54 protein-coding genes and 4 pseudogenes (1 of these 58 running past the window's edge) are annotated in these 56,162 nt (G+C 74.1%); 25 read left to right on the top strand and 33 right to left on the bottom strand.

Features of this window, described 5'->3' with window-relative positions:
• The 5 genes and pseudogenes from ACRYM6_RS15130 to ACRYM6_RS15110 all read right to left on the bottom strand — a co-directional run.
• Window positions 1–929, bottom strand: partial view of a glycosyl hydrolase family 95 catalytic domain-containing protein gene (locus tag ACRYM6_RS15130; RefSeq protein WP_432543704.1) — the 5' portion only. The gene continues 1,468 nt to the left of window position 1, outside the view; the window shows 929 of its 2,397 coding nt (coding positions 1–929); its start codon is at window positions 927–929; the stop codon falls past the left edge of the window.
• A gap of 37 nt (window positions 930–966) precedes the next feature.
• The gene (locus tag ACRYM6_RS15125; protein ID WP_432543703.1) at window positions 967–2,625 is read right to left on the bottom strand and encodes a type 2 periplasmic-binding domain-containing protein; all 1,659 of its coding nucleotides are present in this window, start codon (window positions 2,623–2,625) and stop codon (window positions 967–969) included.
• 81 nt (window positions 2,626–2,706) lie between these two features.
• Window positions 2,707–3,552, bottom strand: a complete 846-nt coding sequence (locus tag ACRYM6_RS15120) for a carbohydrate ABC transporter permease (protein ID WP_432543728.1) — start codon at window positions 3,550–3,552, stop codon at window positions 2,707–2,709.
• Window positions 3,553–3,671: 119 nt separating this feature from the next.
• The gene (locus tag ACRYM6_RS15115; RefSeq protein ID WP_432543727.1) at window positions 3,672–4,634 is read right to left on the bottom strand and encodes an ABC transporter permease; all 963 of its coding nucleotides are present in this window, start codon (window positions 4,632–4,634) and stop codon (window positions 3,672–3,674) included.
• Between the two features lie 308 nt (window positions 4,635–4,942).
• Window positions 4,943–5,056: pseudogene (locus tag ACRYM6_RS15110) on the bottom strand (ATP-binding protein); the annotation flags it as partial.
• 128 nt (window positions 5,057–5,184) lie between these two features.
• Here ACRYM6_RS15110 and ACRYM6_RS15105 point away from each other — a divergent pair.
• The 5 genes from ACRYM6_RS15105 (at window position 5,185) to ACRYM6_RS15085 (ending at window position 10,621) form a co-directional block, all read left to right on the top strand.
• Window positions 5,185–6,195 (top strand): SIS domain-containing protein, encoded by a 1,011-nt coding sequence (locus tag ACRYM6_RS15105; RefSeq protein WP_432543702.1) that lies wholly within the window; start codon window positions 5,185–5,187, stop codon window positions 6,193–6,195.
• Entirely contained in the window at window positions 6,195–7,097 is a 903-nt protein-coding gene (locus ACRYM6_RS15100) for a PfkB family carbohydrate kinase (RefSeq protein ID WP_432543701.1), read from the top strand. Before ACRYM6_RS15105 ends, ACRYM6_RS15100 begins: the two co-directional genes overlap by 1 nt.
• Window positions 7,064–8,578: a Na+/H+ antiporter NhaC family protein gene (locus ACRYM6_RS15095; RefSeq protein ID WP_432543700.1), complete on the top strand. Its 1,515-nt coding sequence runs from the start codon at window positions 7,064–7,066 to the stop codon at window positions 8,576–8,578. Before ACRYM6_RS15100 ends, ACRYM6_RS15095 begins: the two co-directional genes overlap by 34 nt.
• Before the next feature lie 71 nt (window positions 8,579–8,649).
• Window positions 8,650–9,495, top strand: coding sequence for a sugar phosphate isomerase/epimerase family protein (locus ACRYM6_RS15090; protein WP_432543699.1), 846 nt, complete (start codon window positions 8,650–8,652; stop codon window positions 9,493–9,495).
• 25 nt (window positions 9,496–9,520) lie between these two features.
• Entirely contained in the window at window positions 9,521–10,621 is a 1,101-nt protein-coding gene (locus tag ACRYM6_RS15085; RefSeq protein WP_432543698.1) for a LacI family DNA-binding transcriptional regulator, read from the top strand.
• A gap of 66 nt (window positions 10,622–10,687) precedes the next feature.
• On the opposite strand, the gene ACRYM6_RS15080 is transcribed toward ACRYM6_RS15085, so the two are convergent.
• Window positions 10,688–10,942 (bottom strand): hypothetical protein, encoded by a 255-nt coding sequence (locus ACRYM6_RS15080; protein WP_432543697.1) that lies wholly within the window; start codon window positions 10,940–10,942, stop codon window positions 10,688–10,690.
• A gap of 164 nt (window positions 10,943–11,106) precedes the next feature.
• A complete protein-coding gene (locus tag ACRYM6_RS15075) occupies window positions 11,107–11,727 on the bottom strand; it encodes a TetR/AcrR family transcriptional regulator (RefSeq protein ID WP_432543696.1) in 621 nt (206 codons plus the stop codon).
• 200 nt (window positions 11,728–11,927) lie between these two features.
• On the opposite strand from ACRYM6_RS15075, the gene ACRYM6_RS15070 reads away from it, so the two are divergent.
• Window positions 11,928–12,827 carry an alpha/beta hydrolase family protein gene (locus ACRYM6_RS15070; protein ID WP_432543695.1) on the top strand — a complete coding sequence of 300 codons (900 nt, stop codon included), beginning with the start codon at window positions 11,928–11,930 and terminating at the stop codon, window positions 12,825–12,827.
• Window positions 12,828–12,899: 72 nt separating this feature from the next.
• On the opposite strand, the gene ACRYM6_RS15065 is transcribed toward ACRYM6_RS15070, so the two are convergent.
• Genes ACRYM6_RS15065 through ACRYM6_RS15050 form a run of 4 tightly spaced genes read right to left on the bottom strand, consistent with a single transcriptional unit; the run spans window position 12,900 to window position 16,225 of the window.
• Window positions 12,900–13,691, bottom strand: a complete 792-nt coding sequence (locus ACRYM6_RS15065; RefSeq protein ID WP_432543694.1) for an SDR family NAD(P)-dependent oxidoreductase — start codon at window positions 13,689–13,691, stop codon at window positions 12,900–12,902.
• A gap of 43 nt (window positions 13,692–13,734) precedes the next feature.
• Window positions 13,735–14,472: an SDR family NAD(P)-dependent oxidoreductase gene (locus tag ACRYM6_RS15060; RefSeq protein ID WP_432543726.1), complete on the bottom strand. Its 738-nt coding sequence runs from the start codon at window positions 14,470–14,472 to the stop codon at window positions 13,735–13,737.
• Window positions 14,469–15,095 (bottom strand): response regulator transcription factor, encoded by a 627-nt coding sequence (locus ACRYM6_RS15055; protein WP_432543693.1) that lies wholly within the window; start codon window positions 15,093–15,095, stop codon window positions 14,469–14,471. The genes ACRYM6_RS15060 and ACRYM6_RS15055 overlap by 4 nt, the downstream gene beginning before the upstream one ends.
• Window positions 15,092–16,225, bottom strand: coding sequence for a sensor histidine kinase (locus ACRYM6_RS15050; RefSeq protein ID WP_432543692.1), 1,134 nt, complete (start codon window positions 16,223–16,225; stop codon window positions 15,092–15,094). Before ACRYM6_RS15050 ends, ACRYM6_RS15055 begins: the two co-directional genes overlap by 4 nt.
• An 88-nt stretch (window positions 16,226–16,313) precedes the next feature.
• Between ACRYM6_RS15050 and bla the strand changes: the two genes are divergently transcribed.
• Entirely contained in the window at window positions 16,314–17,246 is a 933-nt protein-coding gene (gene bla / locus ACRYM6_RS15045; RefSeq protein ID WP_432543725.1) for a class A beta-lactamase, read from the top strand.
• A 28-nt stretch (window positions 17,247–17,274) separates the two neighbouring features.
• Here bla and ACRYM6_RS15040 read toward each other — a convergent pair whose 3' ends face one another.
• Together ACRYM6_RS15040 and ACRYM6_RS15035 are read right to left on the bottom strand one after the other, a co-directional pair.
• The gene (locus tag ACRYM6_RS15040) at window positions 17,275–17,745 is read right to left on the bottom strand and encodes a nuclear transport factor 2 family protein (protein ID WP_432543691.1); all 471 of its coding nucleotides are present in this window, start codon (window positions 17,743–17,745) and stop codon (window positions 17,275–17,277) included.
• A gap of 83 nt (window positions 17,746–17,828) precedes the next feature.
• Entirely contained in the window at window positions 17,829–18,659 is an 831-nt protein-coding gene (locus ACRYM6_RS15035) for an NAD(P)H-binding protein (protein ID WP_432543690.1), read from the bottom strand.
• Window positions 18,660–18,788: 129 nt separating this feature from the next.
• Here ACRYM6_RS15035 and ACRYM6_RS15030 point away from each other — a divergent pair, with 129 nt between their 5' ends.
• From ACRYM6_RS15030 to ACRYM6_RS15005, 6 genes are all read left to right on the top strand, one after another.
• On the top strand, window positions 18,789–19,421 hold the full coding sequence (locus ACRYM6_RS15030) for a TetR/AcrR family transcriptional regulator (RefSeq protein WP_432543689.1): 633 nt from the start codon (window positions 18,789–18,791) through the stop codon (window positions 19,419–19,421).
• 179 nt (window positions 19,422–19,600) lie between these two features.
• Entirely contained in the window at window positions 19,601–20,602 is a 1,002-nt protein-coding gene (locus tag ACRYM6_RS15025) for a LacI family DNA-binding transcriptional regulator (RefSeq protein ID WP_432543688.1), read from the top strand.
• 126 nt (window positions 20,603–20,728) lie between these two features.
• On the top strand, window positions 20,729–22,015 hold the full coding sequence (locus ACRYM6_RS15020) for an ABC transporter substrate-binding protein (protein ID WP_432543687.1): 1,287 nt from the start codon (window positions 20,729–20,731) through the stop codon (window positions 22,013–22,015).
• Window positions 22,012–22,959, top strand: a complete 948-nt coding sequence (locus tag ACRYM6_RS15015; RefSeq protein ID WP_432543686.1) for a carbohydrate ABC transporter permease — start codon at window positions 22,012–22,014, stop codon at window positions 22,957–22,959. Before ACRYM6_RS15020 ends, ACRYM6_RS15015 begins: the two co-directional genes overlap by 4 nt.
• Window positions 22,956–23,792 carry a carbohydrate ABC transporter permease gene (locus ACRYM6_RS15010; protein WP_432543685.1) on the top strand — a complete coding sequence of 279 codons (837 nt, stop codon included), beginning with the start codon at window positions 22,956–22,958 and terminating at the stop codon, window positions 23,790–23,792. Before ACRYM6_RS15015 ends, ACRYM6_RS15010 begins: the two co-directional genes overlap by 4 nt.
• 21 nt (window positions 23,793–23,813) lie before the next feature.
• Complete coding sequence (locus ACRYM6_RS15005) at window positions 23,814–25,637, top strand: glycoside hydrolase family 2 protein (RefSeq protein ID WP_432543684.1); 1,824 nt, start codon at window positions 23,814–23,816, stop codon at window positions 25,635–25,637.
• Window positions 25,638–25,653: 16 nt separating this feature from the next.
• Here ACRYM6_RS15005 and ACRYM6_RS15000 read toward each other — a convergent pair whose 3' ends face one another.
• Together ACRYM6_RS15000 and ACRYM6_RS14995 are read right to left on the bottom strand one after the other, a co-directional pair.
• Window positions 25,654–26,463, bottom strand: coding sequence for an ABC transporter permease (locus ACRYM6_RS15000; protein WP_432543683.1), 810 nt, complete (start codon window positions 26,461–26,463; stop codon window positions 25,654–25,656).
• Window positions 26,460–27,380 (bottom strand): ABC transporter ATP-binding protein, encoded by a 921-nt coding sequence (locus ACRYM6_RS14995; RefSeq protein WP_432543682.1) that lies wholly within the window; start codon window positions 27,378–27,380, stop codon window positions 26,460–26,462. Before ACRYM6_RS14995 ends, ACRYM6_RS15000 begins: the two co-directional genes overlap by 4 nt.
• Before the next feature lie 262 nt (window positions 27,381–27,642).
• On the opposite strand from ACRYM6_RS14995, the gene ACRYM6_RS14990 reads away from it, so the two are divergent.
• Window positions 27,643–29,235, top strand: coding sequence for a methyl-accepting chemotaxis protein (locus tag ACRYM6_RS14990; RefSeq protein WP_432543681.1), 1,593 nt, complete (start codon window positions 27,643–27,645; stop codon window positions 29,233–29,235).
• 60 nt (window positions 29,236–29,295) lie between these two features.
• Here ACRYM6_RS14990 and ACRYM6_RS14985 read toward each other — a convergent pair whose 3' ends face one another.
• The 3 genes from ACRYM6_RS14985 to ACRYM6_RS14975 are packed head-to-tail and all read right to left on the bottom strand — an operon-like array spanning window position 29,296 to window position 32,689.
• Window positions 29,296–30,144, bottom strand: a complete 849-nt coding sequence (locus tag ACRYM6_RS14985) for a MaoC family dehydratase (protein ID WP_432543680.1) — start codon at window positions 30,142–30,144, stop codon at window positions 29,296–29,298.
• Entirely contained in the window at window positions 30,144–31,448 is a 1,305-nt protein-coding gene (locus ACRYM6_RS14980) for a 3-oxoacyl-ACP reductase (protein ID WP_432543679.1), read from the bottom strand. The genes ACRYM6_RS14985 and ACRYM6_RS14980 overlap by 1 nt, the downstream gene beginning before the upstream one ends.
• Window positions 31,448–32,689 (bottom strand): acetyl-CoA C-acetyltransferase, encoded by a 1,242-nt coding sequence (locus tag ACRYM6_RS14975; RefSeq protein WP_432543678.1) that lies wholly within the window; start codon window positions 32,687–32,689, stop codon window positions 31,448–31,450. The genes ACRYM6_RS14980 and ACRYM6_RS14975 overlap by 1 nt, the downstream gene beginning before the upstream one ends.
• Window positions 32,690–32,774: 85 nt before the next feature.
• Between ACRYM6_RS14975 and ACRYM6_RS14970 the strand changes: the two genes are divergently transcribed.
• From ACRYM6_RS14970 to ACRYM6_RS14960, 3 genes are read left to right on the top strand one after another with little or no spacing between them, the layout of a single operon-like run.
• Window positions 32,775–33,410, top strand: coding sequence for a TetR/AcrR family transcriptional regulator (locus tag ACRYM6_RS14970; protein WP_432543677.1), 636 nt, complete (start codon window positions 32,775–32,777; stop codon window positions 33,408–33,410).
• Complete coding sequence (locus ACRYM6_RS14965) at window positions 33,407–35,404, top strand: acyl-CoA dehydrogenase family protein (RefSeq protein ID WP_432543676.1); 1,998 nt, start codon at window positions 33,407–33,409, stop codon at window positions 35,402–35,404. Before ACRYM6_RS14970 ends, ACRYM6_RS14965 begins: the two co-directional genes overlap by 4 nt.
• 15 nt (window positions 35,405–35,419) lie before the next feature.
• Window positions 35,420–36,469: a lipoate--protein ligase family protein gene (locus ACRYM6_RS14960; RefSeq protein WP_432543675.1), complete on the top strand. Its 1,050-nt coding sequence runs from the start codon at window positions 35,420–35,422 to the stop codon at window positions 36,467–36,469.
• Window positions 36,470–36,549: 80 nt separating this feature from the next.
• Here the strand turns inward: ACRYM6_RS14960 and ACRYM6_RS14955 are convergent, their stop codons facing one another.
• Genes ACRYM6_RS14955 through ACRYM6_RS14945 form a run of 3 tightly spaced genes read right to left on the bottom strand, consistent with a single transcriptional unit; the run spans window position 36,550 to window position 38,898 of the window.
• Window positions 36,550–37,662: an alcohol dehydrogenase catalytic domain-containing protein gene (locus tag ACRYM6_RS14955; RefSeq protein ID WP_432543674.1), complete on the bottom strand. Its 1,113-nt coding sequence runs from the start codon at window positions 37,660–37,662 to the stop codon at window positions 36,550–36,552.
• Window positions 37,659–38,084, bottom strand: a complete 426-nt coding sequence (locus tag ACRYM6_RS14950) for an FmdB family zinc ribbon protein (protein WP_432543673.1) — start codon at window positions 38,082–38,084, stop codon at window positions 37,659–37,661. The genes ACRYM6_RS14955 and ACRYM6_RS14950 overlap by 4 nt, the downstream gene beginning before the upstream one ends.
• Window positions 38,085–38,094: 10 nt before the next feature.
• Window positions 38,095–38,898, bottom strand: a complete 804-nt coding sequence (locus ACRYM6_RS14945; RefSeq protein ID WP_432543724.1) for an N-acyl homoserine lactonase family protein — start codon at window positions 38,896–38,898, stop codon at window positions 38,095–38,097.
• A 135-nt stretch (window positions 38,899–39,033) separates the two neighbouring features.
• Here ACRYM6_RS14945 and ACRYM6_RS14940 point away from each other — a divergent pair, with 135 nt between their 5' ends.
• The gene (locus ACRYM6_RS14940; RefSeq protein ID WP_432543672.1) at window positions 39,034–40,794 is read left to right on the top strand and encodes a helix-turn-helix domain-containing protein; all 1,761 of its coding nucleotides are present in this window, start codon (window positions 39,034–39,036) and stop codon (window positions 40,792–40,794) included.
• 50 nt (window positions 40,795–40,844) lie between these two features.
• Window positions 40,845–41,063: a hypothetical protein gene (locus tag ACRYM6_RS14935; RefSeq protein WP_432512229.1), complete on the top strand. Its 219-nt coding sequence runs from the start codon at window positions 40,845–40,847 to the stop codon at window positions 41,061–41,063.
• Here the strand turns inward: ACRYM6_RS14935 and ACRYM6_RS14930 are convergent.
• Together ACRYM6_RS14930 and ACRYM6_RS14925 are read right to left on the bottom strand one after the other, a co-directional pair.
• The gene (locus ACRYM6_RS14930) at window positions 41,023–41,967 is read right to left on the bottom strand and encodes a hypothetical protein (RefSeq protein WP_432543671.1); all 945 of its coding nucleotides are present in this window, start codon (window positions 41,965–41,967) and stop codon (window positions 41,023–41,025) included. The two genes, ACRYM6_RS14935 and ACRYM6_RS14930, sit on opposite strands and share 41 nt — an antisense overlap.
• Window positions 41,964–42,620, bottom strand: a complete 657-nt coding sequence (locus ACRYM6_RS14925) for a MerR family transcriptional regulator (RefSeq protein ID WP_432543670.1) — start codon at window positions 42,618–42,620, stop codon at window positions 41,964–41,966. Before ACRYM6_RS14925 ends, ACRYM6_RS14930 begins: the two co-directional genes overlap by 4 nt.
• A 38-nt stretch (window positions 42,621–42,658) precedes the next feature.
• Here ACRYM6_RS14925 and ACRYM6_RS14920 point away from each other — a divergent pair, with 38 nt between their 5' ends.
• Window positions 42,659–43,039: a DUF2834 domain-containing protein gene (locus ACRYM6_RS14920; protein ID WP_432543669.1), complete on the top strand. Its 381-nt coding sequence runs from the start codon at window positions 42,659–42,661 to the stop codon at window positions 43,037–43,039.
• 279 nt (window positions 43,040–43,318) lie between these two features.
• Here the strand turns inward: ACRYM6_RS14920 and ACRYM6_RS14915 are convergent, their stop codons facing one another.
• The 7 genes from ACRYM6_RS14915 to ACRYM6_RS14885 all read right to left on the bottom strand — a co-directional run bounded on the left by ACRYM6_RS14915 (window position 43,319) and on the right by ACRYM6_RS14885 (window position 48,393).
• Window positions 43,319–44,131, bottom strand: a complete 813-nt coding sequence (locus ACRYM6_RS14915) for an ABC transporter permease (RefSeq protein WP_432543668.1) — start codon at window positions 44,129–44,131, stop codon at window positions 43,319–43,321.
• Window positions 44,132–44,193: 62 nt separating this feature from the next.
• Window positions 44,194–45,033: an ABC transporter ATP-binding protein gene (locus ACRYM6_RS14910; protein WP_432543723.1), complete on the bottom strand. Its 840-nt coding sequence runs from the start codon at window positions 45,031–45,033 to the stop codon at window positions 44,194–44,196.
• Window positions 45,034–45,345: 312 nt separating this feature from the next.
• Window positions 45,346–45,471 carry a keywimysin-related RiPP gene (locus tag ACRYM6_RS14905; protein ID WP_432543667.1) on the bottom strand — a complete coding sequence of 42 codons (126 nt, stop codon included), beginning with the start codon at window positions 45,469–45,471 and terminating at the stop codon, window positions 45,346–45,348.
• Window positions 45,472–45,580: 109 nt separating this feature from the next.
• A complete protein-coding gene (locus tag ACRYM6_RS14900) occupies window positions 45,581–45,700 on the bottom strand; it encodes a keywimysin-related RiPP (RefSeq protein ID WP_432512826.1) in 120 nt (39 codons plus the stop codon).
• A gap of 5 nt (window positions 45,701–45,705) precedes the next feature.
• Window positions 45,706–46,185, bottom strand: a complete 480-nt coding sequence (locus tag ACRYM6_RS14895) for a lasso peptide biosynthesis B2 protein (RefSeq protein ID WP_432543666.1) — start codon at window positions 46,183–46,185, stop codon at window positions 45,706–45,708.
• Window positions 46,182–46,436, bottom strand: a complete 255-nt coding sequence (locus ACRYM6_RS14890) for a lasso peptide biosynthesis PqqD family chaperone (RefSeq protein WP_432543665.1) — start codon at window positions 46,434–46,436, stop codon at window positions 46,182–46,184. The genes ACRYM6_RS14895 and ACRYM6_RS14890 overlap by 4 nt, the downstream gene beginning before the upstream one ends.
• Before the next feature lie 49 nt (window positions 46,437–46,485).
• The gene (locus tag ACRYM6_RS14885; protein WP_432543664.1) at window positions 46,486–48,393 is read right to left on the bottom strand and encodes an asparagine synthase-related protein; all 1,908 of its coding nucleotides are present in this window, start codon (window positions 48,391–48,393) and stop codon (window positions 46,486–46,488) included.
• Window positions 48,394–48,923: 530 nt separating this feature from the next.
• Here ACRYM6_RS14885 and ACRYM6_RS14880 point away from each other — a divergent pair.
• The 3 genes from ACRYM6_RS14880 to ACRYM6_RS14870 all read left to right on the top strand — a co-directional run bounded on the left by ACRYM6_RS14880 (window position 48,924) and on the right by ACRYM6_RS14870 (window position 51,425).
• Window positions 48,924–49,838: an ABC transporter ATP-binding protein gene (locus ACRYM6_RS14880; protein WP_432543663.1), complete on the top strand. Its 915-nt coding sequence runs from the start codon at window positions 48,924–48,926 to the stop codon at window positions 49,836–49,838.
• A 77-nt stretch (window positions 49,839–49,915) separates the two neighbouring features.
• Window positions 49,916–50,674, top strand: coding sequence for an ABC transporter permease (locus tag ACRYM6_RS14875; RefSeq protein WP_432543662.1), 759 nt, complete (start codon window positions 49,916–49,918; stop codon window positions 50,672–50,674).
• Between the two features lies 1 nt (window position 50,675).
• A complete protein-coding gene (locus tag ACRYM6_RS14870) occupies window positions 50,676–51,425 on the top strand; it encodes an ABC transporter permease (RefSeq protein ID WP_432543661.1) in 750 nt (249 codons plus the stop codon).
• Window positions 51,426–51,512: 87 nt separating this feature from the next.
• Here ACRYM6_RS14870 and ACRYM6_RS14865 read toward each other — a convergent pair whose 3' ends face one another.
• Entirely contained in the window at window positions 51,513–52,172 is a 660-nt protein-coding gene (locus tag ACRYM6_RS14865) for a response regulator (RefSeq protein WP_432543722.1), read from the bottom strand.
• Window positions 52,173–52,282: 110 nt separating this feature from the next.
• A complete protein-coding gene (locus tag ACRYM6_RS14860) occupies window positions 52,283–53,497 on the bottom strand; it encodes a sensor histidine kinase (protein WP_432543660.1) in 1,215 nt (404 codons plus the stop codon).
• Between the two features lie 896 nt (window positions 53,498–54,393).
• Between ACRYM6_RS14860 and ACRYM6_RS14855 the strand changes: the two are divergent.
• Window positions 54,394–55,563, top strand: a pseudogene (locus tag ACRYM6_RS14855) (phytanoyl-CoA dioxygenase family protein).
• Window positions 55,564–55,611: 48 nt separating this feature from the next.
• Here ACRYM6_RS14855 and ACRYM6_RS14850 read toward each other — a convergent pair.
• Window positions 55,612–55,950, bottom strand: a pseudogene (locus ACRYM6_RS14850) (Lrp/AsnC family transcriptional regulator); the annotation flags it as partial.
• Window positions 55,951–56,022: 72 nt separating this feature from the next.
• Here ACRYM6_RS14850 and ACRYM6_RS14845 point away from each other — a divergent pair.
• Window positions 56,023–56,162: pseudogene (locus tag ACRYM6_RS14845) on the top strand (rhodanese-like domain-containing protein); the annotation flags it as partial.

Here is a 56,162-nt window from a genome sequence, read left to right as displayed (position 1 = left end):
CGGTCGAAGAACCTCCGGTGCTCGGTCTCGGTGCGCCCGCGCAGCTCGGCGGTCGGCGCCCCGGCGGTGGCCAGGACCTGCTCGCGGGCCCGGCGGACCAGCGTCTCGACGTCGGCCGAGGGACGTTCGCGCCACCCGCGGAAACCCGTCACCACGGTGCTGGTCAGCCGGGCCGCTCCTGCGGAGAGGTGGACGAGGGCCGCCACGGCGAACCCGCCGCCGCGCGGCACGGTCCCGTCGGGCGCGGGCTCGTCCCGGGCGTACCGCACGGGGTCGTCGTCGGGGACGTAGTTGGGGACCACCAGCGCCGGGACCCGGCCCGCCGCCAGCAGCAGGGTCCCGCCGGCGACCTGCTCGACCCGCTGCACCAACAGCGGGTGCGGGCTGGTGAAGGCGACCGGGGGGAGGTCCGCGCCGGTCCACGGCCGCGGCGACCCGGCCACCAGGACGCTGTCGCCCGGCACGACGAACGCCTCGAGCTCGTGGTCGGCGTCGCCGCGCCGGTAGCGGGTGCGGGCCGTGGCGCGGGCCAGGTCCAGTTCGCGGACGTAGCCCTGCACGTCCGCGTCCGGGTCCGCCCCGGGTTCGTGCTGCCAGGTGAGCCGCCCGACGGGCTGGTAGGACTCGGTGTACCCGGGGGCGTGCAGCTGCAGGGCCAGCTCGTCGGCCCGGTGGTGGTCGCCGGCGGCCACGGCGTCCCGCAGCGCCGGCAGGACGTGCGCGGCCCCGCCGTCGGTGCGCGGTCCGACCGGTCCCCCCGACCACAGGGTGTCGGCGTTGAGGTCGAACGTCTCCGACCCGGCGCCCCCCGCGACGGTCACCCCCAGCCGGCCGTCGCCGAGCAGGAACGAGTCGGCGAACCGGGTGGCGGGCCGGTCGCAGGTGATGACGTGCCGGGACTCGTGCCGGGACTCGTGCTGGGGGGTCATGTCGCTCCGGGGTCGGTGGGGCTCGTGCAGGAGGGGGTCACTTGCTCGCGTCGTAGGCCTTCTGCTGGATCTCCAGGTACCGGGGCAGGCCCGTGCCCTCCAGCTCCTCGACGTAGGACGCCCACGCGCCGTCGTCGCCCACGTCGCGCGTGCCGGTGACGAACTCGGCGCTGGCCTGGCTGACGAGGTTCTCGATGTTGGTGGTCAGGTCGGCCACCTCGGCCGCCTCCTCCTCGGGCACCCAGACCGACCAGTAGGGGAAGACCTGGTCCTGCGGGACGAACGGCTCGTACAGCGCGCTGGCGTCGAAGAGCTTGCGCTCGTACCCGTCGGCGGGCTGCACCTGGCCGTTGCGGAAGTCGGCGTCGGAGTTGTACTGCGCCAGCGGTCCCCACCCGTTGTTGGCCGGCTTGACGTTGGGGTCGGCCTCGGGGACGCGGGCGAACGGCGTGAGCTCCTCGTCCAGGGCGGTCTCCCCCGCCACGGGCTGGAACCAGTCCTTCCCCTCGATGCCGAACTCGGCCCGGGCGTGCTGGTCCCGGGGGAACATGTAGTCGATCACCTTGATCGCGGCCACCTGCTCCTCCTCGCTGGCCTTGTTCGTCACGGCGAACGTGGCGCCGGGCATGCTGGGCAGGTTGTAGGAGGCGAACTGCACGCCCTGCGGGCCCTTCAGCGGCGGCAGGGCCTGGTAGGCCTCGTCGCGCTGGTCGTCCTGGCCGGTGGTCACGAAGAGGTTCGGGTGCAGGACGGTCGCCGCGCCCACCAGGGGCGCCTCCGCGTTGTCCCCCTTCGCGATCATCGCGTCGCGGTTCTGGGTGAAGGCGGCGGGGTCGATGAGCCCGGCCTCGTACAGCTTCGCCATGTAGGCCAGCGCGTCGCGGTAGGCGTCCTGGGCGGCCTGCAACGTCACCTCCCCGTCCTGCAGGGCGAGGGTCGAGGGGTAGGTCGCGCTGCCCTGCGGGTCGTAGAGGAACGCGTTGACGAAGTAGGGCAGCAGCAGGTCGTCGACGCTGGAGGTCAGCGGGATCTCGTCGGCCTGGCCGTTGCCGTTGGGGTCCCGGGTCTTGAACGCGGTCATGACGTCGAAGAACTCGTCGGTCGTGGTGGGCATCTGCAGCCCCAGCTTCTCCAGCCAGTCGGTGTTGATCCAGAGCTTGGCCTGGTAGGAGCAGTGGAAGCAGTCGTTCCACTGCGGCAGCCCCCAGATCTTGCCGTCGGGGGCCGTCGCCAGGGCCTTGAACTCGGGGTTCTCCTCGAACGCCTCCTGGATGTTCGGCGCGTGCTGCTCGATGAGGTCGTTCAGCGGCTGCAGGACGCCCTGCTGGCCGTAGCGCTGCAGGTCCTGCTGGGAGAACTGGTCCACCCAGGGCACCATGAGGAAGACCTCGGGGTAGTCCCCGCCGGCCAGCTGGATGCGGCGGGCCTCGGCGGCCGTCGTGCCGTCGTAGGTCGTGGTCTGCCACTCGAAGGAGGTGCCGGTGAGCTCCTCCATCTCCTTGGTGAACGCGTTCGTGGCCAGGTCCGTGTCGGGGCCCTGCGCGGCGAAGATCGTCAGCTTCTCCGCGTCGTTCCCCGAGTCCTCCCCCGCGGAGCAGGAGGTGGCCACGAGGGTGAGGGCGGCCAGCCCGAGGGCCAGAGGGCGGGCGGGGCGACGGGTGCGGGACCGGGCTCGGGATCGACGGCGTGCGGACACGGGGAGTCCTCTCGGTGGGTGGCGGCGACGACCGTGTCGCCGGGTGGTGGTGTGGAGCGCAGTGCTGGGGGCGGCGCGGGCTCAGCCCTTGACGGCGCCGACGAGGATGCCCTTGGTGAAGTACCGGGCGACGAACGGGTAGACCAGGAGCAGCGGGACGGTGGCGATGACGATGAGGGAGTACTTCAGCAGGTTCGCCAGCTGCTGACGTTCCATCATGGCGGCGGCGTCGGTGCTCCCGCCGGAGGTGTTGAGGATGAGGATGTTGCGCAGCACGATCTGCAACGGAGCCAGGTCCGCGTCGCGGAGGTAGAGCAGCGCGTCGAAGTAGGAGTTCCACTGCGCGATGCCGTACATCAGCGCGATGACGGCGATGAGGGGTTTGGCCAGCGGCAGGACGACGGTGAGCAGGATGCGCAGGTCGCTGGCCCCGTCGAGCTGGGCCGCCTCGATCAGCTCGTCGGGGATCGAGGCGCGCAGGAACGCGACGGCGATGATGACCTGCCAGACGCCGATGGCCTGCGGCAGCAGCAGCGCCCCGCGGGTGTCGAGCAACCCGAGGGCCTGCACGACGAGGTACGTCGGGATGATCCCGCCGGCGAACAGCATGGTGAACACGACGAACTTGGTGATGACCGTCCGCCCCCACAGGTCCGGGGTGGACAGGGGGTAGGCGATCATGATGGTGAGGGTGACGCTGATCGCGGCACCGGCGACCGTGTAGAACACGGAGTTGCCGAACCCGACGAGGATGGCCGAGTTGCTGAGGGCCACCTCGTAGCCGCGCAGGGTGAAGTCGACCGGCCACAGGAACACCCGTCCCGCCGAGACCGCCGCCGGCGAGCTGAACGAGCTCGCCAGGATGTACAGCAGGGGCGTGAGCACGAGGACCAGCGCGGTGGTGAGCAGGACGTAGACCGCGACCATGAACACCCGGTCGACCGCGGGGTCCTTCACCTGCTTGGCCCGGCCCACCTGCCCCCGGGTCCGGCCGGCCCGCCGGGCGCGCTTCCCGCTCCGCTCCTGGTCCTGCGTCGTCGTGCCGCTCACCACAGACCACTCCCGGTGACTCGTTTGGCGATCCGGTTGACGCTGACCAGCAGCACCAGGTTGATGACGGAGTTGAACAACCCGATGGCGCTGGCGAGGCTGAAGTCGGCGTTGATGAGGCCGACCTTGTACGTGTAGGTCGCGATGATCTCGGACTGCGAGAGGTTCAGCGGGTTCTGCAGCAGGAACGCCTTCTCGAAACCCAGCGACATGACGTTGCCGACCCCGAGGATGAGGATGATGACCGCGGTCGGTGCGATGCCCGGCAGGTCCACCGCGATGATCTTCTGCAGCCGGTTCGCGCCGTCGACCCGGGCCGCCTCGTAGAGCGTGGGGTCGATGCCGGCCAGCGCGGCCAGGTAGATGACCGCCGAGTAGCCGGCCGTCTGCCAGACGTCGGTCCACACGTAGATGTGCCGGAAGGCGTTCGGATCACCCAGGACGTTGGGCTGGCTCGCCCCGAAGAACCCGAAGACGTCCGAGAGCAGCCCGATGCGCGGGGAGAGGATGAGGATGGTCATCGAGACGATGATCACCGTGGAGATGAAGAACGGGGCGTAGGTGACCAGCTGGACGGTGCGGGCGAAGAACTTGAGCCGCACCTCGTTGATGGCCAGCGCCAGGAGGATCGGGATGGGGAAGCCCGCCAGCACGGCGTAGACGGACAGGATGAACGTGTTGGACACGATGCGCCCGAAGACCGGGTTGTCGAAGAAGCGCTGGAAGTTGGCCAGCCCCACCCAGTCGCTGCCCCAGATGCCGTCCACGACGTTGTACTGCTTGAACGCGATGACGGCGTTGACCATGGGGATGTACTTGAAGACGACGAACCACGCCAGGGGCACCGCCAGCATGACGTACAGCTGCCAGTGCCGGCGCAGGCTGCGACCGGCCGCGGAGCGACCGCGGGTGCTCGTCGCGGCGGCCTCGGCCACGGCGGACGCCCGCAGAGGGGTCATCGCCACTGTCGGCACCCCTCCCGCGACGGGGTGCCGCGTCCCGACGACGACATCGTGGACCACGCAATCATCGGATGCTTACCGCCCTGGGGTCATGGCCAGCACCGCGTGAGCGATCATCTGCTCCGCGCGTGTCACTGGTACGCACTGTGCCTCCTCATCGAGTGCAGCGTGGTGGGTACGCTCGCGCCAGTCAATCGTCGGATGTTTAGCCATGTCAAGGCTCCGCCCCGACGAGAGGGCCGCCGCACGTGCCCGTCCGGCGGTGACGGCTGACGGACCGTCCCCCAGCCGGTCCCGCGCGGTCCCCCCGCGACGGCGTCCGCGACCCGCCGGGCCACCTGGGCCGGGGTGAGGCGCGCAGTGTCGACGACCTCGGCCTCGGCGTGCAGCAGGTGCTCGAACCGGAACGTCGAGGGTCCGGGACCGCGTCGTCCCGGGTGCTCGACTTCCCCCACCCTCGCCGCTACATTGACACCGGTCCCAATTGGGACCGGTACCAAAGCGATGCGGCTGGGTCCCCCGGCCGACGGACGGGAGGAACCCCGACATGCTCGGATTCGACGAGGACCGCTACCGGCGCGTCGTCGGCGGCGCCGGTGCGCTGCGTCCGCAGATCGACGCGATCGCGGACGCGGTGACCGAGGCCGGTTACGACTCGCTGTTCCTCATCGGCTCCGGCGGCTCGTACGCCGCCATGTGGCCCTACGAGCACCTCGTCACCCGCACCTCGACGCTGCCCGTGCGCTCGGTCATCGCCGCGGAACTGCTCGTCGCGGACGACCCCCGCCTCACCGGACGTTCCGTCGCGGTGTTCTCGTCCCTGTCCGGGACGACGCGGGAGACCGTCGCCGCGCTGGAGCACTGCCGCGCGAAGGGCGTCACGACCATCGCCCTCACCGGCGACGCCGAAAGCCCGATCGCCGCCGCCGACCACGTGCTCGTCAACTGGGCCGACGACGAGACCGCCGGCGAGTCGATCGACATCCAGCTGCTGCTGCTGACCACCGCCCTGCTGAACCGCCGCGGGGAGTTCCCCGAGCACGAGCGCCTGGCCGCGGAGCTGTCGGACCTGACGCCGCTGCTGACGCGGGTGCAGCAGCAGGCCGACCCCGTCGCGGCGGACTTCGCCGCCCGGCACGCGCAGACCGACTACCACTTCCTCGTCGGCGCCGGGAACCTGTGGGGCTTCACCTACAACTACTCGATGTGCATCCTCGAGGAGATGCAGTGGCTGCGCACCACCCGGGTGCACGGCGCCGAGTTCTTCCACGGTTCCCTGGAGCTCATCGAGGAGGACACCAGCGTCCTGCTGTTCATCGGTGAAGACGAGAGCCGGCCGCTGATGGAACGCGTGCGCAAGTTCACCGACAACTACAACAGGGCGACCACCGTCCTCGACACGGCCGACTACGCCCTGGAGGGGATCTCACCGGAGTTCCGCGGCCTGGTCGGCCCCATCGTCGTCGACGCCATCACGATCCGCTTCAGCAAGCACCTCGAAGCCGTGCGCGAGCACCCGCTGACCCTGCGCCGGTACTACCGCACGGTGGAGTACTGATGCCCGACCCGCGGCGCCCGCGGGTCGTGGGGTTCGGCGACAACGTCGTCGACCGCTTCACCGAGCGGGGGTTCTTCTACCCCGGCGGGAACTGCGTGAACTTCGCGGTGTTCGCCCGGCGCCTGGGAGCCGAGTCGGCCTACCTGGGGGTGCTGGGCACCGACGACGCCGCCGCGCACCTGCGCACCTGCCTGACCGAGCTCGGCGTCTCCACCCGGCGGTGCCGGGTGCACGACGGCGTCACCGGGTGGTGCGACGTCGTCGTGCGCGACGGCGACCGGGTCTTCGGCGACTGGGACGGCGGGGTGCTGCTCGAGCAGCCCTTCCGCCCCGACGCGGCCGACCTGGAGTACCTGGCGGGTTTCGACCTCGTGCACGTGAGCACCTACGCCGGCCTGGAACCGGTGCTGGCCGACGTCGGCCGCGCCGCCGGGCTGGTGAGCTTCGACTTCTCCGACGAGGCCGAGCAGCGCCGCGAGGAGCACCTCGACCTGGTGGCCCCCCACGTGGACCTGGCGGTGTTCTCCGTCGCCGACCTCGACTGGGGGGCCGCGCACGCGTTCGCCGAGCGCGTGCACGACCGCGGCCCCGGCCTGGTCCTGCTCACCCGGGGCCTGGAGGGCTCGGCCGTCCACGACGGCAGGACCTTCCACACCGCACCGGCGGTACCGGTCTCGGCGCACGACACGATGGGCGCCGGCGACGCGTTCATCACGGCCTTCACGCTCCACCTCCTGGAGAACGGGTGGCGCCGCGGCGCCACCCCCTCCGGCGACGTCCTCGCCGCGGCGCTGGGCCGCGGCGCCCGCTTCGCCGCCGACCAGTGCCAGGTCGACGGCGCGTTCGGTCACGCGAAGGAGATCCTGCAATGGCGCACGACGACCGCACCACCACCGCGGTGAGCGAGCCCGCCACCCCCGGCCCGACCGTGGCGACGCACGCCACCGCCGACGCCGCGGCACCGGCGGGCCGGCGCCGGCCCACCCGGCGCACCGCGTCCGCCTACGCGGGGCTGGTGGTCGTCCTCGCGGTCTCGCTCCTGGCTCCCTCGGGCACCGACGCCTCCTACGGGTGGTGGAGCCTGCTGCCGGCGGTGACGCTCTTCGCCTTCGTGCTCACCACCCACCGCGTCATCGAGGGTTTCCTGTGGAGCGGTCTCCTCGCGACCGTGATCATCTACCGCGGGTCGGTCGCCACGGCCTGGTTCGACGCGCTCTTCGGCCAGATCACCGACGCCGACAACGCCGGTCTCCTCGTGCGGCTGGCCGCGATCGGCGGCCTCATCGGGGTCTTCGAGCGCACCGGGCTGGCCACCTCCTTCGCCCGGGCCGCCGGCCGGCTCGCGCGCGGACCGCGCACGGCCGGGATCGTCACCGTCGTCCTGACCCTGCTGCTGAGCAACGACAGCTACGTGTCCGCCTCGGGCGTCACGGTGAGCCTGGCCCCGGTCAACCGCCGCTTCGGCCTGCCCCGCACCTTCACCGCCTCCCTGGTGCGCACCGCGGGCGAGACGGCCAACACGCTCAACCCGATCGGCACGACGCCGGTGCTCGTCGCGGGCCTGCTCGTGGCGGCGGGGTACGGGACGGACCAGCTGAGCACCTACCTGGGGGTCCTGCCGTACCTGTTCCACTCGATGGCCGCCGTGGTGATCGCGCTGCTGCTGGCCGCCCGCGTCCTGCCCGTCGTCGGCCCCCTGCGCGCGGACTTCCGCGCCGCCGCGGCCGACCCCGCGCAGGCCGCCGCCGGCACCGGCCGCCTCCCGCACGCCCTGAACTTCCTGGCCCCGGTCGTCGTCGTCATCGCCACGTCCCTGACGACCGGGAACATCGAACTCGGTTTCCTCCTCGGCATCCTGCTCACCGGTGCGCTGCTCGTCGTCCAGGGCTGGACGACGATCGCCGGCTACGTGGACACGGTGATCGAGGGGATGAAGGACATCTTCCCGCTCATCCTGCTCATGGCGCTGGCCTTCGTGCTGGTGCACGGGATCTCCACGCTGAACTTCACCGAGTTCGTGGTGCAGCACGTCGACGGCGCGATCGCCCCGCAGTGGCTGCCGCTGATCATCTTCGCGATCTTCGCGGTCACCGAGATGCTCGTGACGCTGAACTGGTCGCTCTACATCCTCATGGTCCCCGTGCTGGTGCAGCTGTGCGCGCAGACCGGGGCCAGCGTGCCGGCCACCGTCGCCGCGGTGCTCTCCGCGGGGACGCTCGGCATCTCCGCCGCGATCTCCTCCGACGTCGGGCTGCTCACCGCCAGCTCGGCCCGCATCCCGCTGTACCGGCACTGGATCACCAACCTGCCGTACCAGGTGGCCGCGGCCGCCGTGGCCGCCGCCGGGTTCGTCGTGGTCGGCCTGCTCGGGGTGACGGGGTGAACCCGGGCCGGGGCGGCGACCTCGTCGTCCCGGGCCGCGTCGTCTCCACCAACCGATCCAGGAGGACACCGGTGACCACTTCCCTCGACCGCGTCGCGGGGTCGAACTTCGCCTACCAGCACCGGCCGCTGCCGGAGTGCCTGGACGACCTGGCGGCCCTGGGCCGCGACCGGGTCGAGCTGTGGGGCACCGCCCCGCAGCTGCACGTCCCCTGGGTCACCGACCGGGACGCGGCCGCGCTGCGCCGCGAGGTCACCGCCCGCGGGATGCGCGTCGTGTGCTTCACCCCCGAGCAGGTGTCCTACCCGGTGAACATCGCCTCACCGGACGCGAGGTTGCGTTCGGCCAGCGTCGAGTTCTTCCTGCGGGCGGCCGAGATCGCGGCCGAACTCGGTTCCGGTCTGCTGCTCCTCACCTCCGGCCGCGGGTTCGAGTCCGAACCGCGCGAGCACGCCTGGGTCCGGTCCGTCGACGCGATCGGCCGGATCGCGACCCGGGCCGCGGAACTGGGGGTCACCTGCGTCCTCGAACCCCTGCAACGGGTGGAGTCGAACCTGGTCACGACCGCGGCCGACACGGCCCGGGTGCTCGCCGAGGTCGGGGACCGGCGGCTGGGCGCGGTGCTGGACACGGTCGCGATGGCGGTCGCCGGCGAAACCGTCGACGACTACGCGGACCTGCTGGGCGACCGGTTGCTGCACGCGCACCTCATCGACGGCGCACCGGACGGGCACCTCGCCTGGGGCGAGGGCGAACTGCCCCTCGCGGACCTGCTGGCGGACTTCGACCGGCGCGGGTACGCGGGCGACTTCACCGTCGAACTCTTCGGGGACGGCTCCTACGCGCAGGACCCGCGACCGGTCCTGGCCCGCTCGCTCGAACTCATCGCGGCGGCCCTGCCGGCCACCGGGCGGTGAACCGGGTGTCACTAGGATGACGGCCGTGAACCAGGGCGGGGACCGCAGACCGACGATCTCGGAGGTCGCGCAGCACGCGGGCGTCGGCCGTTCCTCCGCGGCCCGGGTCCTCGGCGGCTACGGCTCGGTCAGCGAGCGGACGCGCAAGCAGGTGCTGAACTCCGCGGCCGCGCTCGGGTACGAGACGAACGAACTGGCCCGGAGCATGAGCACCGGGGTCACCCGGACGATCGGGGTGGTGCTCGCCGACATCACGAACCCGTTCTTCGCCGCCGTGCTGCGGGGCATCTCGGACGCCACCCGCGCCGCCGGGTACGGCACCCTCGTCGTCAACTCCGACGAGGACCCGGCGTTGGAGGACGAGGCGGTGCGCCTGCTCGTCGGGAAACGCGTCGACGGGATCGTCATCGCCCCCGCCGGCGGCCGCCGGGCCGCGGCGGAGGCCCTGCGCTGGGCGGCCTCCCGGGGGGTCCGGGTCGTGCAGGTCGACCGCACCCTGGACGACCTCGCCGTCGACGCGGTGGTCATGGACAACCGCGACGCGGCGCGCGAGGCCACGCGGCGGCTGCTCGACGCCGGGCACTCGAGGATCGCGCTGGCCTGGGGCCCGGCGGTCCCGCCCGGCACCGGCGCCCGGGTCAGCGCGCGGCGGCTCACCGAGCTCGCCGCCCGGGTGGAGATCTCGAGCGTCGGCGAGCGGTACCTCGGGTACGCCGAGGCGCTGCGGGCCGCCGGGGTCGAGGTCGATCCCCACCTGGTGATGACGGGTCGGCAGACCGCCGACGGGGCCCGCGCGTTCACGGCCGGGGTCCTCGACGGCCACGCGCCGACGGCGGTGGTCTGCACGGAGGTCGAGGCGACGATCGGGGTGCTCGCCGAGGTGCGGGCGCGGGGGTTGTCCGTCCCGGACGACCTCTCGCTGGTCAGCTTCGACGACTCGCCGTGGGCTGGCGTCCTGCGGCCGACGCTCACGACCGTGCGCCAGCCCGTGCAGCTGCTGGGCGAGCAGGCCGCCGCCCGCCTGACGGCCCGCCTGCGCGGCGAGGACGGTCCCCCGGCCGTCGTGCACCTCGCCTCGATCCTCGTCGACCGGGAGTCCGTGGCAGCACCGCCGGCCGCGTCCTGACCCGCTGCCGCCCACCGGCCGGGCGGTCGCGCCGGGGCGCACCCGGTGCCGTCCGCGCGGGGGGGGTCAGAGCACCTCGTGCGCCCAGGCGGTGGCCCACTCGTCGACCGCGCCGCTGTCCAGGGCGTCGCGCAGGTCGAGCAGGGCGGTGAGCCGGTCGGTGCCGAGCCCGGCGAGGGCGACGACCGTCGCGGCGCGGAACGCGTCGTCGTCGAGGTCCCGGCGGGTGAGCCGGTGCAGGTCCGGCAGCCGGTCGGTGGTCAGCGGGTGGCTGCGGGAGCGTTCGACGCGGTGCCACAGCTGGTGGACGGGAGGGGTCATGCGCGTGCCTCACTGGTCGTGCTCGTCGGGATCGCGAGGTCGCTCGTCCCCGGGGCCGGCCGCACGGCCGCCACCCGGGTCGCCCCGCGTCCTGTGCAACACCGCGCGGGCCGCTCCCGTGACCCGGCGGGGCTGTCGCGTGCGTCACGTCCCGGCGGGCCGGCTCACCACTCGCTGCGCTGCCGGTCCAGGCCGAGGGCGAACACCTCGAACGCGGCGTCCACCCGCGCGGTGTCGCCGGTGACGAGCCGGTCCACCACCAGGCCGCGCAGGGTGCCCAGCACCAGCGTCGCGAGCGCCCCGGCCCGCTCGGGTGGGCAGCCGGCCCGCAGCAGGCCCGCTTCCAGCACCTCGGTGCGCCGGCGCAGCGAGCGGCGCACCGGGTCGGCGAGGGTCTCGTCGTGCAGGGTGCCGCCGGTGACGGCGAGGAACAACCGCACGTACGCCTCCCCCTCACCGGTGGTGGCCCGCCGCCACAGGGCGCGCAGCGGGCCGCCCTCCTCGTCGGTGGTGTGCTCACCGGCGAGCACCCGCGGCCCGGTGAAGGCGCGGTCCAGGACCCGTTCCACGATCTCGGCGACGAGGTTCTCGCGGGTGCCGAAGTGGTGCAGCAGCGCGGCGTGGCTGACGCCGGCGCTGTCGGCGATCCGCCGCAGCGACAGCTGGGCGGGGCCGTGGGCGAGGGCGTGCTCGGTGGCCGCCCGCAGCAGTTCCTCGCGGCGGTGCCGGTAGCGCAGCCGCCGGCCGTCCACCCGCCCGGTGTCCCCGTCCTCCGTGTCCGCCACGGCCGCGAGGGTAACCGGTGGCGGGCGCGGTGCGGCCGCCCCGGAGGCGCCCGACCAGTTGCTTGACCAGTCGGTCAGGCCATGGCTACTTTGTGGCGGACCGGGGACGGGAAATCCCGGGCGGGACCGGCGCAGTCGCGGCTCCGCACGCCCCCGCCCCGGCACTCCCCCACCGCAGCACGCCCCCGGAGAGCCGCTCCATGTCGAACACCTCCACGCGCCCGTCCCGCCGCCGCACCGTCCGGGGGTTCCGCGCCTCCCTGGCCGCCACCGCCGTCACCCTCCCCCTCGTCGTCGGCGCCGCCCCGGCCCAGGCCGCCGACAACCCCTACGAGCGCGGCCCCGCGCCCACCACCAGTTCGATCGAGGCGACGCGCGGTTCCTTCGCGGTCTCCACCACGACCGTGTCGAGCTTCGCCGCGACCGGTTTCGGCGGCGGGACGATCTACTACCCGACCACCACCAGCGCGGGCACCTTCGGCGCCGTGGTGATCGCCCCCGGCTACACGGCCAGCCAGTCGAGCATGTCCTGGTACGGGCCCCGCCTGGCCTCGCAGGGTTTCGTGGTGTTCACCATCGACACCCGGAGCCGCTACGACCAGCCCTCCTCCCGCGGGGACCAGATCCAGGCCGCGCTGACCTACCTCACCGACCGCAGCAGCGTCCGCGCCCGCGTCGACGCGAGCCGCCTGGCGGTCATGGGCCACTCCATGGGCGGGGGCGGGACCCTGGAGGCGGTCAAGGACGACCCGGCCCTCAAGGCCGCCATCCCGCTGACGCCGTGGAACCTGGACAAGACCTGGCCCGAGGTCAGCACCCCCACGCTGATCATCGGCGCGGAGGACGACTCCACGGCTCCGGTGGCGTCGCACTCCGAACCGTTCTACGCGTCCATCCCCACGGCCACCGACAAGGCCTACCTGGAACTGCGGGGGGCCAGCCACTTCGCCCCGAACAGCTCGAACACCACGATCGCGAAGTACAGCATCAGCTGGCTGAAGCGCTACGTCGACGACGACACCCGCTACACGCAGTTCCTCTGCCCCGCACCGGGCACCAGCCTGGCGATCAGCGAGTACCGCAGCACCAACTGCTCCTGACCGACGGGCCCGCGCCGGTCACCGCCCCCGCTCGGGACGGTGACCGGCGCCTGCACGTCTCCGGGGCCGGGCCTAGATCGTCGCGACGGACCCCGAGTCCACCCGGTAGTTGCTGCCGGTGACGAAGCTCGCGCGCTCGGAGACGAGGAAGGCGATGACCGCGGCGACCTCCTCGGGTTCCCCGCGCCGCTTCAGCTCCATGAACGGCCGTTCCTCGTCGAGGAAGCTCTCGATGGCCTCCTGGACCCCGCCGCCGCGTTCCTGCGCGCGCTCGGCCATCATCGCGTCCGTCATGGGGGTGGCGATGAAGGCGGGCGAGACGGCGTTCACGAGGATCCCCTCGCGGCCGTACGTCTTCGACAGGCCCTTGACGAGGCTCAGGACGGCGGCCTTCGCCGCGCAGTAGGGCAGTTCGTCGGGGTAGGGCTGCACGGCGTCCTCGGAGGCGAGCAGCACCACGCGCCCCCGGCCCGCGCTGCGCATGCCGGGCAGGAAAGCGCGGACGACGCGGACCGCGGCGAGGAAGTCGGTGTCCAGCGTGGAACGCCAGCCCTCGTCGTCGATCTCGTGGAACAACCCCTGGGCCCCGGTGACGCCCGCGGCGTGCACGAGGATCCCGGGCTCACCGACGGCGGCGACGACCTCCCGGTGCAGGCGGTCGACGGCGGCGGGGTCGGTGAGGTCGGCGGCCACGGCCGTCACCGGCCCGGGCAGGTCGGCCGCCGCGGCGTCCAGGGCGTCCTGGTCGAGGTCGGTCACGGCGACCCGGGCACCCTCCTCCAGGAGCAGACGGGCTGTGTGCCAGCCGATCCCGGAGTCGGCGCCGGTGATCAGCGCGGTCCGTCCCCGCAGTCCCAGGTCCATGGCGGCCACGGTAGGCACACCGTCGCGGGCCCGCGCGCCGGACTCAGCGCGGCGCGCGCCGCCACACCGGGCGCGGGGTGACCGCCATCGCCGCCGCGAGCGCCCGCAGCGTCCCGGGCACCCAGACGGTCCCGCGACCGGCGGCGAGGGCGGCCGCGACGGCGTCGGCGACCTGGGCGGGGGTGGAGGCCAGCGGCGCCGGCGACATCCCTGTCGTCATGCGCCCGACGACGAAACCGGGCCGGACCAGGAGCAGGTGCACGCCGCTGCCGTGCAGCGCGTCGGCGAGGCCGGAGGCGAAACCGTCGAGGCCGGCCTTCGCGGACCCGTACACGTAGTTCGCGCGGCGCACCCGCGCCCCGGCGATGGAGGAGAACACGACGAGGCGCCCGGACCGCAGCGGGCGCAGCAGGTTCGCGAGGTGCGACAGGACGCTGACCTGGGCGACGTAGTCGGTGTGGACGACGGCGAGGGCGTGCGCGACGTCCCGCTCGGCGCGGGCCTGGTCGCCGAGGACCCCGAACGCGACGACGGCGTCGAGCGCCCCGTGGCGGGCCACGACGGAGGACAGCACCCCCTCGTGGGAGGCGAGGTCGTCGGCGTCGAACTCGACGGTCTCCACGGCGGCGCCCAGCGCGCTCAGCCGCGCGGTCTGCGCGGCCAGGTCCGCGGACCGGCGGGCGGCGAGCACGACGGTGCGGGCCCCGGCCCGGACGAGCCGTTCGGCGACCTCCAGGCCGATCTCGCTGCGTCCCCCCAGGACCAGGACGGTGTTCATCAGATCCAGCCCGCTCTCCGCGCCACGGCGACGGCCTCGTGCCGGTTCGCCGCGCCCAGCTTGCCCGACGCCGACGACAGGTGGTTGCGCACCGTCCCCGGCGACAGCGACACCTTCAGCGCGATCTCCTCCACGCCCGCCCCGTCGGCGGCCAGTTCCAGGACGTCGGCCTCCCGCGCGGTCAGCGGGCTGGCGCCGGCGGCGATGGCGTCGGCGGCCAGCGTCGGGTCGACGTAGCGGCCCCCGGCGGACACGGTGCGGATCGCCTCGGCCAGCACCTGCCCGGACGACGTCTTGGGCAGGAAACCCCGCACGCCCGCCTCCAGGGCCCGTTTGAGGTGGCCGGGTCGGCCGTGGCTGGTGAGCAGCAGCGTGGTGGTTCCGGGCAGCTCGGCGTGCAGGGCCGCGGCGAGCGCGATGCCGTCGGCGGGGGCGCCCGGGGCGCCGGGGGGCATCTGCAGGTCGAGGACCGCGACGGCGGGTGCCGTCTTGCGCGCCACCGCGAGCGCCTCGGCGCAGCTGGCGGCCTGCCCGACGACGGTGAGGTCGTCCTGCAGGTCCAGCAGCCCGGCGACGGCGCTGCGGACGAGGTTCTCGTCGTCGGCGAGCAGGACGGTGGTGGTCACGCGATCTCCAGTCGGGCTTCGAGGGTGAACGTGCCGGGTCCGCGTTCGGTGCGCAGGCGCCCGCCGAGGGGGTGCAGGCGTTCGGCGAGCCCGCCCAGGCCCGATCCCGCGGTGTCGGCGGGGCCGGGAGCCGGGACGCCGTCGTTCTCCAGCCGGACGACGAGTTCGCGGTCGCGGCGCTGCACCCGCAGGCGGCACCACGTCGCGCTGCTGTGGCGGACGACGTTGGTGACGCCCTCGCGGATGACCCAGGCCGCGGCGGACCGGACCTGCTCGGGCAGGTCCGGCGCGTCGTGCTCGACGACGGAGGTGACCCCGGCGGACTCCAGGAGGGCCACCGACCCCTGGAGCTCGACGGCGAGGTCCACGGCGCGGTACCCGCGGACGACGGCGCGGATCTCCTCCAGGGAGTGCTGGGCGATGCGCCGCACCTCCTCGGCGCGGTCGGCGGCCTCGGGGCGGCCGCGGCGGGCGAGTTCGGCGACGAGGTCGCTGGTGACGGCGATGGCGGACAGGTCGCGGCCCACGACGTCGTGCAGGTCGCGGGCGAACCGCAGCCGTTCCTCGGCGACGGCCAGCCGCGTCCGGTCGCGTTCGGCGTCGGCGAGCCGGCGCACGACGTCGAGCAGCCACAGCGACAGCTGCAGGACGGCGGTGAGGAACAGGCCGTAGAACACGTGGAGGGCGACGGTGAGGACGTCGCCGGCCAGCGGGGCGCTCGCGGCACCGACGACGAGCACCACGACGGGGGCGTAGCGGCGGAACCGGTACCGCCCGAGCGGGGCGACGGCCACGACGGCGGCGGCCGCGGCGACGGCGTCCACCGCCGGCGTGGCCCGCAGCACGAGGACGCCGACGACGTACGCGAGCACCGAGCCGGCGACCCACAGCGCGAGCACCGGCCGGCTCCAGGGCCGGCGCAGCACGACCCGGCTGATGGCGGGGGCCACGGCGAGGGCCTGCGCGCAGGAGGCGGCGGCCGCGACCCAGGCGGCGGCCCCGCCGGAGCCGACGGCGACCCCGAGGACGACCAGCGGGGCCAGGAACGTCATGGGCACCAGCGACCAGTGGGTGTACAGCTCGACGCGCCGGGGGTCGTCCGCGGTGCGCCAGCGGCCCAGCAGGTTCACGGGGCGACTCTGCCAGACGCCGGCGCGCCGGGGGCCGGTCGTCGACGGCGCGGGGGCGGGGCGGGAGGCTGGGCCCGTGAGACGTCGCCTGCCGTTCGCCGCCCTGGTCCTCGTCCTCGCGGGGTGCGGTTCGGCCCCCGCCGCCGACGGCACCGCCGACGCCGCCGACGACGCCGCCGCCGCTCCGCCCGCCCCGGCGGTCACCTCCTCCGCCCCCGCGGCCACCGCCCCCGACCGCGCCGGGGAGCGGTTCGCGCAGCTGGAGCGGGAGTTCGGCGCCCGCCTGGGGGTGTTCGCCGTGGACACGGGGTCGGGGCGGACCGTCGCCCACCGCGCCGGGGAGCGCTTCGGGTTCGCCTCCACGTACAAGGCGCTGGCCGCCGGGGAGCTGCTGGCCGCGACCACCGACGCCGAGCTGGACGCGGTGGTGACGTGGACGGCCGACGAGCTGGTCGCCCACTCCCCCGTCACCGGCCGGCACGTGGGGTCGGGGTTGCCGTTGCGGGAGGTCGCCGGGGCGTCGGTCACCGTCAGCGACAACACCGCCGCCAACGTGGTGCTGGAGCGGCTGGGTGGTCCCGCCGGGCTGGAGGCGCGGCTGCGGGCGCTGGGTGACGCGACCACCGAGGTCGAGCACGGCGAACCGGAGGTCAACGACGTCGCCCCCGGGGACGTGGAGGACACCAGCACCCCGCAGGCCCTGGCCACCGCCCTGCGCGCCCACGCCGTGGACGGCGCCCTGGAACCCGCTGACCGCGCGCAGCTCGTGGAGTGGTTGCGGGGCAGCACCACCGGGGGCGGGCTGATCCGGGCCGGGGTCCCGGCGGGCTGGGTGGTCGGGGACAAGACCGGTCGCACCGGGACCCGCGGCAGCCTGAACGACATCGGGGTCGTCTGGCCGGGCGGGGACCGCGCGCCCTGGGTGCTGGCGGTCCTGAGCGACCGCGCGGACGTGGACGCGGAACCGGACGAGGCGCTGCTGGCGGCGGCGACCGGGGTGGTCGTGGCCGAGCTGGGCTGAGGGCCCTGCCCGTCAGGGCGCCTGCCCGTCAGGGCGCCTGCAGCACCGCGCTGTTCCCCTCGGCCCAGCTGACCTCGGCTCGCAGGGCGTGGATGCGCCAGCCGTCGGCGGCGCGCCGCAGCCGCACGTCGTAGTGGCCGCCGTTGTGCCACACCGGGGAACCGAGCGTCCCCTCCCGCCGCAGGTGGGCCAGGACGTTCGCGGTCACCCGCGCCCGGTCGCCGTCGAGGTCGACGAGGATCCCGGTGGTGACGTGCTGGGTGCTGTCGAGGTGGCCGACCTGGGTGCGCCAGCGCTGCACGAGCTCGGCGCCGGTGAGGGTCTCGGGTTCCCCGCCGAAGGGCTGGGTGTAGTCGAGCAGCACCTCCTCGGCGAACAGACCGGTCAGCGCGGTCCAGTCGCGCCGGTCCAGCAGCCAGCTCATGCGGGTCACGGTGTCCTGCACGGCGAGGCGGTCGGTGAGCAGCTGGAGCGGGTTCGGCGCGGTCGTGGTGGTCACGGGTCCTCCTGGTTCTTCGGCGGTCCCGGGGCGGGTGTTCCCGGGCGGGGTGTCGCGGCGGTCCCGGCGGGACCGGCGGGGGGTCAGGCGGCGTGCGCGCCGAAGTGCTCGGCGAGGAGGTCGGCCAGGGCCCGCGGGTCCCGTCCGGTCACGCGCCGCACGGTGTCGGTGGTGACGTCGTGGCGACCGAGGCTGATGTCCTCGTCGAGGGCGGCCAGGGCCCGGGCGAACGGTTCCGGCAGGCCGGCCGCCACCCAGCGCCGGGCGAGCTCGTCGACGCCGACCGGTTCGTGGCGGGCGGCGCGGCCGCGGGCGGCGGAGACGAGGTCGGCCACGTCGGACCAGCTCAGCGCCTGCGGTCCGGTGAGGACGTGCTCGGTGTCGTGCGACGGCTCGTCGAGCAGGGCGCGCACGGCGACGGCGGCGATGTCGCGGGCGTCGACGAGCGCGACCCGCCCGGTCCCGGTGGCGGTGACGACGCGGTCCTCCTCGCGCAGGGACCGGGCGACGGGGTGGTCACCGGTGACGTTCTGCTGGAACCACGACGGGCGCAGCACCGCCCACTGGGGGGCGCGCTCGCGGACCAGGGAGTCGACCTGCCCGAGGCCGGGGTCGCCGGGTTCGACCGCGCTGGAGCTGAGGAGCACCACGCGCCGGACGCCGGCGCGCAGCGCGGTGCCGAGGAAGGGTTCGACGAGGGCGGCCGGGTCGGGCTCGCCGGTGGGCGCCACCAGGTAGACGCGGTCGGCGCCGGCGACGGCGGGTCCGTGGGTGGCGGGGTCGGTCCAGTCGAAGCGGACGTCGGCGGCGCGGCTGCGGCCGGCGGTGCGGGCGGTGGCGCCCTGCCGGCGCAGCAGGGCGGCGACGAGGCGGCCGGTGGTACCGGTCCCGCCGGTGACCAGGGTGGTGGGCACGTCATCTCCTGCGGTGAAGGGGTCGACGGCCGGTGGCGCCGTCGGGACGGAACGGTAGCGTCCCGACGTTGATCGCGCCAGTTTCGCGGAACGGGACGGTGCCGTCCCGACGCGCGCTACGGTGGTGCGGTGACTGTCCCCGACTCCCCCGCCGAGCGGCCACCGGCCCGCGTCCCCGCCGGGGCCGCCGTCCTGCGCGCCAGCGTCACCAGTTCCGTCACCGCCGCCGTGCTCGAGGAACTCGCCGAGGTCGGCTACGCCCGGACCTCCATGGAGTCGGTGGCCCGCCGCGCCGGCTCCGGCAAGAGCGCGCTGTACCGGCGCTGGCCCTCCAAGCGGGAGATGGTGCTCGCCGCCGTCGCCGAGCTCAGCGTCCCGGCCGGCCCCACCCCCGACACCGGCTCCCTGCGCTCGGACCTGCTGGCCCTCGTGCAGCAGGTGGTGCAGTGGCTCAGCGACGCCCGGGTGTCGCGGATCCTGCCCGACCTGACCGCCGAGGCCGCCCGCACCCCCGAACTGGCCGACGCCGTGGCCGCCTCCATCGGGCGGCCGCGGCGCGAGCACGGCGCCGTCGTCCTGCGCCGGGCCGTCGAACGCGGGGAACTCGACCCCGGGATCGACGAGGAACTCGCCCTGGACCTGCTGGCCGCCCTCGTGCACTGGCGGCTGGTCGTGCGGCGCGCCGAGGTCGACGAGCACTACGTCCAGCAGGTCGTCGACGTCCTCGAACGCGCCCTGCGCCCGGCCGGCCCGACCGCCTGACGGCTCCCCCGCCCCGCAGGTGCGGCGCCATCGGTCGCCGGCGGCGAGCGGGACGGCGGTGGGCGCACCCGCCTGGACAGCCCGACCTCCCCGCGGGCAGACTCCCGCGGACGGTTCCGGCGCAGCGGGGCGCGGCCGTGAGCCCTCCGCACGGGCACCCCGGACAGGAGGAGTTCGACGTGGCAGTCCGACTGCGCGAGGTCGCCGACCGCGCGGGCGTCTCGATCCGCACCGTCTCCTACGCGCTGAACTCCCCGCAACGGGTCGCCCCGGACACGCTGGCCAGGGTGCTCGCGGTGGTGGAGGACATGGCCTACTCCCCGAACGTCGTCGCACGGGGGCTGAAGACCGGCCGGACGGGCCTGGTGGGTCTCATCGTCCCCCACCTCGACGTCCCCTACTTCGCCGAGGTGACGCGGGAACTGGTCACCGCGCTGCGCCCGCACGGCCTGACGCTGGTCGTGGACCAGACCGACGGGCGTCCGGAGCGGGAGCGCGAACTGCTGCTGGGGGGCAGCCGGGGCGCCGTCTTCGACGCGCTCATCGTCTCGCCCCTGGCGCTGACCCCCGAGGACCTGGCGCACCGCTCCCCCGACACCCCGGTCGTCCTGCTGGGCGAGCGCCTGATCGACTCCGCGCACGACCACGTCCTGGTCGACAACACCGCCGGCGCGTACGACGCCACCCGGCACCTCGTCGAGCGCGGCTACCGGCGCATCGCGTTCGTGGGACACCTGCACTCGCCCCCTTCGGAGACCTCGTCCCTGCGGCTGGCCGGGTACCGCCGGGCCCTGGCCGAGGCCGGGCTGCCCCCCGACGAGGACACCCCCGCGCTCACGGACTTCGGCCGGGCGATGGGCGTGCTGGCCATGGACCGGCTGCTGGACCGCGCGGAGCCGCCGGACGCGGTGTTCTGCGTGAGCGACCTGCTGGCCCTGGGTGCGATCCGGGCCGCCCACCTGCGGGGGGTCTCGATGCCGCACGACCTGGGTGTCGTCGGGTTCGACGACGTGGAGGACGGCCGGTACGCGACGCCGAGCCTGACCACGGTCAGCCCCGGCAAGCGGGCACTGGCCGAGGAGACCGTCACCCTGCTCACCGCCCGGCTGGCCGGGACCGACGGCCCGCCGCGCAGCGTCGTCGTCGGGCACGAGCTCATCGTCCGCGAGTCGACCCGCTGACTCCGGAGGTGGCGGCCCCGCGATCCTTGTGCAACGCTGCACAACGCGACTAGTCTCGCCGCGCGGGCGACCCGCACGACCAGCCGGCGCCCCGCACCGTTCTCGACGACGAGAGGCCGGACCACCATGACCATCCGACGCCACCCGCTGCGCGCGCTGCCGCCGGCACCCACCCGCACCCCCAGCCGCCGGGCCGTGCTCACCGCCGCGTGCGCCGCCGGCGGGACCGCCGCACTGGCGGCCTGCGGCGGCAGCTCGGGCAGCGGTGCGGGGCTCAGCTTCTTCTCCTGGTCGGACCAGGAGACGATGCAGCCGCTGATGGACGCCTTCGAGGCCGCGAACCCCGACGTGCGCATCAGCTTCTCCTCCGCCCCGCCCGTGACGGAGTACGTCACGACGCTGCAGTCGCGACTGCTGGCGGGCACGGGCGCCGACGTCTTCGTCATGGCCGGGGAGAACAAGACGAACCTGATCGAGGCCGGTCTGGTGCGCGACCTCACCCCCGAACCCTTCCTGGACGTCGTCGCGCAGGGCAACAAGGACCTGTACTCCGCCGGTGGCAAGGTGTACGCCGCCAGCGTCGCCGCCTGGGCCGGGGGTTTCCTGTACAACAAGGCCCTCACCGACGCGGTGGGCATGACGAGACCCCCGCAGTCGTGGGACGAGTTCCTCCAGCTGTGCGAGGCCCTGGGCGAGAGCGGCGTCCAGGCGTTCTACGAACCCGGCGACGGGATCCCGACCTCGCTGGCCGCTCTCATCGGCATGCACCACCGCGCCGAGGGCGGAACCCCGGACGCGGACGTCTTCGCCGGCCGGAGCACGTTCGTCGACCAGTGGGGCGAACCCCTCACGCAGTACTCGCGCCTGTTCACCGAGGGCGTCGTGGACGCCGGCGCCGCCACCCTGACCGGGGACCAGGTCACCGCGGAGTTCGTGAACGGCCGGCTGGCCGTCATGGGCAGCGGGTCCTGGTCGGTGGCCACCGTGCGCGAGCAGGCCCCTGACCTCGACCTCGGCCTGATGCCCGTCCCCGGTCCCACCGCGGGCGACACCATGTGGTCGGGTGCACCGTCGCCGGGGTACTCGATCAACGCCGCGTCCGAGCGGGTCGAGGAGGCCCGCGCCTTCGTGGGTTTCCTCACCAGCGCCGAGGGCACGAGGATCCTGAACAGCACCAGCGGCGACATCACGACGACGTCCGACTTCACGCCCGAGGTCGACCCGGTCCTCACCGACGCCCTGACCGGTCTCCAGGAGGGTGACTACTACCTGCCGCAGACCGCCTGGCCCCAGTACCAGGACGCGTTGAACACCGAGGCCGTGGCCCGCCTGCAGCAGCTCGCGCAGGGACGGATCCAGCCCCTGGAGGTGGCGGCGGCGCTGGACGCGGAACTGCGGGACGCGCAGGCATGACGACCCTCACCCCCGCCGCCGCGCCCACCCGCGGGCCGGCCGGGCGCCCACCGTCGTCGTGGGCCAGGCGCCGCGAGACCCTGGGGACGCAGCTGTTCCTGGTGCCGGTCGCCGTGGTCTTTGTGGCCCTCTTCGCCGTCCCGCTGGGACGGTCCCTGTGGTACAGCCTGACCGACTTCGACGGCTACTCCGCCGACACGTCCTTCGTGGGCCTGTCCAACTACGCGGCGGTGTTCTCGGACAGCTCGATGCTGGCCGGCCTCTGGTTCACGCTGGCCTACGCCGTGGGGACCACGCTGCTCGTGACCGCGACGGCCCTGCCGCTCGCGCTGGCCCTGGACCGCAGGTTCTTCGGCCACGGGTTCGTGCGGGTGGCGTTCTTCTTCCCCGCCATCCCCAGCGTCGCCGTCCTCGGCCTGGTGTGGGGTTTCATCCTCAACCCGCTCGGGTCGGGTGTCCTGAACACCGTCCTGGCCTCCGTCGGCGGACTCGGTCCGGTGCCGTGGCTGTCGCAGGACGCCCTGGCGCAGCTGTCCGTGGTGGCCGTCGGGGTGTGGACCCAGACGGGCTGGCACGCGATCCTCTACCTGGCGTACCTGCAGTCCATCCCCTCCGAGCTCCAAGAGGTCGCCACCATCGACGGGGCCTCGCCCTGGCAGCGCTTCCGGTTCGTCACCCTGCCGCTGCTGAGCCCGGCGGTCACCATCAGCACGTTCCTGCTGATGTCGGGCGGCCTGAAGGTCTACGACCTGCCCTTCACCCTCACCGGTGGCGGGCCGGGTTTCGCCACCCGTACGCTCACCCAGTCGATCATCACCGACGGCATCGGGCAGGCGAAGTTCGGCGAGGGGTCCGCCCTGGCCGTCCTGTTCATGCTGGCCGTGGGCGCCGTCGTCCTCGGCCAGCTCGCGCTGACGCGCCGGGCCGAGGAGCGGTCGCGGTGAGGTCGCGGAGCCCGGCGGCCCGGGTGCGCAGCGCCCTGCTGAGCGTCGTCATGATCGCCCTGGCCTGCCTCACGGCGGTGCCCTTCTACTACGTCCTGGTGAACACGTTCAAACCCGCGCAGGAAGCGGCGCGCTCGCCGCTGGGGCTGCCCGCGACGTTCCACCCCGACAACTACGCCGACGTCTTCGACCGGGTACCGGTGGGCCAGGCCTTCGCCAACACCGTCCTGGTCACCGCCGCCTCGGTCGTCCTCGTCCTGCTCATCGGCTCGATGGCGTCCTACGCCCTCGTCATGCGCTCCAGCCGGCTGAACGTCGCCCTGGGACGTGTCCTGCTGCTGGCGCTGCTCATCCCCTTCCAGACCACGCTGATCCCGCTCTACCAGTCCTTCGCGCAGGTGCGGCTGGTCGACAGCCGCGTCGGGCTCGTCCTGCTGTACAGCGGCGGGGCCGTGTTCTGCTACTTCCTCGTCAACGGGTACATGCGATCGGTCCCGGTGGAGATCATCGAGGCGGCCCGCGTCGACGGGGCCGGACCGCTGCGCATCTACGCCGTCATCGTCCTGCCCCTGGTGCGGCCCATCCTCATCACCGTGGGCGTCTTCCAGACCATGTCCATCTGGAACGACTTCATCGTGCCCAACGTGTTCATCAGCTCCCCCGAGAAGCAGACCCTCGTCCTGCAGGTCTACTCCGCCGTCGGGCAGTTCACGACCGACTGGCCGAGCTTCCTCACCCTGACGGTCATCGCGCTCGTCCCGATGGTCGTGCTCTTCGTCGTCCTCCAGCGCCACGTCGTCGCCGGCCTGCTGGCCGGCAGCGTCAAGGGCTGACCCCGCACCGAGAGGCCTCCCGTGACCGACCCCCTCCCCTGCCCGCGTCCCGAGCACCCCCGTCCCCAGTTCGTCCGCGAGCGGTGGCTGTCCCTCAACGGCACCTGGGAGTTCGAGTTCGACCCCGGTGACAGCGGGCTCGAACGGGGCCTGCTGGACCGGCCGCTGAAGTCGTCGATCCTCGTGCCGTTCTGCCCGGAGTCGGAGCTGTCCGGCATCGGCGACGTCGACTTCCACCCCGCCGTCTGGTACCGGCGGAAGGTGGCGGTGCCCGCCACCTTCTCGGGGGCCCGGGTGGTCCTGCACTTCGGCGCCGTCGACCACGACGCCACCGTGTGGGCCGACGGCGTCGAGGTCGGCCGCCACCGCGGGGGGTTCACCGGGTTCAGCGTGGACCTGAGCGACGTCGCGGCTCCCGGTGGCGAGGTCACCGTCGTCGTCCGCGCCCGTGACCGGCGCGACGGCGTCCAAGCCCGAGGGAAGCAGTCGCGGCGGTACGCCAACCACGGGTGCGACTACACGCGGACGACCGGCATCTGGCAGACGGTGTGGCTGGAGGCGGTACCGCGGAGCTCGATGGGGCGGCCGCGCACGACACCGGACGTCGAGGCGTCCTCGTTCTGGTTCGAGGTGCCCCTCCAGGGCGCCCCCGCGGGCGCCCGGCTGGAGGTCTCCGTGTCCGACGACGCGGGAGAGGTCCTCACCGCGACCGCGGGTTGCGGCGCGGGGACCGCGGCCCGGCTCGTGGCCGTCCTGCCCGCCGACCGGGTCCGCCCGTGGTCGCCGCGGGACCCGTTCCTGTACTCCACCCGCTACACGTTGCGCGACGTCTCCGGGGCGGTGCTGGACGAGGCCGACGGGTACGCGGGCCTGCGCAGCGTCTCCCTGCACGGGACGGACGTGCTGCTCAACGGTGAGGTGGTCTTCCAGCGCCTCGTGCTCGACCAGGGGTACTACCGTCGCGGTGTCCTGACCGCGCCGACCGACGCGGACCTCGTCGCGGACATCGAACTGGCGCGGTCCGCGGGTTTCAACGGCGCACGGCTGCACCAGAAGGTCTTCGAGGAGCGCTACCTGTACCACGCCGACCGGCTGGGGTACCTGGTCTGGGGCGAGTTCGCCGACTGGGGGTGCCTCACGCGGGAGGAACCGGGCGAGGACGGGCAGCAGCCCACGCCGAGCTACCTCACGCAGTGGCTGGAAGTCCTCGAACGCGACCACTCCCACCCCTCGATCGTCGGTTGGTGCCCCCTCAACGAGACGCGGCAGTTCATCGGTGACGAGATCAGCGTCCTCGACGACGTCACCCGCGGGCTGTACCTGGCCACCAAGGCCTTCGACACGTCGCGACCGGTGCTCGACGCGTCGGGGTGGTCGCACCGGGTTCCCGGCGCCGACGTGTACGACTCGCACAACTACGAGCAGGATCCGGTCCTGTTCGCCAAGGCCATGGACGTGCTCGACCCCGCCTCGCGCACGGCCTACGTCAACCTCGACGGCGACGGGGGCCAGCCCGCGCAGGGCCGGCCCTGGTCGGTGCCCTACGCGGGGCAGCCGTACTTCTGCAGCGAGTTCGGCGGCATCTGGTGGAGCCCCGGGGACGAGGACGAGTCCTGGGGGTACGGGCGCAACCCGGCCTCCGTCGAGGAGTTCCACACCCGGTTCGCCGGGCTCGTCGACGTCCTCCTCCACAACCCCCACATGTTCGGCTACTGCTACACGCAGCTGACCGACGTCTTCCAGGAGCGCAACGGCCTCTTCACCTTCGACCGCGAGCCCAAGTTCGACCTGGTCCGGCTGCGGGCGGTGCAGACCCGGCCGGCGGCGGCGGAGCGGCGCGCCTGACGGGTGCGCGACCCCGTCACACCCGCGGCGACCAGCGGAACCGGGTGCCCACCAGCGCGAACGTCACCACGACCCAGCCGAGCGCGATCCCGGCGGCCCGCCACACGTCGGCGCCGGCGGGGTCGCCGATCCACCCGGCGTTCACCAGGTCCAGGACGGGGCTGAGGGGGGTGTAGTCCGCGAACCGCGTGAGGTTCCCGGGCAGCAGGTCCAGCGGCAGCGCCACCCCCGCGCCGAGGACGGCGACGGCCAGGACCGGCAGGCTCGTCATCTGCACCGACTCCAGGGTGCGGGAGAACACGGCGGTCACCAGCGCGAGGCCGGCGAAGACGGCGGCACCGACCAGCACCCCGGCCAGGCACAGCAGCGGGTTCGCCGGGACGGGCAACCCGAGGACGACGCCGCCGACGACGGCGAGCAGGACGGTCTGCACGAGGGTGAGCGCGACGGCGGGGACGGCCAGGGCGGTGAGGATCTCCGCGTCGGACGCCTCCCCGGTGCGCAGGCGCTGCAGCACGCCCTCCTCCCGGCGCGCGACGGCGGTCGACAGGACGTTGTAGTACACGACGAACAGCAGCAGCATCCCGACGATCGAGGCGACGGCCAGTGCGGCGGTGTCACCGCCGTCCCCGACGCCCTCGATCGAGCTGAACAACCCGATGACGCCGACGGGCATGAGGACCGCGATCGCCATCAGGGTCTTGTTGCGCTGCAGCAGGACGAGTTCGGCGCGGGCCAGGGACCAGGTGCGGCGCACCGTCCCGGGGAGCCGGGAGGGGCGGTCGGTCCGCACGGTCGGGGTGCCGGGACGGGTGAGGGCGCTCATCGGTCGGTCTCCTCGTGCTGGTCGTGGGTGGCGGCGAGTTCCAGGAACGCGGTCTCCAGCGAGGCCGGGGTGGCCTTCAGCTCCGGCAGGGCCAGGCCGCGCCGGTCGGCCCAGGCCAGGACCCGCGCCAGACTGCGCTGCAGGTGGTTCGTGCGGACGACGACGTGGCGGTCCTGCACGGTGAGGACGTCACCGGGTTCGAGCTCGGCGGGGTCGGGGCGGCCCGCGGCGGCGCGCCAGCGGATCTCCGAGCGGTGGCCCGCGACGACGTCGGCGATGGTCCCCTCGGCGGCGACCAGCCCCCGGTGCATGATCGCGAGGCGGTCGGAGAGTTCCTCGGCCTCCTCGAGGTGGTGGGTGGTCAGCAGGACGGCGGTGCCGCCGGTGACCAGCTCGCGCACGAGCTGCCACACCGACCGGCGGGACTGCGCGTCCAGGCCCGTGGTCGGTTCGTCCAGGACGAGCAGCTCGGGGCGGCCCAGCAGCGCGACGGCCAGGTCCAGGCGGCGGCGCTCCCCGCCGGACAGCGACTTCACCGTGGCGGGCAGCTTGTGCTGCAGGCCGACGACCTCCACGACCTCGGCCGTAGGGCGGCTGCGGGTCAGCGTCCCGCTCCACGTCCGCAGCGCCTCGGCGACGGTGAGCTCCCCGGGCAGGTTCCCGGACTGCAGGACGACCCCGGTGCGGGGGCGCACGGCGCGGCGCTCGCGGACGGGGTCGTGCCCCAGGACGGTGACGGTGCCGCCGGTGGGCTTCGCCAGCCCGGTGACGACGTCGACGGTGGAGGTCTTGCCGGCCCCGTTGGTGCCCAGGAGCCCGAACACCTCCCCCCGCCCGACGGAGAAGCTGATGCCCCGCACGGCCCGGGTGCCCCCGGAGTAGGTGCGTTCGAGGTCCCTGACGACGACTGCTTCCATGCCCTCCAGGCTGCCCCCGGACCCGGGCCCGCCCCCGTGCGCGCGGTCACGACTTCCCGGCGGTCCCGCACACCCGACCCGTGAGGAACCTCACGGGTCCACCCGCGCGCTGCGCGACGCGCGGCCCGGCGCGCACGCCGTCGGTGCCGGCGCCGCGGCGGCGTCGAGGTCGGGGTCGAGGTCGGGGTCGAGGTCGCTCAAGGGACGCGACCCCCGTGCCGATGGGTCCGGTGTTCCCAGTCCTTCCCCGAGGAGAACCGACATGCCCCGTCTCCGCCGCGGTTCGTCCTCCGACACCTCCGCCCCCTCCCGCGCGCCCCGCGACGTCGAGGCCCTCGAGCAGGTCCTCATCGCCTTCGACGGCGGTGTCGTCGACGCCCAGGACGCCCGCGTCAAGCTCACCGACGCGATGGTGGCCACCCTCGACCTCGCCTACGGCGCCCGCTGGGTGCCCGACGGCACCGGCAAGCTCACCCTGGCCTACGAGACCGGCTCCCTGGCCGCCGCGCTCGGCGCTTCGCCGGGGGGTGTGCGGACGCTCGGCGACGCGTCGGGACGCGGGGCCTCGATCGTCGAGCAGGCGAGCAGGGCGCACGGGCCGGTCATCCTCGACGCCCTCGGCGAGGGCGACCGCGGACAGCGCGGGGCGGCCGGGGCGGGGTGCCTGCGCTGGGAGGCCGCCCGGCGCGCGGGGATGGTCGCCGGGGCGGCGGTGCCGATGATGGACGAGAACAACGTCGTCGGCGTCATGGAGTTCTACAGCGACCACTGCCTGCCCCGCTTCGGCGACGAGAAGTGGCGCGCCATCAGCCGCATCGCCACCCTCGCCCGCCGCCAGGCGCTGGCCACCTCCGCGGCCGCCGAGATGCTCAGCGACCGCGAAGCGGTCACCACCGTGGTCACCGAGATCGGGCGCGCCTCCGACGAGGCCACCGCCATCCAGGTCGCGCTGGCGACGGTCCGCTCCGCGTTCGGCTGGGCCTACGGGTCGTTCTGGGCCATGGACGACCGGGCGACCCCGAGCGTGCTGCGCTTCCACTCCGAGTCCGGCTCCGCCGGCGAGGAGTTCCGCCGGGTCACCCTCGCGGCCTCCTTCGCCGAGGGCGTGGGCCTGTCCGGGCGCGCCTGGCGGGCGCGCGACCTCGTCTTCGTCCGCGACCTGGCCGAGGTGACCGACTGCGTGCGCGCTCCCGCCGCTCAGCGCGCCGGCGTCCGCTCCGGGGTCTGCTTCCCCGTCCTGGACGGGGAGCGGGTGGTGGGCACCATGGACTTCTTCACCACCGACAGCATCGAGCTGTCCCCCTCGCGCACCGCGGCGTTGCGCAACGTCGCGCAGCTGGTCTCCCAGCGCCTGTCGGTGCTGCGCCGCGCCGCCGCCGACGCCCGCAACGCCCAGGTGCTGCTGGAGACCGTCGCGCAGCTGCGCGAGGCGACCCACGACGCCGGCCGCGTCGCGCAGGAGGCGACGGACCGCTCGGCGGTCATGACGACCGACGTGGCGCAGCTGGGGGCGGCGTCGACCGCGGTCGGTGAGGTCATCGGCATCATCTCCAAGATCGCCGGGCAGACGAACCTGCTGGCGCTGAACGCCACCATCGAGGCCGCCCGCGCCGGGGAACTGGGCCGCGGCTTCGCCGTCGTGGCCAGCGAGGTGAAGGAACTGGCGCGCGAGACCGCGAGCGCCACCCAGCAGGTCGTGGCGCAGATCTCCGGGATCCAGTCGTCCAGCGCGTCGGTGGCCGACGGCATCCACGCCACCAGCGACATCATCAGCCAGCTCGACACCGTCCAGGCCCGCATCAACGACGTGCTGGAGCAGCAGGTGCAGATGGCCTCCGTCTTCGACCAGCGCTGACGACCGGCGCTGACGACCGGCGCTGACGACCGGGACGGCTCACCGGTCCCGGCGCCCCGGTCAGCCGGTGGGAGCCGCGGTGAGGCGGGTGGTGAGGTGCACGCGGGACTCCCCGCTGCGCACGGCCCCGGCCCACCCGTCGTCGAGGCGGCGGGTGACGTGCCGCACGGTGGCGGGCAGCAGCAGCGGGGACCCGAACTCGACCCGGTACCGGGCGGCCCCGGCTGCCGGGCCGCCGAGGTCGGCGAGCGCGCGCGAGGCCGTCCACATGCCGTGCGCGACCGTGCGGCGGAACCCCAGGGCGCGGGCGGTGATCGGGGACAGGTGGATGGGGTTGACGTCGCCGCTGACGGCGGCGTACCGGCGGCCGGTGTCGGCCGGGACGCGCCACGTCGTCCCGTCCCCGTCGGGGGCCTCGAGGCGCTCCTCGTCGCGGGGGGTCCCGGGCCAGCGGACGCCGCGGGCGAGGTAGCGGCTGCGGCCGGTCCAGACGACGTCGGGCCCGACGCGCACCTCGGTGCGCAGGTCGACGGTGGCGCCGCGCCGGTGCGCGTGCATCCCGACGGCCTGCACGGACAGCTCGAACTCCTCGCCGATCCCCAGCGGACGGTTCTGGGTGACGTCCTGGGTCAGGTGCACCAGGCCGGGCAGGGTGAAGGGGAACGGTTCGCGCACCATGAGGTCGACCTGCGGCCCGAACGCGACGACCTGCGGGTACGGCAGGGGGACGGTGTCGCGCACCGGGAACCCGGTGAGGCGGCAGAACGCCGCGACGCGGTCGACGTCGAACCGGCCGCGGCGCAGGACGACGCGGCGGCGGGGGACGTCGAGGGAGCGGCTGGGGCGGCTGAGCAGCGCCCGGGCGTACAGGGGCGCGAACGCCGGGGCGTGCGGCAGGACGCGGTCCATCACGCCCCCACGAGGTTCTGCCCGCACACCCGCAGCACCTGCCCGTCGACCCCGGCGGCGTCGGGTTGCGCGAGCCACCCGACGGTCTCGGCGACGTCGATCGGCAGGCCGCCCTGGAGCAGGCTGTTCGCCCGGCGCGCGACCTCGCGCTGCACCGGTGGGATCGCGGCCGTCATGGGGGTCTCGATGAACCCGGGAGCGACGGCGTTGATGGCGAAGCCCCGCTGCGCCAGGGGTTCGGCCAGGGCCTGCACGAGCCCGACGAGACCGGCCTTGCTGGTCGCGTAGTTCGTCTGGCCCCGGGCGCCGGCGATCCCGTTCACCGAGGACAGGCAGACGAACCGGGCTCCGGGGGCCAGGGCCCCCTCGTGCTGGAGGAGGCCCTCGGTGAGCCGGATCGGGGCGGCGAGGTTCACGGCCAGCACCGACCGCCACGCCGTCTCGTCGAGGTTCACGAACGAGCGGTCGCGGGTGATGCCGGCGTTGTGGACGACGACGTCGGCCCCGGCGAACCGGTCGGCGAGGTGCGCGGCGAGGGTGCGCGGCGCGTCGGCGGCGGTGACGTCCAGGTGCAGCGTGGAGCCGTGGACGCGGTTGGCGACGGCGGCCAGTTCCTGCCCCGCCGCGGCGGTGTCCACGCACACGACGTGGTGCCCGGACCGGGCGAGGACCTGCGCGGTGGCCGCCCCGATCCCCCGGGCCGCACCGGTGACGACGGCCACCCGGTGCTCGCGCGGCGGGACGGGGACCCCGGCGCCGACGACGAGGGGCTGGCCGTCGACGAACGCCGAGCGGTCGGAGCAGAAGAACCCGACGGCGCTGCGCAGCGCGGTGCGGGCCCCGTCGCGCACGCGCAGCAGGTTCACGGTCGTCCCGCCGCGCGCCTCCTTGGCCAGGCTGCGGACGAAACCCTCCAGGCCGTGCTGGACGGCCCGGGCCTGCGGGTCGTCGAGGGCGTCGGGGGCGGCGGCCAGCACGAGGACCCGGCCCCGGGTGCGGCGGAACGCCGGGGCCAGGGTCAGCAGCTCGTCGAGCTGCTCGACGGTGCGCAGCCCGGAGGCGTCGGCGACGAGCGCCGACAGCCTGCCCTCGCCGGGCGCGGTCGCGGTCGCGCGCTCGCCCAGCCAGGACGTGACCTCCGCGGTCCAGGTGGCCCCGCTGAGCCCGACGACGAGCGCGGGGTCGGTGGCCCACTCCTCGTCCGCGGCGTAGCGGCGCAGCCGCGCCGGCTGCGGCAGGCCGGTGCGGGCGGCGAGGAACCGGCCGGGACCGGTGCGGACGAACGTGCCGTACGGGTCGCTCATCACGCCTCCACCAGCGCGACGATGCCCTGCCCGCCGGCGGCGCACACGGAGATCAGCGCGCGGCCGCCGCCGCGCTCGTGCAGGAGCTTTGCGGTGGTCGCCAGCAGGCGCGCGCCGGTGGCGGCGAACGGGTGGCCGGTCGCCAGGGAGGAGCCGGCGACGTTGAGCCGGTCCCGGGGGACGGTGCCCAGCCCGCGCTGCTCCCACGCGTCGAGGGTGGCCAGGACGGTGGAGGCGAACGCCTCGTGGACCTCGACGAGGTCGACGTCGGCCAGGGTCAGCCCGTGGCGCTGGAGCAGGCGCGGCGCGGCGGTGACGGGTGCGGTGAGCAGCCCCTCGCCGTGGACGTGGTCGACGGCGGCGGTCTCGGCGTCGACCAGGTGCGCCAGGACGGGCAGCCGGCGCTCGGCGGCCCACTCGTCGCTGCCCAGCAGGACCACGGCGGCGCCGTCGGTGAGGGGGGTGGAGTTCCCGGCCGTCATGGTGGCCTCGCCGGCGAGGTCGCGGCCGAAGACGGGCTTGAGCGCGGCCAGCTTCTCGGCGGTGGTGTCCGGGCGCAGCGGCTCGTCGCGGCGGACGCCGAGGTAGGGGGTGAGCAGGTCGTCGAAGAACCCGCGCTCGTAGGCGGCGGCGAGGTTGCGGTGGCTGGCGAGGGCGAGCTCGTCCTGGGCCTGGCGGGTCACCGCGGCCTCCAGGGCGGTGCGGGCGGCGTGCTCGCCCATCGACAGCCCGGTGCGGGCCTCGGCGTTGCGGGGCGGGGCCGGGCGCAGCTGGCCGGGGCGCAGCCTGGCCAGGGCGGCGAGGCGGGCGCCGGGGGTGCGGGCGCGGGACAGTTCCAGCAGGACGCGGCGCAGCCCGTCGTCGACGGCGATGGGCGCGTCGCTGGCGGAGTCGGTGCCGCCGGCGATGCCGGCCTCGATCTGCCCGAGGGCGATCTTGTTGGCGACGAGGACGGCGGTCTCCAGGCCCGTCGCGCAGGCCTGCTGCACGTCGTAGGTGGGGGTCGCGGCGTCCAGGGCCGTGGAGAGCACGGCTTCGCGGGTGAGGTTCAGGTCGCGGCTGTGCTTGAGCACCGCGCCGGCCACGACCTCCCCGAGGCGTTCCCCGGCGAGCCCGTAGCGGGCGACCAGGCCGTCGAGCGCGGCGACGAGCAGGTCCTGGGCGGAGGCCTGCGCGTAGCGGCGCCCGGCCCGGACGAACGGTGTGCGGTTTCCCCCGATGATCGCAGCCCTGCGTGCCACGGAACCCCCTCGTCGTCGGTCTGATCACCGAAGTTATCAGGTACTTGCAGTACCCGATACCCCGTTCCCGGGGTACCGTCGAGGAGTGGAGGTCGTCGAGGACGGACGCAGGACGCGGTGGGCCGAGCACCGCCGCCGCCGCCGGGAGGAACTGGTGACGGCCGCGCTGCGGGCCATCACGTCCAAGGGCGCCGGGGTCGGCATGGACGAGGTCGCCGCCGCCGCCGGCACCAGCAAGACCGTCCTCTACCGGCACTTCACCGACAAGGAGGACCTCTACCTCGCGGTCGCCGAACGGGTGAACTCGCGCATCCTGCGCGAGCTCGGCGCGGCGGCCCGGCAGGCCGCCGGGCCCCGGGACGCGCTCGCCGCGATCATCGGGGTGTACGTCGGGCTGGTCGAGGCCGACCCGGAGGTCTACCGGTTCGTCGTCTCGCACCCCCTCCTCGAACGTCCCCTCAGCTCCGACCCCGTGCAGCGGATCTCGGCCACCGTCGCCGACGAGACCGCCCGCACGATCACCGCGCACCTGCGGGTCGGCGGGGCGCGCGACTCCTCGGCTGACGCCCTCGCGCACGGCCTCATCGCCCTGATCCGCACGGCCGCCGACCGGTGGATCTCCAGCCCGGACCGGGTCCCGGCCGCCACGCTCGTCAGTGATCTCACCCAACTCGCCTGGGGCGGCCTGAACGCCGTCCTGTCCCCGCAGGAGGTTCCGTGACCGCCGTCGACACCCGCACCCAGACCCCTGTCGAGACCCCCACCGGAACTCCTGCAGAAACCTCTGCGGGAACCCCCGCCGGGGCGCCCGTGGACACCGCCGTCCTGCGCCGCGTCCTCGACGGCCGCTTCGGCGACCTCAAGGAGGAGTTCCGCCGCAACGCCCCGGCCGACCTGTTCGACCCCACCGGGGACCTGTCCACCCGCGAGCACCGGGACCTGACGCGGGCGCGGTTGCGCACGCTCGCCGACCTCGGCGGCCACGAGCTCGGGTACGCCTCCCGGTGGGGCGGCGCGGACTCCCCCGGCGGGCAGGTCGCCCAGTTCGAGATGCTCGGGTTCGGCGACGCCTCGCTGATGATCAAGTCGGGCGTGCAGTGGGGGTTGTTCGGCGGCGCCGTGCAGGCCCTGGGCACCGAGCGCCACCACGCCGAACTGCTCGGCCCGCTGCTGCGCCTGGACCTCGTGGGCTGCTTCGCGATGACCGAGACCGGCCACGGGTCCGACGTCTCCTCCATCGGCACCACCGCCACGTACGACCCGCGGACGCAGGAGTTCGTGGTGCACACCCCGGACGCGACCTGCCGCAAGGACTACATCGGCGGCGCGGCCGAGGACGCCGACATCGCGGTCGTGTTCGCCCAGCTCGTCACCGGCGGCGAGGCGCGCGGGGTGCACGCCTTCGTCGTCCCGCTGCGCCACGACGGGGTCGACGCACCGGGCGTGTGGCGCGGCGACGACGGCCGCAAGATGGGCCTGAACGGCGTCGACAACGGCCGGCTGGCCTTCGACCACGTGCGGGTGCCGCGGACGGCGCTGCTGAACCGGTACGCCGACGTCGCCGAGGACGGCACCTACTCCTCCCCCATCGCCAGCGCGAACTCCCGGTTCTTCACGATGCTCGGGGCCCTGGTCAAGGGCCGGGTCAGCGTCTCCGGCGGCGCGCTGTCGCAGACCAAGGTGGCCCTGGAGATCGCGCTGCGGTACGCCGGGCGCCGCACCCAGTTCCGCCGGCCGGGCTCCACCGAGGAGGTCGTGCTGCTGGACTACCTCGCCCACCAGCGGCGCCTGCTGGTGCCGCTGGCCACCGCGTACGCCCTGAGCTTCGCCCAGGACGACCTGCTGGGCGAGATGGACGAGCTGCTGCGCGTGCAGCTGGCCGGAGGCGACCCCGACCCCGCGCGCCAGCGCGCCTTCGAGGGGCACGCGGCGGCGCTGAAGGTGGCCTCCACCTGGCACGCGACCCGCACCATCCAGACCTGCCGGGAGGCGTGCGGCGGCAACGGCTTCCTCGCCGACTCCCGGCTGCCGCAGCTGAAGGCCGACACCGACGTCTTCACGACGTTCGAGGGCGACAACACCGTCCTGCTGCAACTGGTCGCCAAGGGGCTGCTGACGTCGTACGCGCAGCAGTTCTCCGACCTCGACACCCTGGGCATGGCGCGGTTCGCGACGCGCGACCTCATCGCCACCTACGCCGGCCGCAGCCCGGCGCTGTCCCTCGTCGCCGACGTCGTCGAGGCCGGCCGGGTCCCCGACGACCTGCACGACCGCGGGTGGCAGCTGCGGATGCTCGCCGACCGCGAGCGCCACGTCGTGGAGTCGCTGGCCAAGCGGATGCGCAAGGCGCGCTCGAAGCCGGAGGCGGAGCGCTTCGCGGCGATCGACGAGCTGCAGGACCACCTGCTGCTGGCGGGCCGGGCGCACACCGACCGGGTGGTCGCGGAGGCGTTCGCGGCGGCCATCGCCCGCTGCGAGGACGCGGACGTGGCCGCGCTGCTGGCCGACGTGTGCGACCTGCACGTGCTGGCGCTGCTGGAGGCGGAGAAGGGGTGGTACCTGGAGCACCGGCGGATGACGACGCTGCGGGCCAAGGCCATCACGAAGGCCGTGAACGCGCTGTGCCGCAGGTTGCGCCCGCGCACCGAGGAGCTGCTGGCGGGCTTCGGGACGCCGCGGGGGTGGCTGCGGTCCTCCCTCGTCCCCGGCGCCTGAGCTAGCCTCGCCGTCGTGCACGGTGAGTACAAGGTCCCCGGGGGCAAGCTCGTCGTCGTCGACCTGGAGGTGGTCGACGGCCGGCTGTCCGACGTCCGCCTCAGCGGCGACTTCTTCCTCGAACCGGACGACGCCCTGGAGGCGATCGACGCGACCCTGACCGGGTTCCCCGCCGAGGCCGACGCGCAGGAGATCGCCGCCCGGGTGCGGTCGGCGCTGCCGCGCGACGCGGTGCTGCTCGGCTTCACCCCCGAGGCGGTCGCGACGACGGTGCGCCGCGCGGTCGGCGGAGCGACGGGGTGGCTGGACCACGAGTGGCAGTTCGTCCACACGGGGCCGCAGTCCCCGCTGACGCACATGGCGCTGGACGAGGTGCTGACCCGGGAGGTCGCGCAGGGGCGGCGCGGGCCGACGCTGCGGGTCTGGGAGTGGGCGAGCCCGGCCGTGGTGCTGGGCAGTTTCCAGTCGGTGGTCAACGAGGTCGACGGCGAGGCCGCCGAACGGCTCGGGGTGCAGGTCGTGCGCCGCGTCTCCGGCGGCGGCGCGATGTTCGTCGAACCGGGGAACACCATCACGTACTCGCTGTACGCGCCGGGGTCGCTGGTGGAGGGGCTGAGCTTCACCGAGTCCTACGCGTTCCTGGACGACTGGGTGCTGGTGGCCCTGGGCGACCTGGGCATCAAGGCGTGGTACCAGCCGATCAACGACATCACCACCGAGCAGGGCAAGATCGCCGGGGCCGCGCAGAAGCGGCTGGCCGACGGGACCGTCCTGCACCACGTGACGATGTCGTACGACATCGACGCGGCGAAGATGCTGCAGGTGCTGCGCATCGGCCGGGAGAAGCTGTCCGGCAAGGGCCTGGCCAGCGCCGCCAAGCGGGTCGACCCGCTGCGCCGGCAGACCGGCCTGCCGCGCGAGCAGGTCATCGACTCGATGGTCGCGACGTTCCGCCGGCAGTACGGGCTGCACGACTCCGAACTGACCGCGGACGAGCTCGCCGCGGCCGAGGAGCTGGTGGCGTCGAAGTTCTCGACGCCGGAGTGGGTGCAGCGGATCCCCTGAACCCCCGGGGGCCGGGGGGGGGGGGGGGGGGGGGGGGGGGCGGCCCCCCCCCCCCCCCCCCCCCCCCCCCCCACCGCGGTTCAGCCGCCGTCGAACTCGATGATCTGCCGGACCGCGCGGCCCTGCGCGAGGGTGTCCATCGCCTCGTTGATCCCCTCCAGGGTGGTGCGGGAGGAGACGAGTTCCTCCACCGGCAGCCGGCCCTCGCGCCACATGCCCGCGAACAGCGGGATGTCCCGGGCCGGGACCGCCGACCCCAGGTAGCTGCCCTGCACGACGCGCGCCTCGGCCGTCAGCCCCAGCGGCGCGATGCTGGCGCGGGCGTCCGGGGAGGGCAGCCCGACCGTGGTGGTCGACCCGCCGGGTGCGGTGATCGCGACGGCGGTCTCGAACGCCCGGGGGTGACCGGCGGCCTCGACGACCGCCGCGGCCCGCACCCCCGCCTCGACGGCTTCGGCCGGGGTGTACACCTCGTGGGCACCCAGCTGCCGGGCCCGTTCCAGCTTCTCCGGCAGCGCGTCCACCCCGATGACCGGGCCGGTGCCCACCGACAGCGCGGTCAGCAGCGCCGCCATCCCCACCCCGCCGAGGCCGACGACGGCGATCGCGTCCCCCGGCTGGGGTTTCGCGGCGTTGAGGACCGCCCCGCCGCCGGTGAGCACCGCGCACCCCAGGACGGCCGCCACCTCCGGCGGGACGTCGGGTTCCACCGGGACGACGGAGCGGCGGTCCACCACGGCGTGCGTCGCGAAACCCGACACCCCCAGGTGGTGGTGCACGGGGGAACCGTCGCGGTGCAGCCGGCGGCCGCCGGCCAGCAGGGCCCCCTCGTTGTTCGAGCGGGTCCCCTCGGTGCACGGCAGCCGCCCGTTCGTGCCGCAGTTCGCGCACCGCCCGCACCGGGGCAGGAACGTCATGACGACCCGGTCGCCGACGGCGACGTCGCGCACGTCCGCGCCGGCGTGCAGGACCCGGCCGGCGGCCTCGTGCCCCAGCAGCATCGGCACCGGGCGCACCCGGTTGCCGTCGACGACCGACAGGTCGGAGTGGCACACCCCGGCGGCCTCGATCCGCACGAGCAGTTCCGTGGGGCCGGGGTCGTCCAGTTCCAGGTCGCACACCGTGATCGGCCGGGACCGCGCGAACGGCCGGTCGCGGCCGACCTCCTCCAGCACCGCTCCCCGGACCCTCACGCGCCGACCCCGTCCCCGCTCGTCCCCTGCCGTGACCGTTCCCGTTGCAGCGCAGCACCCACGGCCTGGCCGATGTCGTCCCCGGCCCGCAGCGGGGAGTCCCGGAAGATCCCCTCGTGGGCCAGGACGGGACGCCGGTCGCCGCCGAGCTCGGGGTGGCGCTCCTCCAGCGCGTCCCGCCGGGCGGCCACGTCGTGCCAGTGGCGGACGGTCTCGGGGTCCCCGCCGCGCACGCCCCGCCAGCTGCGGGGCATCCGCTCCCGGGGGACGCCCGCGTCGGCGGCGCCGCCGATGTTCGGCCGGCTCGGCACCCGCCGCGTCGGTTCCCCGCAGGAGCGGCACGCCGGCGCCTCGGCGTGCATGGAGGGCAGGACGGCCTCGAAGCGGTGGCCCGCCGGGCACAGGACGTCGTAGATCACCACGTCGGCCCCCTCAGCGGTAGAAGCCGTCGGGGGCGTACCGCAGGGACCTCGCCTGGTCCGCGTCGTGCCCGAAGACCAGTTCGGCGCCGGTGCGGTCGGCGATGCGGCGCAGCTTCTCCACCGACTCCAGCCACTTGAGGTTGTCCCACACGATGGCCGCCCCCACCGCCGGCGGGCCGTAGCTGTCGGCCAGGTACACCGCGTCCGAGGTGAAGATCTTCGTGCCCTCCTGCGGCAGGTCCACCTGCAGCGACATCGTCCCCCAGGTGTGCCCGGGGGTCTCGATGACGCTCACGCCGGGGACGATCTCGACGTCCCCGCTGACGGCCTCCAGGTCCAGGCCGTCGTAGTCGCTGACGATGTGCGCGCCGGCGGAGTACCCGGTGATCGCGCGCGCCCCCTCGATCTCGGCGCGGTTCGCGATGATCCGCGTGCGGCCGTTCTGGAACAGCTTCGCGTTCGCGGCGTGGTCGAAGTGCAGGTGGGACAGGACGAGGACGTCGATGTCGTCGGTCGTCAGCTCCAGCTGGGCCAGGGAGCTGTCCAGGTACCCGGGGCCGTCCACGGGTTCCTTCACGGGGAAGAAGTCGTGGAAACCCGTCGGCGCCCACCGCTGCTCCCAGTCGCGCGGGACCCCGGTGTCCCACAGGACCCGCCCCTCCGGGTGCTCGATGAGCACCGCGTGGGTGGGGCACTCCCCCCACACCACCGGGTCGTCCTTGTGGTGGCGGTCGCGGATGGTCCGCCCGCCCTTGAGCAGCAACCACGTCAGGTCGGTCTCCATCACCCCGGTGGACAGGACGTGGAGCTTCATGTCGGCCACGGCAGCCTCCTCGATACGCATCAGCCGGAGCGCCCAGTCTCGGCAGCCGCGCCGCGCGGGGTCCATGTCGCGCGGCGCCGCACCGACCGCTGCCGGGGTGGCGGCCCGCGCCATACGATCACGCCCGTGGAGCACCCCGCGGAGATCGAGGCGTTCGGCGAACCCGACCCCGCCACCCTCCTGAGGGTGGTCGGCGAGACGGCCCTCGACCTCGCCCACGTCGGTTCCCGCGACGTCGTCCTGCGGGCGGTGCTGCGCCGCGCGCGGGAACTCCTGGACGCCGACATGGCGTACTTCAGCCTCAACGACCTGGGGTCGGGCACCACGTGGATCGAGCTCACCGAGGGGGTCCGCACCCCGGAGTACCGCGCGATCCGGATGCCGTTCGGCACCGGGGTCCTCGGCAGCGCCGCCGCCGGCGCCACGACCGTCCACACCACCGACTACCTCGCCGACACCCACCTGCACCACCTGCCGGCCATCGACGCCATCGTCCGCGCGGAGGGGGTCCGCGCCATCGCCGGCGCGCCCATGCGCCTGGGCGGGCGCGTCGTCGGCGCCCTCGTGGTCGCCCACCGCGCACCCCGCGCCCTGGGGCCGGCCGCCCGCGACGCCCTGGAGCACCTGTCCGTGCAGGCCGCGGTCGCCCTGGAGCAGACCCGCCGCGGGGAGGAGATCGTCCGGCTGCGCGCGCACCGCCCGGGCACGACCGACGCCGGTGAGCGGCGCCAGCTGGAGGACCTCGTCTCCCTGGACGAGCGGCTCATGGGCGCCATGGCCGGTTCCACCGCCGAGGCCGCCGGGGTCTTCGCGGTGCTGGAGGAGACCGTCGCCCGGCCGCTGGCCCTGTTCGACCCGGCCGGTGCCCTCCTCCTGGGCGGGGGCGCCGTCGGGGAGGACGCCCTGCGGGAGTGGCGGGTGCGCGCCGCCGTCCGCACCTCCCACGCCGGGGGCGGGGTGGTCGTCGCCCACACCCCCGACGGCCCCTTCGCCGTCCTGGCCGTCGCCACCGCCGGGGAGCACCTCGCGACGCTGCTGCTGGCCGACCCCGACGCCGAGGCCGTGCGGCTGGTCTCGCACGCCGCCGCGTTCCTCACCGTGGCCCTGCTCGTCGAGCGCGCGCTGGCCGAGGCGGACCAGACCGCCCGGACCAGCCTCATCGAGGAGCTCCTGGACGACCGCGCCCCCACCCGCAGCACCCTGGGGCCCCGGCTGGCCGCGTACGGCCTCGACCTGGGCGCCCCGCTGACCGTCCTCATCGCCGACCTGCCGCCCGCGAGCGCCCGCCGCGCCGCGCGGGCCGCGCGGAGCGCCCTGCCGGACGGGGGCTGCCTGCTGTCCGTGCACGAGCGGCACCTGTGCGTCCTGACCGCCGGGACCGACGCCGCGCCCGCGGCCGAGCGCCTCGACGCGGCGCTGGCCGCGGCGGGGGTGCCGGCCGTGGTGGGGTCGGCCACGACGCCGGCGGGGACGCCCGCGGAGGTGCGCCGCTGCCACGCCGAGGCGGCGCAGCTCGCCACGGCGGCCCGGTCGCTGGGCCGGGTCCGCGGTCACGTCGACTTCGCCGCGATCGGCCCGGCGGGGGCGGTGGTGCACGACGGGAGCGGGCGGACGGCCCGGACCATCGTCGAGCGCTTCCTGGGTCCCGTCGTGGCGTACGACGAGCGGCGCGGCACGCAGCTGGCGGACACGCTGTGGCACTACTTCAGCGGCGGGGAGCTGCTGGCCCCGGCCGCGCGGGCCCTGCACGTGCACCCGAACACGGTGCGGCAGCGGCTGGACCGCGTCGACGAGCTGCTCGGGCCGCAGTGGCGCGGCCCCGAGGGGCGGTTCAACACGCAGTTCGCGGTGCGGTTGTGGAAGGGCCTGCGGCCGGCGGACGGGTGAGGGCGGCAGATCCCCTGGACACCCCCGGGTCGGCGGCGCAGACTCGGTGGATGGGGAACGCGGTCGGGCACGGGGTGCGGACCGGTGTCGTCCGCGACGCCGACCGGCCCGGGCGCGCGGTGCGGGTGACCACCCACCCCGAGGCGGACCGGGTCGTGCTGTCGACGTGGCAGGACGCGGTGTGCGTCTCGACGGTCCGGCTGGACCGGGCCGAGGTCGTGGAGCTGCTCACCGCCCTCGGCGCAGCGCTCCTGCCGCCAGACCGGTGAGGCCGACCGCCCCGCCGACCGCGACGGCCAGGACCACCGGCGAGGGCTGCAGCAGCGGCTGCCCGAGCAGGGCCTGGGCGGTGAGCAGGGCGACCAGGCCGGCGTAGCCGGCGACGGCGACGGCCACGAGGCGGAACCGGACCCCCTCGTCGCGCAGGGCCGCGACGCGGCGGCCGGCGGCCTCCAGCACCAGCAGGCCCAGCGGGAGGACCTGCAGGGCGTGCAGCCCGACGAAGTGGCCGATGCGCAGGTCCCCGCCGGTGGTGCTCCAGCCCACGAACGGCAGGCCCGGGCCGCCGTCGGGCACGCCGACGGCGTGGGCCCCGGCGACGCCCTGGAAGTCGTCGAGCTGCTCGGGGGTCGGGGACGTCATGAGGAACGCCAGCGCCATGCCGACCAGCCCGAGGACCACGCCGGCGCGCACCGCGAAGGTCCGGGCGCGGTCGGGCAGCGGGGTGCGGAACACGAGCAGGCCGACGACGAGCGTCACGACCCAGACCACGACGATCGAGACGCCCATGAGCGCGAACAGCGTGCGGTGCAGCGGGGTGGAGACGTTGAAGTGGCTGGTGGTGCCGGTGGCGGCGGCCCACACGATGACCACGATCTCGACGACGAGCCCGGCGGTGGCGACCGCGGCGGCGCCGGCGGCGACGCGGGGGCGGCGCAGCCCGGGCAGGCCGACGAGCCAGGCCAGGGTGAGGGCGTAGACCCCGATGGACAGGGCGAACTTCAGGGGTTTGAACCAGGCGTTCTGCCCCAGGACCCGCTGGGGGTCGACGACGGCGAGGACCGCGGTGACGACGGCGAGGACGGCCATCGCGGCGGCGAGGGCGACCAGCGGGCGGTTCCAGCGGGCGGGGGTGGGGACGGCGGGTGCGGGGCTGGGGGCGAGGGTGCTCACGAGCTGGTCCCTTCGGGCGGTGGGCCGTAGCGGCGGGAGGCGACGTTCTGCTGGGCGATGCGGCGCAGCCCGGCCAGGAGCTGGTCGCCGAGGACGGTGCCGATGACGACGGTCTGGGCGGTGGCCTCGCGGTCGCCGCCGGCGCGGGCGGCGTCGACGGAGGCGCCGACGGCGTCGAGGTCGGCCTCGGCGACGAGGTCGGCGGCGCGGGCGTAGGCGGGCAGGACCGCGGCGAGGTCGTCGCGGCCGACGGCGGCGTAGGCGTCGAGGACGGCGGCGGCGGCGCGCACCGCGGGATCGCCGTGGTGGGTGCACCAGCCGTGGGCGGCGGCGAGTTCCTCGACGCGGCGGACCGAGTCCGCGGTGGGCGGGGCGATCCGTTGCGGCAGAGCGGACTGGGCGACGCCCATGACTTCCTGGAGGGGGAGGCCGGGATCGTCGACGGCGGACAGGACGCGGGCGGTCGCCGCGACGGTCAGGCCGCCGACGTCGATCAGCGACCGGATCAGGCGCAGGCGTTCGAGGTGCGCCTCGGAGTAGTCGGTCTGGTTGTAGCCGGTGCGCTCCCCGGCGGGCAGCAACCCCTCGCGGGCGTAGTACTTGATCGAGGCCGCGCTGACGCCGCTGCGGTCGCTGAGCTCGGAGATGCGCACATCGACAGTTTCGCTATCGATAGTGTTACTGTCAACCCGTGACCACCACTCCCCGCGGGAACCTCCCGCTCGCCGTCCTGTGGTTCGCCTTCGCCCTCGCCGGCCTCGCCGGCACCTGGACCCTCAACCTCCGCTTCATGGCCGACCCGCAGGGCCTGGGCTACGTCGAGGCCTGGTTCGTCAACCCCGCCAGCTCCTCGGCCGCCGTCGACGTCGTCGTCACCGCCCTCGCCGCCTGCGTGCTGTTCGTCGTCGAGAGCCGGCGGCTGGGCTGGACGCGGTGGAGCTGGCTCCTCGTGCCGCTCACCTTCGCCGTCGCCCTCGCGTTCACCTTCCCGCTGTTCCTGGCGCTGCGGGAACTCGCCCTGCGCCGCCGGAGCCGCCGCGACCCCGCACCGACCGGCGCCCGGGTGCACTGACCATGGACGTCGGTGACAACGGAGCCGGCTCGCCCACGGGGGCGGCCTGGAGAGGTGTCGCTGCGCCCGAGCCCTGCTCCTGCGATCACCGAGAAGACGTCGTGCGCGTCACCCGGGGCCGCGATCCCGCTGTGACCTGGGAGCGAACCGCAGCCGTGGTCGGCATCGACGCCGGCATCGAGCCCGGCAGAAGCGGCAGCGACAACGCCGAACTGCGCGAGACCCACCGACGGATCGAGCTGCTGGAACAGGGAGCGGTCAGGCGCGTGCGACACCACCTCAGCGGCGTGCTGCGCGCAGCCGCGTCCCCCCTTGACGCTGAGCACTGCGGCGCAAGACGACGAGGGCGATGGCGACGCCGATCGCCGACCACGCCCCCAAGACGGTGATGCACTCACCGATCCGCCAGGAAGCGTCGATCTCGGCAGTGACCACGTCGGCCGGCAGGAACGCCGACCGCAGGCCCAGCGCGATCCAGTACAGCGGGAAGACCTGCCCGATGACCTGCATCCACGGCGCGTGAGCGGCCAGGGGGTAGAAGACTCCCGAGACCGCGGTCAACCCCATCAGCAGGAGCGAGACGAAGCCGAGCTGGCGAGGGTGCGGCAGCACCGATCCGAGGACCGCCCCGAAGGGCAGCGTGGCCAGCAGGCCCAGGGGCACCACGCAGGCCAGGGTGAGCAGGCGGCCGGCGCCGAACGGCTGGAGGCCGTCGAGCAGCAGCGCGGCGACGGCCAGGACGACGGCCAAGGTCACGAAGGTCATGAGGATCTGACCGGTGATTTTGGCGACCAGGTAGCCCAGGACGCCGTGCGGGACGGTGCGCGCCCGCAGCAGGGTGCCGTCGGCGCGCTCGCTCATGAGGGTGGTGGCCAGTCCCATGACGCCGGTGAAGACGATGTTGACCGCCAGGATCCCCGGGACCGCGTGCGTCCCCAGCCCGACCGCCGCCCCGGGAACGGCGGTGCCGCGCAGCAGGTGCACCACGAGCAGGGCGATGAGCGGGAAGAAGGCGTAGTTCACCACCAGGGGCAGGTTCTGCCGCACCTCGATCAGACTACGGCGCAGGCCGGCGCGGACGGCGTTGAGCACCGGTGAGGATGCAGCGACGTGGTGGTCCCGCTGTGGGAGACGGCGCAAGGGGTGGAGGGTCATCATCGCCCTCCTTCGAACTCGTCGACCATCGCGAGGTAGGTGTCTTCCAGGCTCGCCCGGCGGACCTGGAGGTCCGCCACGTCACCTTCGGCGAGCAGCTGACGCAGGTGCTCGGCGGGGTCGGTGACCTGACTGTGGTGCGGGCGACCGTCGAGGGTGCAGGTGACGGTGCTGGTGCCGGTGTAGCGGGCGGCCAGCTCGGCGCTGGTGCCGCAGGCAGCGACGCGGCCACCGGCGAGCAGCGCGATGGTGTCGGACAGCGCTTCGGCTTCGGCCAGGTCGTGGGTGGTGAGCACGATGCTCGTGCCGTCGTGTTCGGCGAGTTCACGGACCACGGCGTGGAACTCCCGGCGCGCCTGGGGGTCGAAGCCGACGGTGGGTTCGTCCAGGAACAGCAGCTCGGGGCGGCCGACCAGGCCGATGGCGACGTCGAGGCGACGGCGCTGGCCTCCGGACAGCGTGCCCACCACCTGACTCGCCTGCCCGAGCAGCCCCACCCGCGCCAGCAGCTCGTCGGTGTCGTAGGGGCGCGGCCGTCGCGGGGTGGAGTAGGGGCGGTAGTAGCGTCCGAGGTGGTCCAGCAGGTCCCGCACTCGCCAGCGCCGGTGGTCCTGCCAGGACTGCAGGACCACACCGATGCGAGCCCTCCACCGTTCATCGGCGTCGTCGGGGTCGACGCCCAGGACGCGGACGCGGCCGGCGGAGCGGCGGCGGAAACCTTCCAGGATCTCCAGGGTGCTCGTCTTGCCGGCGCCGTTGGGGCCGAGCAGGGCGAGGATCTGACCGGCGTGCACCTGCAGGTCCACTCCGTGCAGCACATCGACCTCGCCGTACCGCATGCGCAGCCCGGAAACCTGCACGACAGCGGCGTCGTCAGTGGCCTGCTTCGCGGTCGCCGAAGCCTGCGCCTGCGCGGAAGCTCTCGTCGTCGAGGGCGTCTGCCGAGGTGCGAACCGGTGACCGGTGCTGCTCGCCCGAGCTTCGGCGCGCGCGGGGCTGACGGAGTCCACGGAGTCCACGGGGTTCACGGGTTTCCTGCCTGTTCCGTCCAGGTGGCGGGTGGGCCGGGGAGCGGCTCGCTGCGGGGCAGGACGTGCCTGCCCCGCAGCGAGCGCTCAGGTGGACGGGCGCTGGTCCCGTCGCGGGTGTTCTCAACCCTCGTTCGAGTAGTCCTCGAAGGGGAGGATCGCTTCGTCGTGCGGGCCGATGAATTCACCGGTCACCGTGCGGAAGTCGCCGAGGTCGGCGACCGCCGGGGTCTCGTAAGTCTTGTCCATCGATTTCACCTCCTTCGCGGTGTCGTCGGGGTAGCAGCACCTGCGGTGTGCGCAGGGACCGCGGGGGTCCGAGGGGAGCGGGGTTGCCGCTTCCTGCACCGTGACCGGGTCACAGCGGGCGGTCGGTGAGGGGCACCCACCCCTCGACCTGGCCGCCGATGCCGTAGCCGGTCTGCTCCAGGAACGTGCCGAGCTCGGCGATCACGGGGCGCTCGTAGGTCTTGTCCACGGTTGTCACCTCCTCCCTGCGGTGGTCGCGGTCGATCGGCCGGTCGGCCGGTCGAGTTCGGGTCCGGTTCCTCCTGCCGTGACGGCGAAGAAGGTCCGGAAGTCGGTGCGACTGGTCGGTTCCTCGACGATGCGGTCGTCGGCCTCGAGCCAAGCGTGGGCGGCGAAGGGTGGTGCGGCCAGGACACCGACGCACCACGTGGGCCAGGTTCCGCGGGCCCGGCACACCAGGGCGGTGGCGACCGAGCGCACCAGGCACGCCGAGCCACCGCGGGTGCGGGCGCTGGCGGTCAGCACGGCATCGCGGGCGGCGGCGGCTTCGGCGTAGGTGGCGGGCCGGGCGCCGCGGGCGATGCGGGTCAGGTGCTGACGCAACTGCTGGGGGGACCGGTGGGTCAGCCACCGCGCCAGCAGCACGCTGGCGCTGATGTGCAGTCGGTCGGTGGGAGCGAGGTGGGCGGGGGCCGTGGGCAGGATCTCGCTCACGTCAGCCCCAGCGCGTCGAAGCGGGTCAGGAAGGCCGTCACGTCGGCGCGGGCGGTGGCTTCGTCGACGTCGTAGGCCGATGTCAGCTCGGTCACGGCCTGCTCCGCGCTGCCGCCGCGGCGGTGGACGGCCAGGACGAGGCTGGCGGTGGCGTTGAGGTGCCAGTACTTGCCGTTGGTCTCGTCCAGGACGACGTCGCCGTACTCGGTGCTGACGCTCAGGGCGTGGCCGGGGTTGGTGGTGGGGTTCACGGTTCACCCGTCTCTCGCGGTGGTGGTGGCGGTGGTGCTCGTGAAGGTGTCAGCCGGCGGTCACGACGGTGGCCGCCGACCTCGGGCGGTCGGCGTCGCCCGTCCTCGCGGAGCGGCCGGTGACCGCCGCGACGGTGGGCACCGGGGAGCCGGGGCGGAGGTTGCGCAGGAACAGCGCGGCGTTGACGGTGGCGTGGACGTGGGTGGTGGGACTGGCCAGCGCGTCCGGCGTGGAGGCGGCCGCGAACCGGTCCAGGTCGAGGACGCCGGCCTGCACCAGCCCGGAGTCCTCGCACAGTTCCAGCAGCGTGCGGTGGTGGGCGGCGTAACCGCGCACCGCCTGCGGGGATCCACCCACCTTGTTCACGCGGCGCAGGTACGCCGGCGGCAGCAGGTCGCGGACGGCCTCCTTCATCAGCGGCTTCCACTCCAGGGGCGTGTCGCGCTCCTCGCGGCGCACCGCCAGGACCGCCTCGGCGACGCGGTCGTCCATCAGCGGGGACTCGTAGGCCACGGCGAGGGGCTGGCCGATCTGGGCGGTGCTGCGCACCAGACGGCCGGCGTCGCGCAGGAACGACAGGTCCAGGTGCACCGCGCGGTCGGTGTCGAAGGGCTCAGCGCCAGCCGCCGCGGAGCGCAGGTGCTCGATGACGCTGGCGCGGGCGTCCTGGCTCAGCCAGGGCGGCAGGGTGGGGCGGGTGGACCAGTCGCTGGTGCTGGGCACCTCCGGCGGTGCCACCCCGGCGACAGCGTCCTCGGTGACCGCGCTGAGCCACTGCGCGTAGCTGCGCCGGTCCAGCAGTTGGCGCAGGGTGTCCAGCCCGCTCACCCCGGCCGGGGCGTCCTCGGCGCGGGCGCGGCGCCAGGCCAGCAACGGGCGGCGCCGGGCCAGGCTGTGCTGCCAGCCCCGCACCCCGCGCAGCAGGTGGTCCCCGCCCAGGCCGTTGAGGTGCACCCGGATCCCCCAGCCGGCGTCGTCAGCCAGCAGCTCGCTGATGCGCGGCCCCGCGGTGACGGCCTGGGTGGGTTCGTCGAACTGCACCCGCAGGGAAGGGAGGCCGCCGAAGAAGTCCGGCAGCTCGTCGGTGGAGCCGGTGAGGTGGGTGTGCACCCCGGGCATGGCCTGCAGGGCGATGCGCGCCCAGTGCAGGTCCTCCCGGCCGCCGGGGTCGTCGTTGTAGAGGGTGCGGGCCAGCACCCCGGAGGGACCCCGGCTGGCGAAGTAGCACACCGGCGTGGAGTCCAGCCCCCCGGACAGGTCACAGGTGACGGCCTGCCCGCCGCCGGTGCGGGCGGCGACCGCGGCGGCGAGGCTGTCGCGCAGCAGCACCGCTCCCTGCCGGCGGGACAGCTCCGCGGCCGGTGGCTGCCACCACCGGCGGCTGCCGACGGCTCGCCCGTCGCGCTCGAGGCTCACCTGCACCCCACCGGGCACAGCACTGACCTCCCGCCACAGCGGGGCGTCGCGCAGCGGGTGCGGCAGGCAGCGCACCAGACGGTCGGCCAGCACGGCGGCGTCGACGTCGAAGCCGCCGAGCTCGGCCAGGACGTCGGCGCGGTCCGCCAGGACGTGGACACCGCCCAGGACGGCGTGGAACAGGCGGCGGGTCTCCAGCGCCGGGCCGCTGGCGTGGACCCGTCCTCCCAGGCTGGCCAGGACCAGGTGGCTGCCGGCCCACCGCTGGGCCAGCGTCGTCACGTCCTGCGCGGTGCGGACCCGCTCGGCGGCCCGCGCCAGGTCCTGCGCACTCACGTCCGAGCACCCCAGGATCGCCAGCCGGCACGGCTGCTCACCGGCGTGGACAGCGGCCGCGGACGGGCCGCGGCGGGCCAGCAGCCAGGGACGGCCGGAGGCGTGCGGGACCCGCAGGTCGCAGACCGGGGCCAGCCGCGCTGCGGTCGGGGCCGCAGCCGGGGTGTCGGGGAGCAGGACGACGAACGATCCACCGTTGATCACGATGTCTCCTGGACGTTGGTTCACGACACGGGGATGAGGTCGGGCGCAGGACTGAAGCGTGGGGTCGGGCGGTGAGCGATGAAACTGCTGCCGGTGGGACCGTTCCGGTCGACCACCCCGCCTTGCGATCACCACCTTGCCGAGACGGCGAACCACGCGTCAACCCCACACGCCGAGTTTCTTCGAGTTTCTCCTCGAGCAGCATCAAGTGCGTTGCCGCACAACGGTTCCACCGATGGTTTTCCCTTCGATCGCCGCCTGGTCGATGAACAACCCGAGGGACATCGCCTCAGCAGTGCCCCCCCCCCCCCCCCGGGCAGCCCGACGCACGACGGCGACAGCTCCCCCGGCCCCGACCACCCCCTTGCCTGGCACGGCTCTGCCCCTGGCGAGATGCCGTTGCCGTGCGCGGCTGTGGGGGCGTCCCGGTCCGTGGGTATGCCTGAGGTAGTAGTCCGCGCGCAGTGGGGGGCTGAAGATACGACCGTCGGGAGACGACGCCGGCGGGTCCAGATCGCCAGCATGGTGCCGTGTCCGAGATCATCACCACGTACGCACTGAGCAAGCGCTACGGCGACCGCGCCGTCGTCGAGGACGTCGATCTGCACGTCCCCGAGGGGTGCGTCTACGGCTTCCTGGGTCCCAACGGCTCGGGGAAGTCGACGACGATGAAGATGCTGCTGTCGCTGGTGCGCCCCACGAGCGGGGAGATCACCCTGATGGGCCGGCCCGTGGTGCCGCAGACCCGGCACGAACTGCTGGCGCACGTCGGCTCCCTCATCGAGGCCCCGCCGGCCTACCTGCACCTGACCGGGGGGGAGAACCTGCGGCTGGTGCAGCGCCTGCTGGGCCTGGACGAGACTCAGGTGCAAGCCGCCGCCCGCACCGTGCGACTGCAGGACCAGCTGGACAAGAAGGTCCGCGACTACTCCCTGGGCATGAAGCAACGGCTGGGGATCGCGATGGCGCTGGCCCGCCGGCCCCGCCTGCTCGTCCTGGACGAACCCACCAACGGGCTCGACCCGGCCGGTATCGAGGAGATCCGGGAGTTGCTGCGCGCCCTGGCCGATGACGGGGTCACCGTCATGGTGTCCAGTCACCTGCTCGGGGAGATCGACCGCACCGCGAACGTGCTGGGCATCATCGACGGCGGGCGGCTCATCTTCCAGGGCACCCGTGAGGAACTGCTGACCCGCACCACCCCCGACGTCCTGGTCGACACCTTCGACCCCGACCGCGCCCTGGCCCTCAGCCGAACCCGGCAGGCCAACCGGGCCAGCCGGGTCGGGGACAGCGTCCGGGTCCCCGGGCTGGACCCCGATGGCACAGCACGACTGGTCCGCGAACTGGTGGGCGCCGGAGTCGGCGTCCACGGCGTCCGCCGCCGGGAGCAGTCCCTGGAGGACGTGTTCATCGACCTGACCGGTGGGGGGCGGACCCTGTGACCGACACCCTGCCCCTCACTCCCGGACCGCGAAACCCACGCCAGCCGCCTCGGGTAGCCGAGAAACCAGCTGCCACGGTGAGCACCCTGCGGGCTGTGGGCAACGAGTTCGCCAAGATGCGGCGCCTGCGCGTCCTCCCGGTCACCGCGCTGATGGTGCTGGGCGTGGTCGTGCTCTCCTGCGTGGAACTGGCCAGTCCCACCTTCGCCGCCGCCGCCGCTGACCCGCAGGGGCGGGCGTGGGAACGCCTGCTGCTGGGCATGTCGACCGCGGTCCCACTGGTCTCCCCCGTCCTCATCGCCGTGCTGGCCAGCCGCCAGGTCGACGTCGAGCACCAGGGGCGGGGGTGGATGCTCACGCACGGCGCCGGCCTGGCCCCGGGGCGGTTGTGCCGGGCGAAACTGCTCGCCTGCGGCTCGGTCCTGGCGGCCGTGACCGGGGTGCAGAGCGTCCTGGTCGCCGTCGCGGGGTTCGCGGTCGGTATCGCCGCGCCATTCCCGGTCCCGGAGTGGTTGGCCTACACGGCTTGCGTCCTGGCGGTGAACCTGGTGCTGCTGGCGGCCCACGTGCTGCTGGCGGCGCGCTGGGAGAACCAGCTCATCGGTGTCGGTGCAGGCCTGCTGGGGGTGTTCCTGGCCGTCATCAGCGCGGGGGCGCCCCGGGCTCTGGCCCACCTGACGCCCTGGGGGTACTACGCGCTGTCCGCCCCGGTGGACTACCGCGACGCGGTTCTCGTCGACGTCGCCCCCTCCTACGGCGGCGTCGTGGCCCTGACGGTGGTGGCCGTCGCCGTCGTCGTCCTGTTCACCGCCCGGCTGGACCGGAAGGAGATCTGACGTGGGTTCTGTTCGCGCTGAAGTTCTCAAGCTCAGGCGTTCGGCCAGCTGGGCCGTCGTGATCGCCCTGCCGTTGATGGCGGTGGCGACCGGGTCGGCGAACTCAGCCCTGTCGGGGCAAGGGTTGGCCGACGGGTGGGACACCCTGTGGTTGCGGGCCGTGGTGTTCTACGGCCTGCTCCCGTTGTCGCTGGGCATCGCGGCGCTGGCGTCGCTGGTCTGGCGGGTGGAGCACCGCGGCGGCAACTGGAACGCGCTGATGACGGCCGGGGTGCCGGGCCGGCAGGTCGTGCTCGGCAAGGTGGCGGCGGTCGTGGCGTTGTCCGCGCTCATGCAACTGGTGCTGCTGCTGGGAGTGGTGGCCGCCGGGAAACTGGTGTTCGACCTGCCGGGGATGCTGCCGGGCCGTTACCTGCTGGCCAGCCTGGTGATCGTCGTGGCCGGTGTCCCGGTGGCTGCGCTGCAGTCGTGGCTGTCGATGGTCATGAAGTCCTTCGCCGCTCCCCTGGCCGTGGCCCTGCTGGGGTCGGTGGCCTCGACGCTGGTGCTGCTGGCCGCGCCCGCCGACGTGGGTGCGTTGCTGCCCCACGGGCTGCTCAGCCGGGCCACCCAGCTGGGCACGGGAGTCTTCGCCGACGCCGGGGCCTCGCTCACCGCCGTCAGTCCCCTGCTCACCGCCCTGGCCCTGGCGCTGTCCGCGGCGCTGGTGCTCGCCAGCGCCCGCGCCCTGGAGCGCCGCGACATCCGCTGACCGGGTGACCCGGACGGTCGCAGGACCGGGCGGGCCCGGAAGGGTGGGGGCGTCGCGGGAGATTTCTCGAGCGGGTCACGGGAGAGGTCACCGGGAGCGGGGCGGACCACCGGCGGTGATCAGCCCGCTCTCGTAGGCGGTCACCACGACCTGCACCCGGTCCCGCAGGCTCAGTTTGGTGAGGATGCGGCCGACGTGGATCTTCACCGTGCCCTCGGAGATGACCAGTTCCTGCGCGATCTCGGCGTTGGACAGTCCTCGCGCGACGCTCAGGAAGACTTCGTGCTCCCGGGGCGTGAGTTCAGCCAACCCGGTCGGTGCCGCCACCTCGGGGTCGGCCCGGTCCGCAGGGGTCGCGCTGCCGGGCGCGGTGCCCACCGGTTCGGCGAAGTGACTGAGCAACCGGCGCGTCGTGCTCGGCGCGACGACCGCGTCACCGGCGTGGATGTGACGGATCGCCGACACCAGTTCTGCCAGCGGTGCGTCCTTGAGCAGGAAACCGCTGGCTCCGGCGCGCAGGGAGTCGTAGGCGTACTCGTCCAGGTCGAAGGTCGTCAGGACCAGCACCTGCGGGCCGTCGGTGCTGCAGATGCGCCGGGTGGCCTCGACGCCGTCCATGCGCGGCATCCGGACGTCCATCAGCACCACGTCCACCCCGCCGGGCAGGTCCGCGAGCAGGCGCAGCGCGCTGTCGCCGTCGTCGGCCTCCCCCACGACGTCGATGTCCGCCTGGGCGTCCAGCACCATCCGGAAACCGGCGCGGATCAGTTCCTGGTCGTCGACCAGCACCACACGCGTCACGGACGACTGCCCGCCGGCGTCCGCGACGGCCTCGTGCGTGTTCTCGACGGATCCGCTCACCGGCTGCTCCCACCTGTGCTGGTCACGGGTTCTCGACCGGCGGACGGCAAGGTCGCCGCCACCTCGAACCCGGAACCGTCCGCCCGGGGGCCGGCGTGCAGCCGGCCCCCGTACGTCTGGACCCGTTCACGCATCCCCGTCAGCCCGTGCCCGGGCGCGGCAGCGCCCCGGCCACGGCCCTCGTCGCGCACGAGGACGTCCACCCGGTCGGGGTGGTAGTCCACCCGCACCTGCACGTCGCCGGCGTCGGGGCCGGCGTGCTTGCGCACGTTGGTCAGCGCCTCCTGCACGATCCGGTACACGACCAGTTCCGTGCCCGCCCCCAGCGGCCGCACCTGCCCCCCGACGTGGAGGTCCACCGCCGTCCCGGCCCGGCGGACCTGCTCGACGAGAGCGGGCAGTTCGGCCGTCCCCGGCTGGGGTGCGTGCGAACCGGCTTCCTCCTCGCGCAGCACCCCCAGCATCCGGCGCATCTCGGCCAGCGCGGTGCGCCCGGTGCGGGTCACCTCCCGCATCGCCTGCTCCGAACGGTGCGGGTCGGTGTGCACCAGACCCGCCGCCCCCTCGGACATCACGACGACGACGCTGAGGCTGTGGGAGACGATGTCGTGGATCTCCCGGGCGATGCGGGCACGCTCCTCGACCGCGGCGATCCGCGCCTGGTCGTCGCGGGAGCGCTCGGCCTGCTCGGCGCGCTCGGCCAGACCCGCCACGTAGGCCCGGCGCAGCCCGATGGTGAAACCCCACATCCACACCGAGGCGATGAGCACGCTGGCCACCGCCGCAGCCGCCACCGTCGGCACCGGCGCGGCACCGAAACGCAGGGCACCGACGACGACCAGGACCTCCAGGACGGCCGCCGCCGCCAGCGACGTCGCCCGCGAACAGCGGGAGGCCACGGCGTAGAGGCCGGCCAGCAGGATGACGTCCGCGGGGATCGGCGGCATGCCCGCCAGCACCTGCACCGACGCGGCCGCCACCATCAGCGCGAAGGCGAGACGTGGGCGGCGCCGACTGGCCAGGAACGGTGCGCACAACGCCAGGGAGAGGACCACCCCGAGCACTTCGGGGGCTCCGTGCGGGACGTAGGCGCGCTGGATCGGCAGGTTGTAGAGGAAGACCCCCGCGGCCACGACGACGTCCAGCGTCCGCAGCCACCGCGACGTGCCGTCCGGGGCTTGGGCAGCACGCGGTGGCGGGAAGACGGACACGACGGGCCTCCTCGGCTCGAACGCACTCGCGGACCTGCAGTGATCGTAAGGGAACCCTTCCCACTCCTCATCCGCAGCCACCGTCGCACCGCACCTCAGCGAGCGCCGGACGGCGGGGGAGGTCGCTACCCGGCCGGGGCCAGGCAGGCGCCGGCGACGAGCGGCCCCTGGTCGCCTCGGCTCATCGACTCCACGCGCCGACGCTCGCGCGCGTCCGGCGATGAGCACCGTCTTCTCCCCCAGTTCCTCCACCTGCAGGGTCGGTCGTCGTGGCGACCCGTCTGCGCTCGCGTCCGCGACCAGTGCCGCGCCCACCACCTGGGCTCACCGTCGGGCCGGTCTCTTCCCCCTGCAGCCGTGCCGGGACGGTTGAAGGCGAGAAGGTCAGATGCTGCGGATCCAGTTCCACACGCGTCGCCACCGGGGTCGAGCCGCGACGAGCACGGCGGGCGGCGGCGGCTGGCGCTTCCGCGGCAACGCCGCACGGCCTCACACCCTCGGCCACGGCTACCTGCACACCGTCCTCGATGACCACTCCCGTCCGGCCCACACCGAGATCCTCGCCGATGAGGAGGGCTCCACGGCGGCCGCGTTCCGGGCTCGGGCCCACGACCGGCTCGCCGGCTGCGGCATCAGCGTCACGCGCTGCTCGAGCGATGACGGAGCCGACTACCGATCCCGCGACTCCACCGCCGCCCCGACCGCCACCGGCACCGTCCACGAGCGGACCCTGCCCCACCGGCCCCGGACCTTGCCAGCCCCTGGCTGCACACCCACGACCATCATCGTCACCACACCGCCCTCGGCGGGCTACCCCCCGCCTCGCGCGTCACCAACCTCAGTGGTCGGTACACCTGAGCTCCCGGCTGCGCCCGACCCGCGACGAGGAGACGTCCATGACCACCCACCCCATCCGCTTCCGCGAGAGCGACTGCGACCTCGCCGAGTTCGCCGAGCTCGTCGACCGCACCACCGACCTCGCCGACCACCCCCACGCCGCCGACGTCCAGCAGAACGTGCTGGTCCACGACGCCGGCTCGCTGCGCTCGGCCGTGGCCCACGACCGCGAGGCCGTCGAGGCCTAACTGGTCCGCGCCCTCACCGACGGCTCGGGCGCAGCGGTGTTCAAGGGCGTCTTCGACGACCTCGGCGTCGTCGACCGCGTCAGCGTCGTGTTCGACGCGGTCGTCGCCGACGAGAAGGCCGCCGGCACCGCCGAGGGCGACCACTTCGCCACAGCCGGCGTCAACGACCGCGTCTGGAACGCCTTGGAGAAGCTCGCCGTCCGCGACCTCGAGGCGTTCGTCGACTACTACGCCAACGACGTCCTCGCCCTCGTCGCCACCGCCTGGCTCGGCCCCGGCTACCAGGTCACCTCCCAGGTCAACCTCGTCCGCCCCGGCGGCCGGGCGCAGGACCCGCACCGCGACCACCACCTCGGGTTCCTGTCGAACCCCGTCGCGGCCCGCTACCCCGCGCACGTCCACCTGCTCTCCCCCGTCCTCACCCTGCAGGGCGCCGTCGCCCACAGCGACATGCCGGTCGAGTCCGGCCCGACCCTCTACCTGCCGCACTCCCACCAGTACCCGCAGGGCTACCTCGCGTGGCGCCTGCCGGAGTTCCGCGAGCACTTCGCCCGGCACCACGTGCAGCTGCCGCTGGCCAAGGGCGACGCCGGGTTCTTCAACCCGGCCCTGTTCCACGGCGCGGGCTCGAACGTGTCCGCCGACGTGCAGCGCTCGGCGAACCTCCTGCAGGTCTCCTCGGCGTTCGGCCGGGCCATGGAGACCGTCGACCGGGTCGAGGTGGCGAAGGCCGTCTACCCGGCCCTGCTGTCCCGCAAGGGGTCCGGCGCCTCCGAGGAGTTCCTCGCCAACGCCGTCACCAGCGCCGCCGACGGGTACCCGTTCCCGACGAACCTCGACCTCGACCCCAACGTCGGGGGCCTGAACCCGCTGTCGCAGACCGAACTGCTGCACCGGGCCCTGGCCGAGGGCTGGGACGCGCAGCGGACGTCCGCCGAACTCGACGCGTACGCCGCGCGGCGCCGCTCCGACGCGGTCTGACCGGCCCACCGGCCGGTGGGCGCCGGGGGTCGCGACGACCCCCGGCGCTCACGCCGGGCTCAGGCGCCGCCGCGGCAGCGGGCTGGAGTACACGACGCTGGTGGTGACGGCGCCCAGGGTCGCCAGTTTCCCGGTGAGGCGTTCGAGGTCGCGCATGGAGCGCGCCAGCACCTTCAGCACGAAGCAGTCGTCGCCGGTCACGTGGTGGGCCTCGACGACCTCGGGGGTGGTGTCCAGCAGGTCGTGGAACGGCTTGTAGTTGCCGGTCGGGTACGCCAGGCGCACGAAGGCGGTGACGGCGTACCCCAGCGCCTCGGGGTCCAGGACCGCGCTGTAGCCGGTGATGACGCCGCTGTCGGTGAGCCGGCGCAACCGGTCGGCGGCCGATCACCGGCCGACCGGCCCGATCGCCGCCGAACGCCCCTGGCCCGTCGGCTCCCGGCCGGGTTCGATGACGGCATGACCCACGAGGACCCCGCGGTGGCCTTCTTCGCCGCCCAGCTGGCCTTCCAGACCGACCCCGCCGACCTGGCCGCGGCCCGCGCCGCCGGGGAGGCCCCGGTGGTGCTGGACGTGCGCTCGGCGCAGGGCTGGGCCCA

It is taken from the genome of Kineococcus rugosus (assembly GCF_050871975.1).
Classification (GTDB): Bacteria; Actinomycetota; Actinomycetes; order Actinomycetales; family Kineococcaceae; genus Kineococcus.
The sequence above is the reverse complement of the archived record's forward strand: the minus strand, read 5'-3'. Positions and strand labels throughout refer to the sequence as shown.

What these genes read in the sequence shown, in the direction of transcription:
- ACRYM6_RS15120 (WP_432543728.1), bottom strand. Translation starts at nt 3,552, where the DNA reads ATGGTCGCGGTCTACGTCCTGCTCACCACCGCGCTGGTCCTCGTGCTC.
- ACRYM6_RS15115 (WP_432543727.1), bottom strand. Translation starts at nt 4,634, where the DNA reads ATGACCCCTCTGCGGGCGTCCGCCGTGGCCGAGGCCGCCGCGACGAGC.
- ACRYM6_RS15105 (WP_432543702.1), top strand. Translation starts at nt 5,185, where the DNA reads ATGCTCGGATTCGACGAGGACCGCTACCGGCGCGTCGTCGGCGGCGCC.
- ACRYM6_RS15100 (WP_432543701.1), top strand. Translation starts at nt 6,195, where the DNA reads ATGCCCGACCCGCGGCGCCCGCGGGTCGTGGGGTTCGGCGACAACGTC.
- ACRYM6_RS15095 (WP_432543700.1), top strand. Translation starts at nt 7,064, where the DNA reads ATGGCGCACGACGACCGCACCACCACCGCGGTGAGCGAGCCCGCCACC.
- ACRYM6_RS15080 (WP_432543697.1), bottom strand. Translation starts at nt 10,942, where the DNA reads ATGACCCCTCCCGTCCACCAGCTGTGGCACCGCGTCGAACGCTCCCGC.
- ACRYM6_RS15070 (WP_432543695.1), top strand. Translation starts at nt 11,928, where the DNA reads ATGTCGAACACCTCCACGCGCCCGTCCCGCCGCCGCACCGTCCGGGGG.
- ACRYM6_RS15065 (WP_432543694.1), bottom strand. Translation starts at nt 13,691, where the DNA reads ATGGACCTGGGACTGCGGGGACGGACCGCGCTGATCACCGGCGCCGAC.
- ACRYM6_RS15020 (WP_432543687.1), top strand. Translation starts at nt 20,729, where the DNA reads ATGACCATCCGACGCCACCCGCTGCGCGCGCTGCCGCCGGCACCCACC.
- ACRYM6_RS15015 (WP_432543686.1), top strand. Translation starts at nt 22,012, where the DNA reads ATGACGACCCTCACCCCCGCCGCCGCGCCCACCCGCGGGCCGGCCGGG.
- ACRYM6_RS15000 (WP_432543683.1), bottom strand. Translation starts at nt 26,463, where the DNA reads ATGAGCGCCCTCACCCGTCCCGGCACCCCGACCGTGCGGACCGACCGC.
- ACRYM6_RS14995 (WP_432543682.1), bottom strand. Translation starts at nt 27,380, where the DNA reads ATGGAAGCAGTCGTCGTCAGGGACCTCGAACGCACCTACTCCGGGGGC.
- ACRYM6_RS14990 (WP_432543681.1), top strand. Translation starts at nt 27,643, where the DNA reads ATGCCCCGTCTCCGCCGCGGTTCGTCCTCCGACACCTCCGCCCCCTCC.
- ACRYM6_RS14985 (WP_432543680.1), bottom strand. Translation starts at nt 30,144, where the DNA reads ATGGACCGCGTCCTGCCGCACGCCCCGGCGTTCGCGCCCCTGTACGCC.
- ACRYM6_RS14980 (WP_432543679.1), bottom strand. Translation starts at nt 31,448, where the DNA reads ATGAGCGACCCGTACGGCACGTTCGTCCGCACCGGTCCCGGCCGGTTC.
- ACRYM6_RS14945 (WP_432543724.1), bottom strand. Translation starts at nt 38,898, where the DNA reads ATGAAGCTCCACGTCCTGTCCACCGGGGTGATGGAGACCGACCTGACG.
- ACRYM6_RS14935 (WP_432512229.1), top strand. Translation starts at nt 40,845, where the DNA reads ATGGGGAACGCGGTCGGGCACGGGGTGCGGACCGGTGTCGTCCGCGAC.
- ACRYM6_RS14910 (WP_432543723.1), bottom strand. Translation starts at nt 45,033, where the DNA reads ATGCGGTACGGCGAGGTCGATGTGCTGCACGGAGTGGACCTGCAGGTG.
- ACRYM6_RS14905 (WP_432543667.1), bottom strand. Translation starts at nt 45,471, where the DNA reads ATGGACAAGACTTACGAGACCCCGGCGGTCGCCGACCTCGGCGACTTC.
- ACRYM6_RS14865 (WP_432543722.1), bottom strand. Translation starts at nt 52,172, where the DNA reads ATGGTGCTGGACGCCCAGGCGGACATCGACGTCGTGGGGGAGGCCGAC.